Genomic DNA, 57671 nt, shown 5'->3' on the forward strand with positions numbered 1-57671 from the left:
CATGGTGTATCTCCAAGAAACATATATTTTCAGTAGTACTGTGCTGCTCAGGCCAACTGGGCACACCGGAGTATCATAGTCGAAATGTTCGCTTTGGGAGCCCCCCGGCGGTGCTGTTTGCCCTACAGTCGTGTTTTCTTTGTTGCTTTGCGTGGCTGAAAGCCCCGGTTTAAAAGGCTTTCAGCCGAAAGTAAAGACAATAAAAAAAGCTGAAAAACCTTCGTAAATCGTACGGAAAAGCTGAAATTCATCCTTTTTTATCAGCGTTGGGCCGAGTCAAAAGGTTTTTTTTCTCACTTTTTCGCCGGTGCATTGGCCTTGCATTTGGCTATCTGACCCAGCGCCTTTTGTTGCAAATCCGGACTGGCCTTATTGTCCATCAGAGCCTGAATGTCGCTGGCCGGGTACGATTTGATAGCGTCGGCACCACATGCGCAGTGTGACTTGGCTGCCGCAGCGCCGATCTGCGGAGTGGCCGCCTGAGTGCACTGAGCCATGTATTTCTCGCGCTCGCCCTTTGGCCAATCGGCATGGGCAGCCAGCGGCAGCAACAGGACGACGGGTGCGACGATGGCGAATAAACGATTCAGACGCATGCTGGGATGCTCCTTTTGGGTCAATGTCTTGTTATCTGAGGGGTAAAGCGAGGTTCAAGTTCAGCACTCTGGCATAAAAATGCGTGATTTGCCCCAGCAGAAAACCTTGCCACCGCGACGACCGTTCATCTGTGCTAGCATGCCTCGCTCGGGCGTTTGCAAGCTCCGGATGACCTTCAGTCCCGGCAGCGGCAGCGACTCGAATAACCCTGATTTGAATCCCAGTCACTCTGGTTCGGTTTTCCGGTTGGCCGCAAGGCTCCTGCCGCTGTAAGGCAGGCGTTCGTCATTGAATGGCCTGGATCGGATCTTGTACTGGCTCATCCCAACCCACGTGACCTTTGGTAGGGGTCACCACTAGGAGAGGAGGCGCCATGCCAACTATTACTCTTCCCGACGGCAGTCAACGTTCATTCGATCACCCGGTTTCCGTAGCCGAGGTCGCCGCATCCATCGGTGCCGGTCTGGCCAAGGCCACCGTGGCCGGCAAGGTCGATGGCAAGCTGGTCGACGCCAGCGACATCATCGATAGCGACTCCTCGCTGCAAATCATTACGCCAAAGGATGAAGAGGGGCTGGAGATCATTCGCCACTCTTGTGCCCACCTGGTGGGTCATGCGGTCAAGCAGCTGTACCCGACTGCGAAGATGGTCATCGGTCCGGTCATCGACGAAGGCTTCTATTACGACATCGCCTTCGAGCGTCCCTTCACTCCGGACGACCTGGCTGCTATCGAACAGCGTATGCAGCAGCTGATCGAAAAAGATTACGACGTGATCAAAAAAGTCACTCCGCGCGCCGAAGTGATCGAAGTGTTCAAGGCCCGCGGCGAAGACTACAAGCTGCGTCTGGTCGAAGACATGCCGAACGAGCAGGCCATGGGCCTGTACTATCACGAAGAATACGTCGACATGTGCCGCGGTCCGCACGTGCCGAACACGCGCTTCCTGAAATCCTTCAAGCTGACCAAACTGTCCGGCGCCTACTGGCGTGGCGATGCGAAGAACGAGCAATTGCAGCGCGTTTACGGCACCGCATGGGCGGACAAGAAGCAGCTGGCGGCTTACATCCAGCGCATCGAAGAAGCTGAAAAGCGCGATCACCGCAAGATCGGCAAGCGTCTGGGCCTGTTTCACACCCAGGAAGAGTCGCCGGGCATGGTGTTCTGGCACCCGAACGGCTGGACTCTGTACCAGGTGCTCGAGCAGTACATGCGCAAGGTTCAGCGCGACAACGGCTATCTGGAAATTAAAACTCCACAAGTCGTTGACCGCAGCCTGTGGGAGAAATCCGGGCACTGGGCCAACTACGCCGACAACATGTTTACCACTCAGTCGGAAAACCGCGACTACGCCATCAAGCCGATGAACTGCCCGTGCCACGTGCAGGTGTTCAATCAGGGTCTGAAAAGCTACCGCGAACTGCCGATGCGTCTGGCCGAGTTCGGTGCCTGCCACCGTAACGAGCCGTCGGGTGCACTGCACGGCATCATGCGCGTTCGCGCCTTCACTCAGGACGATGCTCACATCTTCTGTACTGAAGAGCAGATGCAGGCCGAATCCGCTGCGTTCATCAAGCTGACCATGGACGTCTATGCCGACTTCGGCTTCAAAGACGTCGAGATGAAGCTGTCCACTCGTCCGGAAAAACGCGTCGGTTCCGACGAGCTGTGGGATCGCGCCGAAGCTGCACTGGCTGCAGCCCTTGATAGCGCTGGCTTGCCATACGATCTGCAGCCGGGCGAGGGTGCGTTCTACGGTCCGAAGATCGAGTTCTCGTTGAAAGATTGCCTCGGCCGCGTCTGGCAATGTGGTACCCTTCAGCTCGATTTTAACCTGCCTGTCCGTCTGGGAGCCGAATACGTCTCCGAAGACAACAGTCGCAAGCACCCGGTTATGTTGCACCGGGCGATCCTGGGCTCCTTCGAACGTTTCGTCGGAATCCTGATCGAGCACTACGAGGGTGCATTCCCCGCGTGGCTGGCTCCGACCCAGGCAGTGATCATGAATATCACTGATAAACAGGCTGATTTTGCCGCTGAGGTTGAAAAAACCCTCAATGAAAGCGGATTTCGTGCCAAGTCTGACTTGAGAAATGAAAAGATCGGCTTTAAAATCCGCGAGCATACTTTGCTCAAGGTTCCCTATCTCTTGGTTATCGGAGATCGGGAAGTCGAGATGCAGACTGTCGCTGTGCGTACTCGTGAAGGTGCTGACCTGGGCTCGATGCCCGTCGCCCAGTTCGCTGAGTTTCTCGCGCAAGCGGTTTCCCGGCGTGGTCGCCCAGATTCGGAGTAATTATTATTAAGCGTGAAATGAGACAAGATAAACGAGCTGCACCGAAAGCCCCGATCAACGAGAATATCTCGGCACGCGAGGTTCGGTTAATTGGAGCTGAAGGTGAACAGCTTGGGATTGTGTCAATTGAAGACGCGCTTCTTAAGGCTGAAGAGGCCAAACTGGATTTGGTGGAAATTTCCGCCGATGCAGTACCCCCTGTTTGCAAACTGATGGACTACGGCAAATCGATCTTCGAGAAGAAGAAGCAGATTGCCGCGGCCAAGAAAAACCAGAAGCAGATTCAGGTTAAAGAAATCAAGTTTCGTCCAGGGACGGAGGAAGGGGATTACCAGGTAAAACTGCGCAACCTGGTACGTTTCCTGAGTGATGGGGACAGGGCCAAGGTATCCTTGCGATTCCGCGGCCGTGAGATGGCCCACCAGGAGCTGGGGATGGAACTCCTCAAGCGAGTTGAAGGTGACTTGCTCGAGTACGGTTCGGTCGAACAGCATCCTAAGATGGAAGGACGCCAGCTGATTATGGTCATCGCCCCGAAAAAGAAGAAGTAATCAATAGGGCACGGCAGGCCTTCTGATTATGTTTATCAACTGAATGCGGAGTATCCGAACATGCCAAAAATGAAAACTAAAAGTGGTGCTGCTAAGCGGTTTTTGAAAACTGCTAACGGTATCAAGCACAAGCACGCTTTCAAGAGCCACATCCTGACTAAAATGTCGACCAAGCGTAAGCGTCAACTGCGCGGTAGCAGCTTGCTGCATCCGTCTGACGTGGCAAAAGTCGAGCGCATGCTGCGCCTTCGTTAATTTTAGTCAAGAATAGAGGAAGTAACTCATGGCTCGTGTAAAGCGTGGCGTCATTGCCCGTAAACGTCACAAAAAAATTCTGAAACTTGCTAAAGGCTACTACGGCGCTCGCTCGCGCGTATTCCGTGTTGCCAAGCAAGCGGTAATCAAGGCAGGCCAATACGCCTACCGTGACCGTCGTCAGAAAAAACGTCAGTTCCGCGCTCTGTGGATCGCTCGTATCAACGCTGGTGCACGTATCAACGGTCTGTCCTACAGCCGTTTCATCGCCGGCCTGAAAAAAGCGTCCATCGAGATCGACCGTAAGGTTCTGGCTGATCTGGCAGTGAACGAAAAAGCGGCGTTTGCTGCGATTGTCGAGAAAGCTAAAGCCACCTTGGCTTAAGTACCCCCGACAGTCACCCGGCCTCACCTCTGTGGGGCCAGGTGTTAAACGTCATAAATAGGGGAAGAGCCTTCAAGCTCTTCCCCTATTTTGTATCTGGAGTCTGTACATGGAAAACCTGGATGCGCTCGTCTCTCAAGCACTAGAGGCTGTGCAAAGCGCTGAAGATATCAATGCCCTGGAGCAAATCCGGGTTCACTACCTTGGCAAAAAGGGCGAATTGACTCAGGTGATGAAGACCCTGGGGAATTTGCCGGCAGAAGAGCGCCCGCAAGTCGGCGCACTGATCAACGTTGCCAAGGAGCGTGTCACAGAGGTTCTCAATGCGCGCAAGGCACTGTTTGAAGAGGCCGACCTGGCCGCCAAACTTTCCGCCGAGTCCATTGACGTGACCCTGCCTGGCCGTGGCCAGACCTCCGGTGGTCTGCATCCGGTTACTCGCACTCTGGAACGTATCGAACAGTTCTTCACCCACATCGGCTACGGCATCGCCGAAGGCCCTGAGGTCGAAGACGATTACCACAACTTTGAAGCGCTCAACATCCCAGGCCATCACCCGGCCCGGTCGATGCATGACACCTTCTATTTCAATGCCAACATGTTGCTGCGCACCCATACCTCTCCGGTACAGGTCCGCACCATGGAATCGAAACAGCCGCCGATCCGCATCGTCTGCCCAGGCCGTGTGTACCGTAGCGACTCCGATATCACTCACTCCCCGATGTTCCACCAGGTCGAAGGCCTGCTGGTCGATCGCGATATCAACTTCGCCGACCTGAAAGGCACCATCGAAGAGTTCCTGCGCGTGTTCTTCGAAAAAGAACTGGCCGTGCGTTTCCGTCCTTCGTACTTCCCGTTCACCGAGCCTTCCGCCGAAGTCGACATGGAATGCGTGATGTGCAGCGGTAAAGGTTGCCGTGTCTGCAAGCAGACTGGCTGGCTGGAAGTCATGGGCTGCGGCATGGTTCACCCGAACGTGCTGCGCATGTCCGGGATCGACCCGGAAGAGTTTTCGGGCTTTGCCTTCGGCATGGGCGTTGAGCGTCTGGCCATGCTGCGTTACGGCGTGAACGACTTGCGTCTGTTCTTCGACAACGACTTGCGGTTCCTCGCGCAATTTCGCTAGTCGTAACGAATTCTTAGGAGAGCAGGATGAAATTCAGTGAACAATGGCTGCGTGGCTGGGTAAGCCCGCAGGTAAGTCGCGACGAGCTGGTTGCCCGTCTGTCGATGGCCGGTCTTGAGGTCGATAGCGTTACGCCGGCCGCCGGCGTATTCAGTGGCGTGATCGTGGGCGAGGTGCTGAGCACTGAGCCGCACCCGGACGCCGACAAGTTGCGCGTTTGCCAGGTCAGCAATGGCTCGGAGACTTTCCAGGTCGTGTGCGGTGCGCCAAACGTGCGCCCGGGCCTGAAGATCCCGTTCGCCATGATCGGTGCCGAACTGCCGGGCGACTTCAAAATCAAGAAAGCCAAGCTGCGTGGTGTTGAATCCAACGGCATGCTGTGCTCCCAGGCTGAGCTGCAAATCGGCGAAGGCAACGATGGCCTGATGGAATTGCCGGCCGATGCGCCGGTCGGTCAGGACATTCGTGAGTACCTGAGCCTTGACGACGCCAGCATCGAGGTTGATCTGACCCCGAACCGCGGTGATTGCCTGTCGCTGGCCGGTCTGGCCCGCGAAGTCGGTGCGCTTTATGCTGCCCAGGTCGTGCGCCCGGCGATTGCCAGCGTTCCGGCCGTGCATGATGAAGTGCGTTCGATTGAAGTACTGGCACCGGCCGCGTGCCCGCGTTACCTGGGGCGCGTGATCCGTCACGTCGACCTGTCCAAGCCTACGCCGCTGTGGATGGTCGAGCGTCTGCGTCGCGCCGATGTGCGCAGCATCGACGCCGCCGTCGACATCACCAACTACGTGATGCTGGAACTGGGTCAACCGCTGCACGCGTTCGATCTCGCCGAAATCAATGGCGGCATCCGCGTACGCATGGCCGAAGAAGGCGAGAAGCTGGTTCTGCTTGATGGTCAGGAAGTCAGCCTGCGTAGCGATACGCTGGTGATTGCAGACCACACCCGTGCCTTGGCTATCGCCGGCGTCATGGGGGGCGAACACAGCGGCGTCAACACCGCGACCACTCGCGATATTTTCCTGGAAAGCGCGTTCTTCGACCAGATTTCCGTCGCTGGCAAGGCTCGTTCCTACGGCCTGCACACCGATGCCTCGCACCGCTACGAGCGTGGCGTGGACTGGAAGCTGGCCCGTGAAGCCATGGAGCGTGCCACTGGCCTGCTGCTGGACATCACCGGGGGCGAAGCTGGTCCGATCATCGAAACCGTCAGCGAGCAGCACCTGCCGTCGATCGCGCCGATCACCCTGCGTGCTCAGCGCATCACCCAGATGCTGGGCATGGAGATGGATTCGGCCGAAGTCGAGCGTCTGCTCAGCGCTTTGGGCCTGACCATTACCGCCGATGGGGCAGGGCAGTGGCGCGTAGAAGTGCCAAGCTTCCGCTTCGATATCAGCCTGGAAGTCGACCTGATCGAAGAGCTGGCCCGTCTGTACGGTTACAACCGTCTGCCGGTTCGCTACCCGCAAGCCCGTCTGGCGCCGCAAGCCAAGGCCGAAGCGCGCAGCGATCTGCCTGAACTGCGTCGTCTGCTGGTGGCTCGTGGTTATCAGGAAGCGATCACTTACAGCTTCATCGATCCGAAACAATTCGAGTTGTTTAATCCGGGTGTCGAGCCGCTGCTGCTGGCCAACCCGATTTCCAACGACATGGCTGCCATGCGTTCGTCCCTGTGGCCTGGTCTGGTCAAGGCGCTTCAGCACAACCTGAACCGTCAGCAGGATCGCGTCCGTCTGTTCGAAAGCGGCCTGCGCTTCGTCGGTCAGCTGGAAGGCTTGAAGCAAGAACCGATGCTGGCGGGTGTGGTGTGCGGTAGCCGTCTGCCGGAAGGCTGGGCGCAAGGTCGCGATGTCGTGGACTTCTTCGACGTCAAAGCCGATGTGGAAGCGGTACTGGGCTTCGCCGGTGCGCTGGATTCATTCACTTTCGTGCCGGGCAAACACCCAGCATTGCACCCGGGTCAAACCGCGCGCATCGAACGTGAAGGCCGTTTGGTAGGTTTCGTTGGCGCGATCCACCCTGAGTTGTCGAAAACCCTCGGTCTCGACCGTCCGGTCTTCGTATTCGAGCTGGTTCTGGCTGAAGTGGCGTTGGGCAAAATGCCTGAATTCCAGGAGTTATCGCGCTTTCCTGAAGTGCGTCGTGACCTTGCACTGCTGGCGGATAAAGACGTTGCGGCCACTGCCGTACTGGACGTAATCCGTGAAAATGCAGGTGAATGGCTGACAGACCTCAGGCTATTTGACGTGTATCAGGGTAAAGGTATTGATCCGCATAGAAAAAGCCTTGCAGTTGGCTTGACCTGGCAGCATCCATCGCGCACTCTTAATGACGATGAGGTGAATACCACGACGCAAAACATCCTCACCTCGCTCGAACAAAGGTTGAACGCCACGTTAAGGAAGTGACGTATGGGGGCTTTGACGAAAGCTGAGATGGCGGAACGTCTGTATGAAGAGCTGGGCCTGAACAAGCGGGAGGCCAAGGAATTGGTCGAACTGTTTTTTGAAGAAATCAGGCACGCTCTTGAAGACAACGAACAAGTCAAATTGTCCGGTTTCGGCAATTTCGACCTTCGGGACAAACGCCAGCGGCCTGGCCGCAATCCGAAAACGGGAGAAGAAATCCCGATCACGGCTCGCCGTGTGGTCACCTTTCGTCCAGGGCAGAAGTTGAAGGCCCGAGTTGAGGCTTATGCTGGAACCAAGTCATAACGACGAACTACCCGTCATCCCGGGCAAACGCTACTTCACCATTGGTGAAGTCAGCGAGCTATGTGCCGTAAAACCGCACGTGCTGCGCTACTGGGAGCAGGAGTTTCCTCAACTCAACCCCGTCAAACGCCGCGGAAACCGCCGGTATTATCAGCGCCAGGACGTGCTGATGATCCGGCAGATCCGCGCGCTTCTTTACGATCAGGGGTTTACCATCGGCGGCGCACGCTTGCGTTTGTCCGGCGATGAAGCCAAAGACGACACCACCCAATACAAACAAATGATCCGCCAGATGATCGCCGAGCTGGAAGATGTTCTGGTGGTGCTCAAGAAATAAATTCCTGCTTTTAAATACTTCCAGTTTTCAAAAGCTTGCGATATATTCTTGAGCGTTCCTCGAGATGAGGAACAGATTCAACGCCTAGTCGGGGCGTAGCGCAGTCCGGTAGCGCACTAGCATGGGGTGCTAGGGGTCGAGTGTTCGAATCACTCCGTCCCGACCATATTTACTGAGTAGAATCAGACACTTAAGCCGATCAAATAGATCGGCTTTTTTGTGCCTGCGCAAAACCGATCGCGTTCTGTAGCCAGGCTGGCGCCTTTTCCCTGATCTTCGACAGTATGGCGTTTGCGCTGTTTCTTCTCGCTGCGATTGATCGTACTGGCGGCGGGGATGTCCGAGCACAGTCCCTTTGCCGCGGCATGGTTGAAAATATCGATCAGAACGTCGCAAAACGAGTGATGCAATCACCGTCGAAGGCGCACCTTCTCCCAGCTGCGATCAACGTAAAACGACCCCGTATCGCCCCGAAGGGAATAAAGCGTTGCTCTGTAGAAGGCTGTCCCGCGTGAAAAGTACATCCCACGCAGTTTTTGGTAAGCCCATTTCCATCCGTGCTTAGGTTCGGTGCTCATACTTTGCCCAGGTCAGTATCATCCATTCCCTGATGGTAGCTCGGGGGGATGGATGTCCAACTATCGATTTCGGGCGTTTCCCCCCACAAAAACGTCGGCTCTTGATGGGCGTTCCTGGACTCTCGTAGAGCAGAACACCGCTGGAACTCAAGTAAATACTATCTTAGAAAAATCCAGAGTAAAATTTTGGAGTCTTTCAAGAAGTATGAAAAAGGAGATGGGGTGCTAGGGGGCGAGTGTTCGAATCACTCCGTCCCAACCATATAATTCAAGGGGTTGCGAGATTTTATCTTGCGACCCTTTTTTATTTTTGGTCGTTTTTACCCCTACAAAACGCCTGGCTCTGGGTGGAATCCTCGCCGTTTCCGTTTGGGCCTGAAGCCCACTTTGGCGTTTTGTCCAAACATCGAAGAGAAATTCTGGGACGTCATTGGGCTGTATCTGGAATGCAAAGGGAGAGGATGTTTTGAATAAAATACAACGCGCCTGTGAGGCACTGGCTTCACCGATCAATAGGGATCTTGTTTCTGAGGTGGCACACTAGAGTTTTGAGGATTTTTCAATGGAAAAGTTAGCTTCTTTTTAGTGTGCAGTTAGGAAGTTGTGTTGTGTGGTAGATGAAGATTAGTTTTATAATTTACACCCCCTTGTTATGCGTTGAACAATATCAATTGTTTTACCCATTATGCATATCTGATATGCGTTGACAGTCCTCGATTTGATATGGAATTTTACGCAGGTGTTACTGGCTTTTTTCTTGGCCCGTAAAGTGGTGCGATACTTCTATTCATACATAAAGGACTGTTTATGAGAGCGGTACATATGTTGGGCGCAGGGCATATGGGGGGGGCCATTCTTTACGGCCTTCGTCAGCAGATGAAGGGTACCGACAGTCTTCGTGTTGTCGAGGTTGATGCCGAGCGTAGCGCCAAATATTCCACTGATGGTTTCCGGGTCAGTACCCGCCTCGAAAGACTTGAGGACGACGACATTGTTGTTCTGGCTGTCCCTCCACAGCAGTTCGAACAGGCATTGGTACAAAACGAGCTGCTCAAACGACATCGCGGCCCGGTCATCTCGGTCATGGCCGGCATCACTTTGCATACGCTGACCCGTGAGTTGGGGCATTGCAACGTCGTGCGTTCGATTCCCAATACACCGTCACAGGTGGGTGAAGGCGTGACACTGTATTACGCCCCGACGCAAGCCCGTCCCGAACTGACAGCTGCTGCACAGCAGGTGTTCGGTGCAATCGGCTTGGTCATTCGTGTTGAGGACGAAGCGCAGATTGATTCAGGCACGGCCCTGGCAGGCGGCGGTCCAGCGCTGGTCGCCTTTTTTGCCGACGCCTTGCAGGAATATGCTCATGAGGAAGGTTTCGATGCCCGTCAGGCTGAACTGATCGCAACTCAGCTACTGCACGGCACTGCCCGGTTGATACGCGAAACGGGCAAGCCCGCTTGGCAAGTCTGCAAGGATGTACAAACCAAAGGCGGTACGACGGAGCGTGCTATCGACACGTTTGTTGATGCGGATATCAAGGGCATCGTCAAAGCGGCGTTACGGGCTGCGGCGCGTCGCTCGGTAGAACTCGGAAAGTAATGAGAAAAGGATCGCTTGATGAGTGCCCAGGTAAATTTGCAATCAGCCTCTCCAAACATCGATTCTCCACCGGCGGAGGACGTCAGTTACTCGCTCTATTTTGGTTTGGGTCAGTGCCTCACACTGGTGGATCACCCTGAAGTGTTCAAAGTCAGCGCGGCCGGCAAAGCATTTGGTTCATTACTGACAAGGCGTTTCGGAAGGCAATACGCCGATGCTCGTTTTCTCGATATAGGAACGGGCAGTGGCGTGCATTCGCTGCTCTTGCGCCGCCTGGGTATGAAGTCAGTCACGGCCACGGACATTTCACCCCAGGCGATTGATGTGGCGAGGATCAATGAGGTTGCCAATCTTGGCACGGGCGATGTCCGATTTATCCACAGTGACCTGTTCGATGGCCTGGATCCCACCAACGACGCCTTTGATGTGATTCTGTTCAACCCTCCTGGCTGGCAAACCCCTTCGGCGGCGTTTCTACAGGCCTTGCAACGTACCGAGTCGGCTCAGGGGCTGTCCATTGAGGCGATGTTTTATGGCGATCGCACGCTCAAACGCTTTTTTGATGAAGTGCCATTATTTCTCAAGCCAGGCGCAAAACTCATTATTGGCCTGAACTCGCTGGTGGGTATTCCTGCCGTGATGCATGCCTTGTGTCAAAAGCACGAGGCCGATTACCACATTGACTGGTGCCTTTTGGAGCGACATGAGTTTCCGCTGATGCTGTACACGCAGCAGTGGCGGCAACTTCAGGGATTGATCCACGAGGAAATCGTCGATTGGACACGCCAGGGCGCCGCGTATTGTCGCTTTAACGAGCAGGGCGACATCATTTGGTCCTATGAAATCCTGGAGCTGACATTCAGCAGAAGGTCAATCGATGGCAACGGGCAATAAACGTTTACCTTTTCTGACCGGGATGCTCGCTGCCGGACTGTCCAACTTGTTTCTGGGACTGTCGTCGCTTTATTGGAGGGTGTTCCATGACATGAATGCTATTGCTCTGGTGGGTTACAGAGTGGTGCTTTCGCTAGCGACCGTCACATTGATCTTGTGGGTGAAGCGAGATCTGCTCGCGCTGTTTCACCGACTGAAGCTGCGTCAAGTAGTGCTTCATGGCTGTGCTGCGGTACTGGTGGCGACCAATTGGGGGGCCTTTATCTGGGCTTCGATTCACGGTCGGGTGCTGGAAAGCGGGCTGGGATACCTGATCGCCCCCTTGGTGAGTATTGCAGTGGGGTTGCTGGTCTATCGGGAACGGCTCAGCCCCTTGAAAGCGGTTGCGTTGGGCATCGTTTGCTTAAGTGTCCTTTTCCTGGTCACAGGCAGCGGCGATCTGGATGCCCGAGTCTATGTCGTCATCGGTGTGACATGGGGGCTGTACACCTGGCTGAAAAAACTCACGTCATTGAGCCCGCTCAACGGGTTGTTTGTGGAGTCCTTGGTGCTTGCCTGCGCGCTGTGCCCGCTGCTGTTTCTGTTCGATGGGTTCATACCCTTGCCCGCCAGCTTCGGCGGGTATGAACAGGCGCTGCTGATTGGCTGCGGGCTGGTGTCGATCATTCCGCTGGCGTTGTTTTCGTTTGCTGCCGGGCGCTTGCCCATTTCGGCCATGGGGCTGTTGCAGTTCATCCTGCCATTGACCCAGTTCATTGTGGCTGTCGAGATCTACGGGCAACCAGCCTCGACTTACACGTTGCTGGCTTTTGCGGCTATTGCGTTCGGCATGATACTGGTCATCTTTGAACCTGTATTGAAAGGCTTCCTTGGATCAAATGGAGTTGAAGAAAGTGGGTCGAAAATATAGCGCTGTCGTCATCGGGCTGGGCATTGTCGGGAGCGCCACGTTGTGGCGCCTGTCGACTCGCCAGTCCAACATTCTGGGTATCGATGCTGGAGCGCCGATCAATCGACTGGGTTCATCCTACGGTGGCTCCCGAATTTTCCGGCAAGCGTATTGGGAGGGCACGCAATACCTTCCTTTGCTTTCCCAAGCCAATGATCTTTGGCACGAACTGGAGGCGTCCAGTGATCGTCCTTTGCTGTGGCGTAGCGGTGGCCTTTTCATCGGGCCGCAGAGTTCAGGCGTGGTACCCAAGAGTGCCGCCACGGCGCGGGCAGGCGGGATTGACCATCAGCAACTGAATGCACAACAGATTACGCAGATGTTTCCGGCCTTTCGGGTGCAGCCAGACATGGAAGGTATTGTCGAGGAAGGCGCTTACACGATTGCAGCCGACGCCAGCAGGCTGCACATGCTCAATCTTGCCGTGCGTAGTGGTGCCCAGATTCGTTTCGGTAGCCATGTTCTTGGAATACATCGCAGCGAAGGCAGGCTTTTGATTCGATTGTCTGATGGCGAAGTCATCGAGACGGAGCGGGTCGTGCTAGCGACCGGCTGCACCTTGACCGATAGTTTGATCCCCGACTTGGCCGGATTGTTGCGCCCTAAAAGCGTCCCGATTTATTGGTTCAGCCCCAGGCCGGGCAGCGCCGACAGCTTCAAGAATTTTCCGGCTTTCCTGTATGAACTCTCCGATGGCCGCTTGCTGTACGGTACCCCGCAGATCACTGAGACCGAACCCGGGATCAAGATAGGTTTTCATAACAGTCAGCAAACGGATCTGGATATGGGGACCCAACTGGAGCCCGTCAGCCGCTCGGCAAGGGAGGAAATCGCCGAGTGTGTGGCAGCGCTTTTTCCATCCCTGGACCCAACGCCCTATGCCGCTAAAAAATGCATCTACACCATGAGCCCGGATGAGTCGTTTATCTTGGGGGAGTCGGCGCTATTGCCGGGTGTGTTCTATGTGTCTGCATGTTCGGGGCACGGTTTCAAATTCGCAACTGGGTTGGGGGAGTGGCTGTCCTGGGCGGTTCTTGGCGAGTCGCTGCAGCACATTGCCCCGGCTTTCTCCAAAGCTCGCTTCGATAAGGCCGGGTGAGCTGTCACTGGTCTGGGTGCGGTCTGTTTTCGCTGTCAGTGATTGATTGGAGCTGACTGGTCAGCACCTGACAGCAATGCCTCAATGAGCTGATGAAATTGTCGACTAGCGGCGAATAGGGGCGATGCTGCGGGCGAACAACACTGACGGTGTACGGAATGGAAAGTGACAGCCCGCGAATTTTCAGCCCAAGTTTGGCGTAGGCCAGTGCTGTGAGTGGATTGATGATTGCGATGCCGACCCCTAGGGCCACCGTCGCGCAGACTGCCGCTGCGCTGTGCGTTTCAACTACCAACTGTCTGTTGATTCCGAGACTGTCGAAAAAACTGTCGATCCTGTTGCGATAGGGATCGTTGGTCGCCAGAGAAATAAAGTGTTCGCCTTCAAAGTCCTCGGGGTACAGGACGGCTTTTTCACACAGTCGGTGGTCGGTGGGCAAGATGCAGACAATGTCCGACGTGAAGATGGTCTCCAGGTCTGTGCCACGGGGGGCAATGGTGTCCTCGATAAGCCCCAGATCAAAGCGCTGTGAAGAAAGCCACTCGTTGAGCAGGGGAGAGTCCTGGGGAGTGATGCTGACTCCCACTCCGGGGTATTGATCGAGGAAATGTTTGCAGACAGTGGGCGCCACGGCCTGGGAGAAAGCAGGCAGGCAAACTATGGTGATTTGCCCGTGCTTGTACTGGCGAATGGCGTCAGCCGCTTTGGCTATCCGCTCAAGGCCAAAATAAGCCCTTTTGACTTCGTCGAAGAGCATCAGCGCTTGTTCGGTCGGGATCAGTTTGGCATTGGCGCGTTTGAACAACGTCAACTGGGTCACTGACTCAAGCCTGCCCAGTTCTCGGCTGATTGTCGGCTGTGAGGTGCGCAGCAGGGCTGCGGCGGCTGTCGCGCTACCTGTCGTCATGACCGCCCAGAATATCTCGATATGCCTGAAGTTCAACGTTGCCATGGCGATCCTTGCCTCAGTAATGGGTGGGTTTAACCATATCAGATATGAATCGATACTGAGTAAATTGATATTTTTAATCTGACTGTACGTTGCAGATAATAGCCAGCAAGCAAGTTCAGTACTTAAGCAAGTGCTCTGGATTATTGGTGGTTATGGATAACACGATGAATTACAGAACGTTTGGCAGGCTTGGCTGGAAAGTCAGTGAGGTGGGTTATGGCATGTGGGGTATTGCCGGCGGCGAAGGAGGCTGGACCGGCTCTGCCGATGAACAAGGCATGCAGGCTCTGCAACTGGCTGTCGATAAAGGCTGCAATTTTTTCGATACCGCATGGATATATGGCCGTGGGCACAGCGAACACATGCTGGGCCGAGTGCTCAAGAGCAATCCCGATAAAAAGATTGTCGTTGCCACAAAGATTCCACCAAAGAACAGGGAGTGGCCTTCCAAACGAGGCGATCGGCTCAATGATGTTTTCCCCTCCGATCATATTCGAGAGTTTGTTGATAAGAGTCTGAACAATCTGGGAATGCACTCTATTGACTTGATGCAGTTTCATGTCTGGGAAGACGACTGGGCACAAGATGAAAGCTGGATGCGGGTGATTGATGACCTGAAGTCTCAGAAGGTTATTCAAGGCATCGGCATCAGTGTTAATCGGTGGGAGCCTGACAATGTCATCAAGACACTGGAGACGGGATTGATTGACAGCGTTCAGGTTATTTACAACATCTTTGACCAGGCCCCCACGGACCACCTTATTCCTGCTTGCAAAAAACACAATGTGGGCGTGATCGCCAGGGTGCCGTTCGACGAGGGGTCCTTGACGGGGGTATTGACGAAAGAAACCGTGTGGCCGGAAGGCGATTGGCGTAACAGTTACTTTGTTCCGGAGAACCTGCACGCCACCGTCGATAGAGTCGAGGTGTTGAAAAAAGACATTCCCGAGGGGGTGTCACTGGCTGAGTGTGCATTGCGCTTCATCCTTTCGAATCCGGACATTCATACGGTTATCCCCGGCATGCGGGCGATAAGGAACCTTTCGCAGAACCTGGCGTGTTCATCGAAAGGTTCCTTGGACGCCGAACTTCTGCAGCGTCTTGCGGATCATCGCTGGGACCGAGCGCCGACAGAGTGGTCGCAATAACATTTCTTACGAAGTGTCTTCTATCTTGATCAAGGGAATGTCATGAAAATTTCAGAGTTGAAGAACCGCAAAGTAGGCGTGTGCTCATCGGGTGGCCTGGTCAGTCTGTTCATTAGCCAGCTACTCGAGAATGAGCAAATTGATTTCGAGCAGTTCATTGTTGATATCGGCCAGCCCAATGAAGAGGCCCATCAATTCTGTACCCGTAATATCGATCTGCTCAATGCCGCCCATGTTGTCGACTTGAAGGAAGATATGGCGACTGAATGCCTGAACGCTGTCAGGGCGCAGGCGCATTACGATGGTGGCTACTGGAACACCACCGGCATTGCCCGTGCCGTCACCGTCAAGGGGCTGGTCGCGGCGCTTGGCGCCAAGGGATGCAACGTCCTGGCCCACGGAGCCGTGCACGGTGGCAACGACGAATTTCGGTTCACCTACTACCTGAATATGTTTGCCCCGCAGATCATGCCCTATTCCCCCTGGCAGGACAGTGCGACGGCTGAACGCTTCAAGACCCGTAGCGATATGGGCCGGGCGGTAATAGACAAGAACGAACAGTTGTTGCGTGACAAGGCTGCCCATTCGATCGATGCCAATCTCGGCGGCGTGTCCCATGAGAGTGTTGAGCTTGAGTCCATTGCCAACTCCCCGGACAGCGTCCAGCCAATCATGGGGGTGCGCCCGGAGCAGGCGCCCGAACAGGTAGAACGTTGCACCATCCGGTTCGAGAAAGGTTACCCGGTGGAAATCAACGGCAAGGTCCTGTCCCATTATGAAGCGGTGGCGATGGCCAACGAAATCGCCGGGCGCAATGGTGTCGTGATCAAGGCAGTGCTCGAGAATCGAATGAATGGCACGAAAGGGCGGGGCACGTATGAGTCACCCGGTCTGGATTTGATCGCCACGGCATTGAAGAGCCTTTATCAGGCGACTGTCGATAAAGACTCCTGGGAAGTCTTGCGTTTCAGTTCGACGTTCATTGCCCGGCAGACGTATGCCGGTCGTTTGTACGATCCGGCCACTCAGGCGGCCTTCAAAGCGGTGAATGAGTTAGTGCAATGGGCCGATGGTTATGTGGACGTGAAGTTATACAAGGGCAGCTATCTGGTTGACCGTGTTTACAACTACAGCCGGAATCGATTCACGGCGCAGCAGTATCGCTTTGCCCATGGCGGGCAACGCTGGATCACCGAAAACATCCTTGAATCTGCCTGATCCGACTGGCGATTCACATGAGCGCAGGGATACCTTTGCTGTGCTCTTTCAGTTACCCGAGCTGAGCGGTCAAGGGAATGACAAACAAGTTAGTGATCTTGTGGGCGCCGCCGCGCTCGCTGTCAACGGCGTTCGTGCGAATGATTGAAGCCAGGGGCGATTTCACGGTACTGCATGAGCCGTTGTGCGATTTGGCTGCCGGTCATGTTTTTACCCATGAAGTACAGGGTGAAACGCACCGGATAGATTCGCCGGACAGGTTGTTCGCGCATGTCAGAACGTTATTGGACAAGGGCAATGTGTTCATTAAAGACACCTGCGAATTTTCTTATGCAGGGTTTATCGATGAAGGTGCTTATCCGGACGACGCGCACCATGTGTTCATGATCAGAAACCCCGAGCAAGTCATCAACTCGCACTATGCAATGAACCCGCAGTTGACCTCACAACAAGTCGGCTACCAGCACCTTGATGCGTTGTACTGCGCCGCCAGAGCGAGAGGCGTACATGATCCGGTCATTGTCGATGCCAACCAGTTGGTGCTGGCTCCGCAAAACGTTATCGCGGACTTTTGCCGCAAAGTAGGCATTGAACAAAAACCCGAATCCTTGCAGTGGGAACCCGGTCATCGCCGAGTGTGGGAGCGCACTCGGCACTGGCATGAAGATGCGGCCCAGAGCACCTCCATAAGACCGGTCAGCAAGCACTATGCGGTACGTGTCGATAACGACCCGCGCTTGAAGTCCTTCTATGACGACAACCTGGTTGTCTACAAGAAGTTCCTGTCTTACCTGTGATGTTCAAACTGAGTCGAGACGCTGTTTCGTTTTGAGTGAGGCGCTGTATGTCGAAAAATCTTGGCTGGCACGCTGGAGCGATCCTGCCGCACATGCGTTCGCGGCAATTACGTCAGCAGCCTTGTGCCTTGTGGTTCACGGGCCTCAGTGGGGCCGGCAAGAGCACAGTGGCGAGGCTGGTGGAGGCGAAGTTGTTCGAGTTGGGGTACGTCACGGTGGTGCTCGATGGCGACAACATTCGCCATGGCTTGTGCCGTGACCTGGGGTTCAGCGCCGATGACCGTATTGAAAATATCCGGCGCGTGGGGGAAGTCACCAAGCTGTTTCTGGACAGTGGAATCATTGTCCTCGCGGCGCTGATATCTCCCTTCGAACAGGACCGCAGTACGGTTCGGACGTTGCTGGGAGCGGACTTCATCGAAGTCTTCGTCGACACCCCGTTGGCAGTGTGTGAACGGCGTGATCCCAAAGGGCTGTATAGCAAGGCCAGGAAGGGTGAAATCACGAATTTCACCGGCATAGACTCGCCATACGAACGCCCCGTGGCCCCCGATATCCTGATCGGAGGGACACCGCAGAGCCCTGAGAGCAGTGCCGACAGCGTTATTGCTTATTTGCGCGAGAGCGGCAGGTTGAATTGATTTGTCGACGCGTCGCCGTACGACTGACATTAAAAAACATGCAATGACTATTTTACTGCCGGGTTTTTCAGAGAGGTTCGAATGGACGGTTTCAGTTACAAACAAGGTGTTCTGCATGCCGAAGGGGTGAACCTGGACAGCCTGGCTGAAAAGTTGGGCACACCCTTGTTTGTTTATTCATTGAGTACCTTGGCGTCGCACTTGCAAAACATGCGCGATGCTTTTTTACTGATTGACCCGCTGATTTGTTTCTCAGTCAAAAGCTGCAGCAATTTGAACATCCTGAAGTTTCTGGTGGAGCACGGCGCAGGTCTGGACGTCGTCAGTGGTGGCGAAATCTATCGAGCCCTGCTGGCCGGTGCTCGCCCCGAAACCATTGTATTTGCCGGGGTGGGCAAGTCTGCGGAGGAAATCAAATATGCACTGGAGGCAGGCGTCTATCAGTTCAATGTTGAGTCTGAGGGGGAACTGGCAAGGATTGATGCTATTGCGGGTCAGTGCGGCTGCAGGGCCAGGGTTTCTATTCGGATCAATCCCGACGTTGCTGACCGTGATACCCCGCAAAAAACATCTACGGGAGGACGTCAGACCAAATTCGGCATTCCGGTGACGCGTTCGGCGCGGCTTTACGCAGAGGGTTTGTACGGCAACGTCGACGTTTTCGGAATCCATGCGCACATTGGCTCGCCTATCCATGACAGCGCTTCCTATCTGGCTTGCATAGACGTCATCGAGACGCTGTTGGATGAGGTGGAACAGGCGGGCGGCACCGTCGATACGATCAATATCGGTGGTGGTTTTCCAGCCATATACGAAGCCTCTCATTCCAATAGCATTTCGTTGCAGGAAATGGGCAGCGTCATTTCTCACCGGCTTAAGAGACTCAAGGCGCGCGGCCTGCGGTTCGTGATTGAACCCGGTCGCTCTATCAGCGCCAATGCCGGCGTGTTGTTGACCGGCGTCGAATACATCAAGGATGGCTGGGACCGTCAGATCGTCATTGTCGATGCCGGCATGAACATCTTGCTCAGACCCACGCTTTACGGTGCCCACCATGCCATGTGGCCGATCCGATATGGCGATTTCAACGGGCACTGGACGCACGCGACCAATCCTTCGCAACCCCGGCCAGAAGGGGCATTGTCGCCGGTGGATGTGGTTGGGCCGATTTGTGAAACAGGGGATTTTCTCGCGTTGTCGCGTCCGCTGCCGACGCTTTCGGAACATGACACCCTGGCCGTTTTTTCGGCGGGTGCCTACGCGATGAGCATGGCCAGCCAGTACAACTCGAAAGTTCGTCCGGCTGAAGTGGTGGTCATGGGCGAGCATTATCAAGTCGTGCGCCAGAGAGAGCGCTACGAGGATCTCGTTGCCAGGGAATTGGACGACATTGAAACAGTCAAGTCTGATGCTAAAAGTTTGAAGCTGGTTAAGTAATCCTCTGTTGTTTGATTAAGGCGGCTGGAAGTGACTGTGGACAATGAAGCGTTTTGGCTTGTTTTTTTATTTTCGGCACTCTTGTTGAATATTTCTCCAGGGCCCGACCTGCTTTACATCTTGTCGAGGACGATATCCTCAGGAAAAAAAGTCGGTATCGCCTCGGCGCTGGGGGTCTGTAGCGGTGCCTTTGTCCATGTGGTTCTGGCGGCCTGCGGTGTCAGCGCTCTAATTGCCGCTTCGGAAAATGCCTTCGATGCACTCAAGTATGCCGGTGCAGCTTATTTGCTCTACTTGGGCGTGAAAAGTGTCATGGCCTCCACGGGGTCCGTTCATGATCAGGGCAACGCGCAGGCCAAGCAATACGGTGTATGGCAAGCCTACAAGCAGGGCATTCTTATCGACGTGTTTAACCCGAAAGTCGCTTTGTTCTTTCTGGCGTTCCTGCCTCAGTTCGTTCAGCCGTCCATGGGGGCTCCCGCGCTACAGATCTTTTTATTAGGCAGCCTGGTAATCCTGGTTGCCATCGTCGTTGAAGTTTCGTTCGTCCTGGTGGCAGCCAAAGCCACAGAAAGGCTTCGCACCCACCCCAATGCAGGACAGTGGCTGGATCGAGTCATGGGCGCAGTTTTGATTGGACTGAGCATACGTTTGGCCACCACCGTCAGCTTGTGATCCGTGTATCAGCAAGCCTGGGATAGTTTGCAAATAAAGGGATTTATTTATGTCTGGCGCTCCCCTGAGTACTGCCTTTGGTTTTGATGTCGAGTTGTCTTGCGACGTCCTGGAAATGGTTTTGCAGAGTCACTCGACAACGCCGGATCACATTGCCGTTGTGAGCGGCACCGAGCGTGTCAGCTACCGTCACCTGATGCTTATGGCCAGCCATAACGCAGCGTCTCTGGAGGAGGCTGGATTGCAGGCGGGGGAGTGCCTGTTGTGCGGAGTCGATGCAGGTGTCGAGTTATCGGTGGTCTGGTTAAGCGCGATGATGGTCGGTGCCGTGCTCATACCGATCGACTTGTCCTGGCCAGCCAATCGCATGGCCGCCGTATTGGCCAGTACCCGTGCCCGGTTTGTTTATGTGCCCAGAGGTGAAGCGCCCAGACCCGAGCTTTGCGGCCTCACTTGTCTGGAGGTCAGCACTGACTGTGACGATGCGACACTGCCACCACGGACATCGCGCAGCAGTGCCAACACAAACCTCTATGGTTTCTTTACATCAGGCACGACCGGGACGCCCAAATGTGCCTTGAATCATCACGCCGGGGTGGCCAATCGATTCCGCTACATGAGTCGCTACTTTGGCGATGGGCATGTGGTTTACCAAAATAGTGCGCCGCTGTTCGATTCCTCGATCTGGCAACTGCTATGGCCTCTGACCAGTGGCGGCACAACGATTATTCCGTACCGGCGTGAGCTGTGGGATCTGGACTGCGTTGTCGAGCATATTCGTCGTCACCAGGTCACGATGACGGATTTTGTACCATCGCTTTTCAAGGTTCTTGTGCGGGCGTTGGAGCAAGGGGCAATCTGCCCATCTCACTTGCAGAGCCTGCAGTATGTGCTGATCGGCGGTGAGGCCATTGACCCGGTTTCCGTCCATTCCTTTCGCCGGATCCTGCCCGGTGTGCACATCATCAACACCTATGGGCATACGGAAGCCTCTATCGGCATGGTGTTTCACCAGGTGCGTGACACTGATGCCGGAGCTATTCCCCTTGGACGCCCAATCGACAATACCTACGTCCGAATCGTCGGGCCGCAACTGGAGGTGCTGCCAGACGGCATCGTCGGTGAGGTGGTGGTGGGGGGAATCTGTGTGGGCAACGGTTATCTTAACGAGCCCGAGCTGACGGAAAAATCCTTTGTGCCAAACCTGTTTCCCGATGTGCCGGGGGCCTTCGTTTATCGAACAGGCGACCGGGCGCGGGTGCGTGAAGACGGGTTGCTGGAGTTTCATGGACGCCACGATCATCAAGTGAAAGTGCGGGGTGTCAGAATCGAACTCGATGAGGTGAACGCGCGTTTTCGCGAAGCTTTTGTCCAAGTGCGCGATGCCGCGGCAGTCGTCGTCAACGCTGCACAGGGCGACGCCACGCTGGCATTGGCCTACACCGCAGAGCGTGCGATCGATGTCTGTGAACTGCGAAAAGAACTCGGTCGGCTTATGCCCCTGACGCACATCCCACAATACTTTCTGCACCTGCAAACGTTGCCGGTCAGTCCGAATGGCAAACTGGATTACACCGCCATTGCAGCCGCATTCATCGGGAGCTGGCAGTTTTTCCAGCCGCCCACCCCGGCCGTCTCGACGCAGGATCAGTTGCTTGAGTGCTTTCGTCAGGTGCTGTTGAGCGATTGTTTTTGTCAGGACTCGAATTTTTTTGAGTGGGGCGGGGATTCATTGGCTGCTGTTTCACTCAAGGTTTTGATAGGCGCGCGCTTCAACCGGACTTTGGCTTTACAGACCCTCTACCGCCACCCGACACCGCTGAGCCTTGGCGCGGCATTGTTCGATGGCAACGCCGGCACCAAAGCCATTGAAATGGCGCCTTTGTACAGCCACACCTTGCGACCTTGGGGACAGTCGCAGAGGCGCATCCAGGAAATTCTGCTCACTGGAGCGACCGGTTTTGTCGGTATCCATATTCTGGAGCGTTTGCTGACCTCTACCGCGTTGAGGGTGACGGTACTTTTGCGCGGTGACACCCTTGAGTCAGCCCAGGCGCGGTTGATGTCCATCTACGCCAATGCCTTCACCGGAAGAGTATTGGATACCACCAGACTCAAGGCTGTCCTCGGGGATCTGAGGTCACCCTGCATTGGCCTCGATCCGCAAGAGTGGATACAACTGACCGAGAGCGTGGACGAGGTCATCCATAGCGCCGCTGAAGTGAATTTCTTGTCCGAGCCTTCCCATCTGTATGCCGCTAACGTGCAGGGGACTGCCGAGTTGATCCGGTTTTGCAACGAGTCGACCTTCAAGCGCCTGCACCATGTTTCCTCGTTGGCGGCCAGATGCTCGCTCGATGGTCAGGTCGGGGTGACGGGAGCCGAGCTGGATGAGCATGCCCGGTCGAACGGCATCAATGGCTACGGCTATACGAAATACCTGGCGGACCGATTGATTCTGGACGCCCAGGCGCAAGGGATGCGAGCGAAGATCTATCGGATCGATGATGTCTTGCCGTCGGTGAGCATGGGCTACAGCCATAAAAAATCCCTGGTGCACCTGTTGCTGAAATTATGCCTACGACTCGGGCAGGTGCCCGCGGGTTACGGGTACATTGGTTTACTGCCGGCAGACCGTTTGGCCAACTGGATTTGTCATTTTGTCGCGGCGCCCGAAGCCTTCGATTTGCTGGCACAACAAGTGGATGTCACGGCCATTGAGTTTGTAACGTTCGAGGCGTTGGTGGCCCATTGTGCCAATCGCTTAGGCATGTCGGTCAGCGTCGTCGATCACCGTGACTTTGTCGCGCAGATATCGGAGCGTGCGGACTGCGAATCGATGCTGATTGCTGGCATCCTGGCGGCCGACACTTCGAAGAGAGTCTTGTTTACTGACCCTTCGGATGTGAACTTGCGTAAATCGAGCCGTCAGCGACTGGGTCTGACCCAGTATCAGGAACTGATGGTCACGCTTTCGGAATTTGAGCCGTTTGTGGAACGGTTGGCGGGTGAGTTGGTTTAGTTTTTTAAACGGCTAATGATATGAAACTGTTCAGGCCCGGCAGATCTTCAACCGATACTGCGAACTGAATCCACAGATTCCGGAAGGCTTGGGCCAATCGACCTGTTTAATCAACTCGTTGAAGCATCACCGGCCCACAAAACCACCGGCTCTGGGTGGAATCCTCACGGCTTTCCGCGTGGGCGGACGCAGGCTTTGGCGCTCACGCTTGCAATATTGACCAGAATGATTCCGGCAATGATAAGGGTGATGTAAAACTGGGAATCTGTTGATATCCGAAGGCCGCAATCACAGTGATGAGTGTTAACCAAGGCCGGACCACGTAGAGATATTTAATGACATGGGCAGGTCATTCTGAGCCAGCCCCAGAAAGACTATTTCGAGCCCATACCCACCCACCGAAATAAGCACTGGAAACCAGCGTGCAAAACCTTGGCTTTCCTTTAGGGCGATAGTCGCCTGGTTAATACGCACCTCTCGTGCCAGAGCTGCTACATACCTCAACCCAATCGACGGATGCACCAGTTAGCAAGTAGATGCTGTGGCGGAGATTAGGCGAGCAACGCTTCCAGGTTTTTTCATCGCATACGTTATGCCTGTGAGATAAGTCCTTCTCAATGTGTATTGCTTGGACGATGCAGTAACCGCGATTTCTCACTGAGCGGAAAAGGTTATCTCCTCTAGCGGACTTCTTGAATTTCGCTTGTAGCCTGCTGAGGCACATCACTAGCCCCTTATAGTGGTCAAGGTTTTTGTTTAGTTTTTTGGCAATTGCATCATTACTTACTATCCGTTCTCTGCTGCTTATTAACAAGTCGAGTACTGCGTACTCCATCTTGGTTAGATTAATAGTTGTTTCATTGTTAATAAGTAATCGCAGAGGCTCGACTAGCACCCATGCATTTGAGCTTTGTACGCGTATTGCGTTGAACTGCTCTTTTCAATGGGGGCGTGCGCATCGAAAGCGGAGAGTCGTCTGGAGGGGGGTGTATCGATATTCATCTAAGTGAGGCTGTTTCTTTGTTTGTATTGCTCTTCCGCTAGCTGGCTCGAAATGGAGAAATTCCGAGGTCAGCGGAGATGGCGCAGTGCAATGCAGAGTATATTTCGGTAAAAACCGGCTAATTTCGGTGATGATACGTTTCAGCAGTCATAAAATCTTTAAGGAGACGCTGAACAATTAACCCGTTCGCGCCGTCCCTCCATTTTCAAACCGTTTTTTCAACCCATCGGCCTTATTCTTCGTTTCTGGGGCCGATATCTGCCCTCATTTTGCTGATTTGCGGGCCAGTCTCGCCTTTCAGACGGATTTATCCCGCCGCCCGTTGCAAATACCGCTTGGCCAGCATCAGATTGGCCAACCCAAACAGACTGAACAACTGCGCCGTATTCTTTTCCAGTCCACGGTAGCGAACCTTTCGGTAATTGAAACGCACCTTGATCACCTGGAACGGGTGCTCGACCTTGGCACGCAGTTGCGCCTTGGCGTATTCGATCTTGCGCTTGACCCGGAACAGCAAGCTGCCTTTGCCGTGGTGCTGGTAACTGCTTGGCCGTGCTGCAATCGACCAAATAACGTCCCGTTCAGCATGCTCCGGTCGCTTGGCCGCACCGGTGTATCCAGCATCACCCGAAACATAGGTTTCGGCACCGTGCAGCAACTGGTCGACCTGGGTGATATCCGCCACGTTGGCGGCCGTCCCGACCAAGCTGTGTACCAGCCCCGACGTGGCATCGACACCAATGTGGGCCTTCATCCCGAAGTGCCACTGATTGCCTTTTTTAGCCTGATGCATCTCAGGGTCGCGCTTGCCTTCTCGGTTCTTGACCGAGGGCGGCGCGGCGATCAGGGTGGCATCGACAAGGGTGCCTTCCTTGAGCAGCAAACCCTGGCTGGCCAGATGCTGGTTAATCGTTTCAAACAGCACCCGCGTCAGATGATGGTTTTCCAGCAAGCGGCGAAATCGCAGCAAGGTGGTGGCATCCGGTGCCGACTCACGGCCCAAGTCGATGCCGATAAAACCACGAATGGCCTGGCTGTCGTAGACGGCATCTTCGGTACCTTCATCGGAGAAACCGAAACACTGCTGCACGACATACATGCGCAGCATGCGCGACAACCCAATTGCAGGGCGCCCGCGCTTGCCTGTGGTGTCGCCATAGAACGGAACCACTTGCGCCTCCAGTTGTGCCCAGGGCACCAGCTGTTCAAGGTCAGCTAAGAAGCGATCGCGACGAGTCTGCTTTTTCTTGCCGGCGTATTCGAATTCGGAGAAGGTCTTCTGCACGTGCGTAACAAGGCTCACGGAGAGGGGGCTGGTGGGGGGCTCAGTGTGCCAAGGGTGAGGACGGTTGGCTATTTTTGCAGCGTCTCCCTAAAAATGATCGAACGTACGTTCGTTTTGATAAGGGGATTGAAGCAGTTTTTGCTAAGTGTGGGACTCGGATGGAATCAAAACGACTAGATCCGTCGCCTACGTCGACACCCGCCTGCGAAAGCAGAGTTGTAACCTGGCCGCGATGATGGGTCTGATGGTTAAAAAAATGCATGACCAGGCTGTAAAAATCCTTATCGGACACTACACCCTTCATGTTTACCTAATTGAAGGGGCCATCTAAATCGGACTCCGTAATGGATTGAGCCCATTTTATGATTATTCGGTCGAGCCATTCTCGATACGCTGAGAGCTCTCGAATCAGAGCACAACAATTGATCGAGGCGATTCGGATCAGAAAGCTGCCTCATCGGCTCCAGTGCCAAGTGGTTCGTTGGATGCTTGGAGAATCGCTTCAGCCAGATCACATTGCCCCCACCCGTCGGCTCGCTGACGTTAACCAAGCAGACTCGTCAGCTCCGCAAGCGCCAGGCTAAGGAAAAACCCCGCAAAAACAGCCGCTTCCAGATGGATGGCTGGTTGTGTAACTTGTTGATACAAATATGAATCTGTATCATTTAGTTTCACGTCAAGGGTGCGAGGGAGTGCATTGCCCACATAAAAATAAGGTCAAGGTAATGCTCAAAATGCTACTCGTGTATGGTCATCTGATTGCCACCTGTATTGCTCTGGGGAGGGTGTTACAGGCGGATCAAAAGCTATGGAGCTGGCGCAAGGATGTGTTGAGTGAGATACAGCGTGAGTATCTCGACGAGACCCAAAAAATCGTCACGCTCGCGCTATTGGCTCTTTGGGGAAGTGGCTTGCTGCTGGTGCTACAGGGTTACCTCTATGAGGGGAGCGCGTATCTGCTCAATCAAAAGCTCTGGGCCAAGGTGAGTGTTGTCGCGCTGCTTAGCCTCAATGGTGTTTTGTTGCATCGGATCGGTTTCCCGCTGCTGCAGAAGGCCCCCTTTGTCTTGTTACGCAACTCCGGCCGCACTTGCCTGGCTCTCTTGGGCGCTCTCTCTATGAGCAGCTGGCTATTTGCTGCTTTCCTGGGGGTAGCTCGAGCGTGGAATCACGTACTTCCTTACTTGCATGTGATGGGGGCTTTTGCTCTGTTCTCGTTGGTTGCCTGTGTAGTGGCGCTGATAGTCGCCAGTGCAGCGGGCGTCAGGGGAGATGAGTTGTCACGTACTGGCAGCAAGTGAAGCTTGGTTGTGCCGGCCGCCGCTAAGGCGGCACGGTGGATCAAGAGGTTGAATACTCGATATACAGTCTTTCGAGCGCCTCTTGAACCATCGCGTCCGAGAGCCTGACTGACACCTCCAAATTCGACGTTTTTTTAGCCCCAACCAGAGTGTCAAACAGCTCTTGCTGTTTTGGTCACAAATCAATTTGCAGGTAGTTGGCACCTTCTTGCTTGACCTGGTCCCAGGAAAGGCCCACCAGCCTTGGCTCCAGCGATCTGATCTCAAACCTTTTAGCGTGGCCCGGTGGGTGTCGAATCCGCTGCTAACTCATGCTCTCAAGCAATCCAACTGGTTCGACAGACCTTGCGACCCATTGATATTCAGGCCAGTCGTTTGGGTCATCGACAACCCTGTATTGGCTATGGCGAACAAAAAAGATACTCGACTGATCCGTGGTGCAATTGACAACGGCCTGGCGGCGAGCAGATCGACGGACTAGTATCCGATGCCTGCTACTTCGGCGTCGATGATCGCCACGCAAAAAAGGTCTTGCGTAATTCCCCTCGCCCGTGCTGTGACCTAAAGGATATCCGCACCCCAACAGGGCAGCACCAGGTTGTCAGCCGGCGCAATATTAGGTCGCTCACAATGGAGGCTCTACAGTAAACTGTAGAAAAATGAATGCGAAGTACCTTTGATGGATGTTGATTTGCCGAATCTAGAACCAGGTGAAGTAAGCAGGAAAACACCATCAGTTAGGAGGAAGGGGGGGAGGGATCCTGGGCTTTTTTGGTCTTTGCGTATTGGCTTTTTCTGCGATGAATGTCGCTACCACCTGCGAAAGCGATCCGGCGTTCCAAGCATAGGAAAATCTCATGGCTGCCCAACCCAAGAAACCACTGACTCAGCACATGGCCGCTGAAGCTATCTCTTAGTTGTTATCTGTAGAAAAAGTCGCTATTGCTGTGCGATGCTTACTCAACTTGTAACTGGATGCACCATGACCTACCAAGGAAATTTTTTTTTACGATTTTCACTTGCGATTTTGACGGTTGGATTTATTGCACACATCGCCGGAATGCTATTCATTATTGATGGCAGTCGCCACACGACGATTTCCAATGCCACGTTGTTCATACCTGCATTGATTCTCTGTATTTTTGACAAGCCATTACGCGAAAGCCTAATCAGCAAAAAATACCTGCTCACGGGTCTTATGTTGATCTTTACAATTGCGGTAGCTTTGACTAACAGTGGGTCGGAAAATTCGGTGTTTGTACAGTTTAAAATAGCCTTATATGTAATTTTATACTTGGCTACCATTAATCTGTTGGTCAGGGAAGGTAGATTGGAGGTATGTCTTAATATTCTTTTTGTGACGGCGGGAATAACGGCTATAGCAAGCATTGTCGTGCAATCGATAATGCAAGATAAGAGTATTTTTGTGAGTGAAAACCGCCTGTACAGCTTAGGTTACGGAAAGTACGCCAATTTTCAGAACCCTATTATTGCAGCACTGTACTACGGCTTTTTTGGAGTCTACGGTTTTTCGCAGTTACTCACTAAACGATACTCTCAAAACACAATCCTGCTGTTCAGCGCTTGCGTATTGGGTTTGTCCTTGTTCGTCTACTGCACTTTCGCTCGTGGGGTCTGGCTGGGGTATGGTCTCGCGATTTGCACCACGGCTATTCTCCATCATAATGAACGGTCGAAAAAATGGCTCCTTGCGGCAGCAGCATTAATAGTGGTCATATCGATTTCGCTGTTGCCAATATTGATTAATCAGTATTCACGGGGGCTAAGTCTCAGAGACCTCATCTGGGAAGGCTGGCTTGAGCGTATTGAGAAGTTTTGGTTAACCGGTGCCGGTGCGGCTCGCAGATTTGAAATATGCCTCTCTGGCGACCAGTGCTACTCTCAAGCTCACAATCTGTTTTTACAGTTTTTTTATGAGTTTGGGATCGTTGGGCTTGTGTTAATGCTATCCATGCTCGTCGTTGTATTTCGTCAATCTATGAATCAACGTGCCTGGATGATGCCATTGGGTTCAATAGGTTTACCTTTGCTTATATTTGGTATTGTGACCGCCCTATTCGATTATCATACCGTCCTGAGCAGGCCTGGCGTCTACTGGATGATCTTCTGGCTACCCATAGGGATTGTTCTTTCTACTCAGTTGATAATGGATTCTCAAGATAAAAAGGATATCGCATGACCGCTAGCATTCTTAGCGCGGCCAAGCGCTATTGGCATGTCGAAATCATTGGCAGCCTGGATAAGCCTTTCAGTTGGAGGCGGGTTTTTCAAAAGTGTCGTCGGAGCAATAGATATCGTTATATCTTCTGGTTTCGCCTTGCCTATGTTTTACATGCGCAAGGCAATAAATTCTGGAAGCGTCGAGGCAAACTTCTTAATGAAAAAATAAGTCGTGAATTTAATGTGGAGATCATGTTGGGCGCCACCATTGGTGAGGGTTTGTGGATTGCCCATCCTACCGGGATCGTGATTACATCACATGCAGAGATTGGCAAGAACTTTAAAATATGGCAGAACTGCACTATCGGCATCAAAGGGCAGAGCGATGATATAAAGCTGGTCATAGGTGATGGGGTTCGAGTTCACGCGCACTCCTGCATTATTTCGGACAACTTGGCGCTGGGGGATAATGTTGTTGTCGGTGCGGGTAGCTTTATAAATAAAAGCGTGCCTGCGGGTCACGTTGTGTTTAACTCGCGCGATGTAAAAGTTCAGGCGTACGACGTAAAATCAATGGGCCGCCTTCAACAATAAGTAATGGTTTTTTCCTTTGGTGTTCACCCTCGAGGCGTTCTTTGAACGAGAGGGACTATCACGGCGGCGCTTGTTCGCATCTGTGGAGCTCCATTCAGAGATGATGGGAGCTTAGTCGCTCTCAATACGCGAACAATGTGCCGCCGCTAAGGCGGCACAGGTGGATCAAGAGGTTGAATACTCGATATACAGTCTTTCGAGCGCCTCTTGGTACTTATCTCCCTTTAACGTTTTTTTCAGCACTGCCAGTGCCTCAAGCGCTGAAGCAGCAGCCAGCGCCTCGTTTTCTCCCCGGTAGGCGGCGCGCAGTCTTGCTGCTGCAATTATCGATTCTTCAGTCGTTGGCATGTTATTGCCCTCGAAGGATTGAACCTCACTGATAGTCGCAACCCTCAACGATTTCAAGTCCAGGGTGAGAGCTCCACCGAAAGGCCTTGGCCTGTTCATGAGGGCGACCTCGATCAGCTTTGCACCGCACCCACCCCATCCATTGCCACCGATTTAATCCGCACGCTCCTATACAACACACTGGACACCATGAATCCAACAATGGCCAACAGGCTCATCAAGCTGAAGACATAGTTGTAGCCTTGCTGACCCGGGAAATGGTCGAGGATTGCGCCGTAGATGACGTAAGCGAACATGCCCGGTGCGTAGCCGATCAGGCAGCCGATACCGAAGGCTGAACCGGTGATGTGCGAAGGGATGCCGACTTCACCCATGGGCGCCCAGAACACGCCGCGCATGGAAAACACAATCAGCGCGAAGGACAGCGTGGCGGCCATGCCCGCATAGATGAAACTCGGGCTTTTCGGGATCAGCAGGATGACGCCCATCAGCGGCAGCAAGGCCAGGAATGCCCATTTCAGATAGCGGCTGGTGCTCTTGAATTGCTTGTCGGCAATGAAGCCGCCGGCGGGGCCACCGAGGATTTTGAGGAAGTACTGATTGATGATGCCGTAGGCGCCCACCAGTGCCACGGGCAGCCCGTACATTTCCTTGAGGTAGGGAATGAAATAGGTCAGGCCGCAGTAGACGATGTAGACCATGAACACGTTGAGGCTGACCAGCCAGATACCCGGCACCTTGATGGCTTCGAACAGATTCGCCAAACCGTTCTTCGGCTTGGCAATCGACTGTGCGCTGCCGCCCTTGAGCAGGAACCAGGTCAGGGTTCCGGCCAGAATGTCGATGACCGAGTAGAAGAGGATGGCCGATTTCAGACCGGTTTCACCGGAGCCCATGGCGACGAAAACGCCCAGTGCAGAAAAGGCGACCAGGGTATCAATGACGCCACGCCCACCTTCCAACAGTCCAAACAACCGACCCTGTTCCTGATCGTCACCCAGGTTGCGGATGGCTTTGAGCAGCGAGGGCCAGAAGAAGCAATCGGCGCAGACGGCCAGCAGGCTGAACACGATCAGCAGATTGCTGAACGGCGGAAAGGTCGCCAGATACAACCCCAGGCTACCGGTACCGATCAGGCCGATGGGGATCAGTTTGCGGGTGTCGTAGCGGTCGGCGAGCATGCCGCCGACGACAAACAGTGCGGTGGCGATGATGGCGTTGGCGCTCAGCAGCAGGCCGATTTCAGTGTGGCTCAAACCCATGAATTCTTGCATGGGGATATAGAAGGCGTCCTTGAGGTTCGCCAGCTTGTAGATGGTGCCACCACCGAGGATGAGAATCAGGAATCTGAGCCATTTGGCCTTGTCACGAGTTGTCATTATTGTTCTCCAGGCGTAATCAGGTAGTAACGTCAGGTTCAGGGATGAACGCGGTTGGCCAGAGTCAACTCGGCCAGGGTTCGGAGCTCGGCCAGCAGGCTTCGTACATAGGCGACCTGGTTGTTCGCCCAACGGTGTTCGTCGGCGAGCATTCGTTCGAGCGAGTAGCCGTCCGGGAGTGGCGTGTCACTCATTTCCCGGTACGCAATGAATGGATCGGCAGCCTCAAAGGTCTGGCGGAATGCCGGGGCGACGTAGTGGTTTTCCTGCTCAAGAATGAACGCGATCACTTGCGGGGTTGAGTCGCCGAGCATCAACAGTTCGAACAGCATGCGGGCGCTCGGCAGGTCGTCATCGTCGCTGCCCTGCAGCACGCCGTAATGGCCGAAGCCGTTTTGCTCGGGGACGATGCGCACACCCTTGAGGTGGGTCTGGCGTATGTGCGGCGCCAGAGTGCGCAGCGCCGGCAGGGGCTGTTCGCAGGCGTTGATCATGTTGCCGAAGTCGAACAAGGCATGCAGCCGTGGGTGGTTTAGCCGGCTCAGCAGTTGCGCGATCTCGGCGCTCTTGAGTTCCTCATGCTGCTCGAAGTCAAAGAACAGGTCGTGCTCATCTGCCTGCTGCGCGAGGTAATGCAGGTCTGACTCGATCACGTCCATGACCCGGGACAGCGTCCCCTCGTAACGTGAGTAAACGCGGATGTTGCGAACCCCAAGCGCCTTGGCGATGGCGATCACCTGATCGACATCTTTTTTCAGCGTGCTGCTGATTTCCAGGTGCACATCCAGCCCGAGCGCATTGGCCTTGTCGGCAAACGCTTGCAACTGTGTGGGCGACATTTGGCTCAGGCTGTTTTCTTCGCCATCGAGCAAGTGCAGGCTCAGACCCTGCAACTCGTGGCGATAGGCGAAGTCCAGCAGATCAGCAGGCGTGACACGGCCATGGGTGAGGTTGGTCAGCAAGGGGTACGCATGAGCAAACAAGCGCATCTGCCCAAGGCGGTCGAGCAGTTGGCCGGCCAGTGCTTCAGTCAGTAGGGGAGGTGTTTCGGCCTCGGCAGCCTTGTGGCTGAGCAAGGCATTGAATCGCTCTTGGATCTTATTGTTCATTCGAGTCGTTCCTGGTCAGACGCCGGGTCTACCGGCGCAGCCTTTATCGCGCCAGTCAGGAACTCTCGATAGATCCATTATCAGTTAAATCATAAGACCACTTGCCTTGCTTCAAGTGGCCTGCAGGTACCCCATTTTGCTCAAGGCCCGGGCCAGTGCTTCGACGCGCTCTTGCGCCTGGCCCTCAGGCGTACCGGCGAAACCGATGAGCAGCGCAGGTGGCAGGACATGCTCGAGGCAGTAGTCGCTCAGGGCATAGGTGTGGATGTTGTGTCGGGCCAGTTCCCTGGCGATGACGTCGTCATCAAGCGTGGGTGGCAGCCAGGCGATCAAGTGCATGCCGGCTTCTACTGGAGTGATATTGAAGAAGTCGCCCAGCTGTTGCTGAAGTTGCTCGAGCAGTGCTTGCTGGCGAGCCTGGTACAGCGCACGCATGCGGCGAATATGGCCGAGGAAGTGGCCTTCGCGCATGAAGTCCGCCGTCGTCGCCTGGAGCAGCGTGGGCGGGCTGCGATCCATCACCGCGCGCAGGGTACAGAAGGGTTCGATCAGGGCTTGAGGCAGTATCACGTAACCCAGTCTTAGCGAGGGGAAGAGCACTTTGCTGAAGGTGCCGACGTAGATCACTCGCGCCATCCGGTCCATGGCGTAGAGCGCGGGGAGGAGGCGGCCGCTGTAGCGAAATTCACTGTCGCAATCGTCCTCGATGATCCAGCTTTGATACTGCGCGGCCCAGTCGATGAGTGCCTGGCGCCGCGCATAACTCATGATCACGCCCAAGGGATGCTGGCGAGAAGGCGTGGTAAACACCAGGCGGGCGTCAGGGCACTCGGCCAGGCCTTGCTGAATATCAATCCCCTGTTCATCGATCCGCAACGGGACCACTTGAGCCCCCTGGGCCTGCAACGCAATGCGCGCCGCGATGTGTCCCGGGTCTTCCATCCACACGCTGTCCTGCGGATTGAGCAACAGCATGCCTAACAGGTTGAAGGCTTGCTGGGCCCCTGAAACGATCACCACCTGCTCGGCACTGCAATCGATGCCACGGGCATCAAAGACGTACTCGGCAATCGCTGCGCGCAAGGCCTGTAACCCTTGCAGTTCGCCATAGCCAAGCATCGCCTTGGTCGGCTTGAGCAGGTGGCGGTTCATCAAGCGCCGCCACACAGCGAGGGGGAACGCGTCGTAGGTGCTGTGGCTGGGCAGGAATGAGGTGGGGGTCGCGGGGTCCCAATCGGTATAGGAAACCCCGCGAAAGTGACTGCTGCGCAACGACAGCATGGACTGGCTCAGGTCGGACAGGCGCGGTGGCTGGCGCTGCTCTTCGTCGGCAATCCCTCGACTCTCCCACTCATTGCCGACATAGGTGCCCGCCCCAGTGCGCGAGGCCAAAAAGCCTTCGGCAATCAGCTGATCGAATGCATTGAGAATGGTGATCCGCGACAGCGCCAGTTCTTTGCTCAGGGTCCGCGTCGACGGCAGGCGCACGCCCCCTTGCATTTTTCCACTGAGAATCTGTTTGCGAATCTGCAAATAGAGTTGGCGGTACAGGGGGATGGCGCTGGCACGGTCCAGCTCAATAGCCGACAGCAGCAAACCTGCAGGGGATTTCATCACATGCTCATCTGGAGGGGAGGTGGTTTGACCTGGAACACCATCATACCGAGGGTATCGAGAGGCACGGGATAAGTCATCCATCGCAGGCGTTGGTGCAACGCGCCCTGTCATGAAATGAAAAGCCATTGTCGCCTGATGAGAAGCGACTCACCAGACGGCGTCCTACAGTCCAATCAGCGCAATTCGACGCAGCACGCCCAACTTGAGACTGGAGAATAAGAAAAAATGGCCAAAGCCGTACGCTTCTACGAAACCGGTGGTCCCGAAGTCCTTCGTTATGAAGAGGTCGAAGTCGGCGATCCCGGTCCAGGCCAGGTTCGTCTTCGTCATGTGGCGGTGGGTCTGAACTATGCCGACACCTACTTTCGCAACGGCACTTACCCGATCCCGATGCCCAACGGCATGGGGGTTGAAGCGTCCGGTGTGGTCCAGGCCATTGGTGCAGGGGTGACCAACGTACAAGTCGGTGATCGCGTCACCTACACCGGTTTTCTCAATACATTGGGCGCCTACAGCACCGAACGTCTGATCCCGGCCGCGCCGCTGATCAAATTGCCGGAAACCATCAGTTTCGAGACCGCCGCGGCCATGACCATGCGCGGCTTGACGTCCTCGTACCTGATGCGACGCATTTACGACTTCAAGCCCGGCGACAGCATTCTGCTGCACGCCGCTGCCGGTGGTGTGGGCCTGATCGTTTCACAGTGGGCCAAGCTGCTCGGTCTGAACGTCATTGGCACTGTGTCCACCGAGGCAAAGGGTGAAATTGCCCGGGCCCATGGCTGTGAGCATGTCATCAACTACAGCCATGAAGACGTCGCCCAGCGCGTTCGTGAGCTGACGGATGGAGTGGGGGTCAACGTGGTGTTCGACAGTGTCGGCAAGAACACCTTCATGGGCTCGCTGGACTCGCTCAAGCGTCGCGGTTTGATGGTGTGCGTCGGCACGGCATCCGGCCCGATCCCGGCTTTCGATCCGGTACTGCTGGCGATGAAAGGCTCGCTGTTCCTGACCCGTCCGGCCCTGGCCGATTACATCGCCGACCCGGCGGAAAAAGCCGCGTTGGCGGGCGAATTGTTCGATCATGTCGGCAGCGGCCGGATCAAGATCGAGATCAACCAGCACTATGCTTTGCAGGATGCCGTGCAGGCCCATCGCGACCTGGAATCACGCAAAACCACGGGCTCATCGATTTTCGTCATTTAAGGGAGTTGTCTGCCATGAAAGTCGAACAATTGACCTGCAACATTGGCGCGGAACTGGTGGGCGTCAACCTCGCCGATGCGGTCCATGACGACGGTCTTTTTGCCGAGATTCGTGCTCAGCTGCTCAAGCATCGGGTGGTGTTCCTGCGTGATCAGGACATCACACGCGACGAGCATGTGGCATTCGCCCGGCGCTTTGGCGAACTGGAGGATCATCCGGTGGCCGGCAGTGATCCGGATCATCCCGGGCTGGTGCGCATCTACAAGAATCCGGACCAGCCGATGGACCGCTACGAAAACGCCTGGCACACCGACGCGACCTGGCGCGAGGCGCCGCCGATGGGCTGCGTGCTGCGTTGCGTAGAGTGCCCTCCGGTGGGCGGCGACACCATGTGGGCCAACATGGTCGAGGCCTATGCGCGCTTGCCCGAAGACGTGAAGGTGAAGATCGCCGACCTGCGCGCGCGCCATAGCATCGAGGCGAGTTTCGGTGCCGCCATGCCGATCGAAAAGCGTCTGGCGCTCAAGGCGATGTATCCGGATGCCGAGCACCCGGTGGTGCGCACCCACCCGGAAACCGGGGAAAAGGTGCTGTTCGTCAACGCCTTCACGACGCACGTGAGCAACTACCACACCCCCGAGCGGGTGCGCTTCGGCCAGGACGCCAACCCGGGCGCAGGTGAGCTGCTGCGTTACCTGATCAGCCAAGCCTACATCCCCGAGTATCAGGTGCGCTGGCGCTGGAAACCCAACAGCATCGCCATCTGGGACAACCGCAGCACCCAGCACTACGCCGTCATGGATTACCCGCCGTGCCATCGCAAGATGGAACGCGCCGGCATCATCGGCGACAAGACTTACTGATCGACCGCCACTGCATTCGCACTCGTAAACACGCCTGCCCGGCACGATCCCGGGTGGGCGGAACAATCATAAGAATAGGAGTAACTCATGCAATTCTTCGACGATTCCCTGCACCCGGAAAACATGGAAAAGGTGGTGATCACCGTGGCCCCGTATGGCCCCGAGTGGATGCCGGAAGACTTTCCCGAAGACATCCCGCTGACCATGGACGAGCAGGTGCAGAAGGCGGTTGAGTGTTATGAGGCGGGTGCAACGGTATTGCACCTGCACGTGCGTGAATTGGACGGCAAGGGTTCCAAGCGTCTGTCCAAGTTCAACGAGTTGATCGCCGGTGTGCGTGAAGCCGTACCGGACATGATCATTCAGGTCGGTGGCTCGATTTCCTTTGCCCCCGAAAGCGATGGCGAAGCCGCCAAATGGCTATCTGACGATACCCGGCACATGTTGGCCGAGCTGACGCCAAAACCGGATCAGGTCACGGTGGCCATCAACACCACCCAGATGAACATCATGGAGCTGCTGTACCCGGAATACCTGGAAGGCACGTCCCTGGCCAATCCTGCCTATCAGGCAGCGTACAGCGAAATGACCGTACCGGCCGGCCCGGCCTGGGTCGGCGAACACCTCAAGCGTCTGATGGACAACGGCATCCAGCCGCATTTCCAGCTGACCGGCATGCATGCCATGGAAACCCTCGAGCGTCTGGTGCGCAGGGGCGTCTACAAGGGCCCGTTGAACCTGACCTGGATCGGTATCGGCGGCGGTTTCGATGGCCCCAATCCGTTCAACTTCTTCAACTTCATCCACCGCGCGCCAGACGGTTGCACCCTGACCTCCGAGTCGCTGCTCAAAAACGTCATGCCGTTCAACACCATGTCGATGGCCATGGGTATGCACCCGCGTGTGGGCAATGAAGACACTATTATTGATCACAAGGGCGATCGTTTCGGCTCGGTTGCGCAGATCAAGCAAACCGTACGCATCGCCCATGAACTGGGTCGCGAAATCGCCACGGGTAAAGAAGCCCGTGAGATCTACCGCATCGGTGTGCAGTACCAAAGCATCGAAGAAACCCTGTTGGCCAATGGCATGGCCCCCAACCGCAAGGCCGGGCAGAAAGGTGTGCCGCAACGCGGCTGATCGGCAGACGCAGCGGGGGGCAATGGCCTCCCGCTCGCTGCACTGCAACACGCTTGATAACAACAATAAAACGAAGCTTTGAGGAGGCTGCATGGCCTTTCACCCAATCGCCGCAGACGATGATGACTGCAGTGGCGTCGGCGTTGCGCGCAAGTACGCCTGGATCGTCTTTGCACTGACATTCGGTTTGTTGATTTCCGATTACATGTCGCGTCAGGTGCTGAACGCGGTGTTCCCGATGCTCAAGGGCGAATGGGCCCTGAGCGACGGCCAGCTCGGCCTGCTCAGTGGCATTGTCGCGCTGATGGTGGGGCTGCTGACCATTCCCCTGTCATTGCTGGCGGATCGCTTCGGCCGGGTCAAGAGCCTGGCGCTGATGGCTTTGCTGTGGAGCCTGGCGACGCTGGGCTGCGCATTGGCGCAGGACTATCAGCAGATGTTCATTGCACGGTTCATGGTCGGCGTCGGCGAAGCGGCGTACGGCAGCGTCGGCATCGCCGTGGTGATCTCGGTGTTTCCCAAACACATGCGTGCAACCCTGGCCAGTGCGTTCATGGCGGGTGGCATGTTCGGTTCGGTGCTAGGGATGGCGCTGGGCGGTGCAATCGCCGCCAAGCTTGGCTGGCGCTGGTCGTTTGCCGGAATGGCGCTGTTCGGTCTGCTGCTGGCAGTGCTTTATCCGATCATCGTCAAGGAAGCACGCATTGCGCCGCAACGTGCCGCTCAGGCGGCGAACAAGACGGCTGCCGCGGTCAAGCGTCCATTGCGTACCCTGTTTTCCAGCCGCTCGGTGATCGCGGCCTACATCGGCAGTGGCTTGCAACTGTTCGTCGGCGGCACCGTCATTGTGTGGATGCCCAGTTACCTCAATCGTTATTACCACATGGCCACCGACAAGGCGGGCGGCCTCGCGGCGATCATCGTGCTGTGCAGCGGTGCGGGGATGATCCTGTGCGGCATGCTCAGTGATCGTCTGTGCCGCCATTCGCCGGAGCGCAAAGTGGCGTTGGCCATTGCTTATTGCCTGGGCAGTTGCCTGCTGCTGTCGGCGGCGTTCGCTCTGCCGACGGGGCCTGGGCAATTGGTGCTGATCTGCCTGGGCATGTTGATTGCCGCCGGCACGACCGGCCCTTGCGGAGCCATGGTTGCCAACCTGACCCATTACTCGGTGCATGGCACGGCCTTCGCCACGCTGACCTTGGCCAACAATATGCTGGGGCTGGCGCCTGGGCCGTTCATCACCGGCAGGGTGTCTGACCTTATCGGCTTGCAGGCTGCTTTTCAGTTGGTGCCTCTGGTCAGCATCGCGGCTGCGGCCGTGTTCTTTTATGCCAAGTGTCATTACCACAAGGACATTGCCCGGCTTAAGGGCGAGCAAGTCCTCGATTCGATTGGCAAAGCGGCGTTAGAGGTGAAGTTGTGAGTGGTCGTTTACGTATTGATGTGTTTTTCGATTTCATCTGCCCGTGGTGCCTGATTGGCAAGCGTCAACTGGAGCGCGCGCAAGACCTGCTACGCGTGCAGCAACCCGGCGTGGAAATCACCACGGTGTGGCACGGGGTGCAATTGCTGCCGCAGCTGCCGGCACAGGGTGAACCCTTCGCCGATTTTTACCTCAAGCGTCTGGGCAGTCCTGAAGCGGTAGCGATGCGCCAGGCCCAGGTGCAGCAGGCGGCGATGGCGGTGGGCGTGCCCATCGATCTGAGCCGAATTCCCAACATGCCCAATACCGCCGATGCCCATCGCTTGCTGGAGCGGGCGAGGGCGCTGGGCAATAGCGCCCAATGCGATGTTTTGCTGGAGCGTTTGTTCGCGGCTTACTTCCAGTTTGGCGAAAATCTTGGCTGCCCGGACACCTTGCTGGTCATCGCCCGCTCGTGTGGCTTCAACGCTGCGGCGATGGCCTCCTTCCTGCAAGGTGACGGCGATCCTTACGTCGGCAACGAGGCGGGAGCGGCCAGCGGCGTGCCCAGTTTTCAATTCGACCGTCGCCTGACATTGGTGGGCGCACAGCCCGCCGAAGCGTTGCTTGATGCCATGTGCGAAGCCTTGGTTGAAAGTGCTCGCAAGCGGCAACCGGCATGAGTCTTCGTATTCCCGTGCCTGCCGGAAAACTCCCGCAGGCGGGTGGTCGTGCGCTGTTCGAATTCGATGGCAAAAGCCTGGCGTTATTCAACGTCGAAGGTGATCTGTTCGCCATTGACGACAGTTGCCCGCATCAGGGCGCCTCGCTGTGTGGCGGGCGTCTTGAGGGGCGGGTGATTCAGTGCTGCGCCCATGGCCTGCGCTTTGATCTGCGCAGCGGGTACTTGCTCAATTCAACCCAGCTCAAAGTCGCCAACTACCCGGTCGAGATCATCGACGGCCAGGTATTCATCGTCATCGTTCCCGAGGAGTCCGTGCCATGAGCACTATCGCTCTCACCCGTATCCACAGCCGAACGCGCGAATTGGCGCCAGGTTTTGTCGTCAGTCTGATCGTGGCGGCGGCCGCGTCCTTTTTGTCCGAGCATTACGGCGCGCCGGTGATGCTGTTCGCCTTGTTGCTGGGCATGGCGCTGAACTTCCTGGCCGGTGATGGCGCCTGCAAGGCTGGCATCGAATTCACGGCACGTACGGTGTTGCGCATTGGCGTGGCGTTGTTGGGCATGCGCATCACGCTCGAACAGATTGCCGCGCTGGGCTGGAAGCCTGTGGCGCTGGTGGTGGTTGTGGTGGTGGTGACGATCGGCGTCTCGGTGATCGCGGCGAAGGCGCTAGGGTTCCAGCGTTTGTTCGGCATGCTCACCGGTGGGGCCACTGCGATTTGTGGTGCGTCGGCGGCGTTGGCGCTGGCGGCGGCATTGCCGAACCATCCGCAGAAAGAACGCGCAACGTTATTCACGGTGATCGGGGTGTCGGCGCTGTCGACCCTGGCGATGATCGTGTACCCGATGATTGCCAACTGGCTGTCGTTGTCGCCGCAAGTGGCGGGCGTGTTTTTGGGGGCGACCATTCACGATGTCGCCCAGGTGGTCGGTGCCGGCTACAGCATGTCGACCGAGACCGGCGATACGGCCACGGTGATCAAGCTGATGCGGGTTGCCATGTTGCTGCCGGTGATCGTCTGCGCCGCCATGATTACCCGCATGCAAGGCGCCGACCCGGCCGGCAAACGGCCGCCGCTGCTGCCATGGTTCGCCGTCGGGTTTCTGATTCTGGCCTGTATCAATAGCACCGGCTGGATAGCCCCGGTGGTGCAGGGATCGGTCAATGACCTGTCGCGCTGGTGCCTGGTGGTTTCCATCAGCGCCCTGGGCATGAAAACCCAGCTCAAGGAGCTGGCGGCGGTGGGCATCAAGCCGATCCTGCTGATGGTGGGGGAGACGGTGTTCCTTGTCGTGCTGGTGCTGCTGTTGCTGCGCTGGGGAATGTAGGCACACAAAACAGTGGAGAACTCCTCGGCCGGTGTTTCATAAATACCGGTTCTTTTGCGGCGACTGTGCCAGCAGTCGCCGTTTTTTTTTGCCTGTTTTGCGTCCGTTTTCAGGGTTCGCTGGAGCCGGGCAGGGTGCTCAGGTCCGACGGTGCTTTGACGGGGTGCTTTTGCGCGCTGCGCCATGCGGCGGGCGGCATGCCGAACTGGGTGATGAACCAGCGTGTGAAGGAGCTCGCCATCGAATAGCCGAGCATGTCGGCGATTCGGCCCAACGAATAATTCGGGTTTTCCAGGTAGCGCAACACCAGATCGCGGCGCACGTCGTTGATCAGGTCGTTGAAGGCGCAGCCGTCGTCTTTCAGGCGACGTTGCAGGGTGCGTACGTTCATGCCCTGGGTCTGGGCGATCTGCTCGATGGTGGCGCGTCCCATCGGCAGCAGCAGGTAGATGGCTTTGCGCACCTCGAACAACATCGAAGGACCTTCGTGGCTGAGCAGCGAGTCGAGGTAGCTCTGGGCGTAGCGTGCCATGGCCGGGTCGGCATTGGGGTTGGTCACGTCGAGGCTGGCGTCGGAGCAGACGATGCCGTTGAACTCGCTGCCGAACTCCAGCTTGCAACCGAACAGGCGCCGATGCAGTTGCAGGTTGTCGGGAGGCTGGTGCGTGAAGTTGACGCTGTAAGGATGCCAGTGGGTGCCGAGGAGGGCGGCGCACAGGCGGAACATCACGCCGATGGCCAGTTCGGTGGCTTGCCGGCTGGGCATCGGCGATTCAGTGACCACCTCTTCGCGAATGATCACCATCTTGCCGGCCTCTTCAATGAAGATGGCCAATGAATCGTTCATCAGATGACGGTAATGCACCACGACCTGCAAGGCATCTCGCAGCGTTCGCTGGTGGCTGAGCAGCAGGCTGACCACACCGAAGTCCGAAAGCTGACGCGACTCGGCCATGCTCAGGCCGAAGCTCTGGCAGCCACTGGCGGCGGCCGAATCTTCCAGCAGGCGTACGGCGGCATCAATGGGGATGCGGTGTTCGGGCGCTTGCAACAGCGCTTTGCTCAGGCCGACGCCGGCCAGCACATCACGTGGGTTGAACCCCAGGTATTGGGTGACCTCCAGGTAGTTGGTCAAGACAGCGGCGCGAACAAGCTTGGGCATGCGAAGGTCTTTCCTGGGCCAGTTGCGATTCGGATGAGCGTGGCGACTATATCCAGCACATCAGCAATTGAACAGTTGTGACGTTGTCGAGGGCGCTCGCCCGATTCTGTCCAGAAGCTCTTGCGTTGTTGTCGAGCAATCGACGCTCACCCATTGATTACAGTGACCCGCAGAGAAGCTGCGGGGTTTTTCGACCAATGGTCGGGGCACACCAGCATCTGCAAATCTGTCATGAAAAGAAAAGTGCCTGACGTCCAATGAAAAGCGCCTCGGGTGGGCGCTCTTTAATGTCAGTCCTACAAAAAGCCCCTGGCGATAGAGCCAGTCGAGTCATCGAGAAAGCGAAGGTGTTGAAAGTGGACAAACTGCAAACTGCCGCAACCGTTCTGATCGTACCGGGTCTGCGCGAGCACGTTGCCGAGCATTGGCAAACGTTGCTTGAGGCAAGGCTCTGCAAAGTGCGCAGTGTGCCGCCGCTGGAAACCGACAAGCTCGATTGCGCCAAGCGGGTCGAAGCGATTCAGCGCGAGCTGGAGCAGATCGACGGGCCGGTGATTCTGGTTGCTCACAGCGCCGGTGTGCTGATGGTCGCGCACTGGGCTGCGCAGCTCAGTCGGCCGATCAAGGGCGCATTGCTGGCCACGCCTCCGGATCTCGATGCTCATTGGCCACAAGGCTACCCGTCCGCTGAAACCCTGCGTACCCAGGGTTGGAATCCTCTACCAAAAGGGCCACTGCCGTTCCGCAGTCTGGTGGCCGTCAGTACCAACGACCACCTCGCCAGCCTGGATGCCGCCACTCGCCTGGCAGAAGGCTGGGGCAGTGAACTGCTCAACCTGGGCGAGGTGGGTCATCTCAATCCGGCAGCAGGGTTTGGCCACTGGCCGCAAGCCGAAGCACTCATCCTGGAGCTGGATCGCTAGTTCAGGCGCCGGTTGGTTCCAGCCATCCGGTATTTGCCCTCACTCCTGAAAAACGCAAACCCCTGAAACAAGGGTTGCGCGAGGGCGGCTGCGCTTAAAACAAATACAAAAAGGCGGAGAGACAACGCAATGCACAACAATAAGAGTCACGGGTTCGCACCCTCGCGTTACACCTTGTTGGCCTCGGCCATTCTGGCCGCCGCCGTGCCGGTCGCGCAGGCGGTCGAACTCGACACAGGTAACCCGGACTGGACCGTGCGTGTTGATAACACCGTGAAGTACAACTACGGCGTACGCACCGAAAGCGCCGACAAGCGCATGTTGGCGACACCGAACAACAACGATGGCGACTACAACTTCCGCAAGGCCGGGACCAACATCACCAACCGTGTTGACCTGTTGACCGAAATGGATGTGGTCTACCAGAACCACATGGGCTTTCGCGTCAGCGCCGCCAGTTGGTACGACAAGGCCTACGAGAACACCGGTTCCAATTCCAACCCGTTCGTCAACGGCAATGACGCACGGTCGGGTCTGGTCGCCAACGATCCGCGCCTGGCCGGGGTCACCGGCGACAATGTCGGCAATGGCAGCCCGCACCTGAGCAACTACGCCCAGCGTTACTACACCGGTCCATCCGGCGAAATCCTCGATGCCTTCGTGTTCTACAGCACCGAAGTGGGCGAGGAGTCGCTGTTGAGCGTCAAGGCCGGTCAGCACAACGTGTTCTGGGGCGAGACCATTCTCAACCCGGTGCACTCGAACAGTTACGGCCAATCGGGCCTGGACCTGGCCAAACTGGCTGCCTCGCCCGGTACCGAAGCCAAGGAACTGTTCGTTCCGCGTAACCAGTTGTCGATGTCGTTCACCGTCAATCCCGAGTTGACCGTGGGCGCTCAGTATTTCCTCGATTGGGATGCTGCGCGCCTGCCTGAAGCCGGTACTTACTATGGTGGTTCCGATCTGGTCGGCTTCGGTGCGCAGTCGTTCCTGTTGGGCAACACCAATGGCGTGGTGCCGGGCAGTCCGCTGGGTTGTGGTCTGGCGCCCTGCAACGGGCTGACCAATGTGCGTCGCGGTCACGACCTGACGCCGGACAAGCGCGGAGACTGGGGCGTGATGGCCAAGTGGTCGCCGGCCTGGCTGGATGGCACCCTCGGTGTTTATTACCGCGAAACCTCGGAAATCCTGCCGCAAGCCTGGCTGGATGCCAGAGGCCTGAGTTCGGCCAACCCCAACGGCACCCGTCCGGCAGGGCAAGTGCCTGCGGTGATCAACACGCTCAACTCGCTGAGCACCGCCACCTATCAAATGGCCTATGCCGACAACATCAAGATCGTTGGCCTGAGCCTGTCCAAGGATGTGGGCGGTATCAGTGTGGGGGCGGACCTGAACATTCGTCACAACATGCCGTTGGCCAGTATTCCGGCGGTTGTCAGCACTAACAGCCCACTCGGTCTGGGCGCGGGTCTTGGCCTGTTGCCGGCGCGTACGGCTGCCACCGGTGTGGTTTATGACACCCCGCAGAAGGGCGACAGCATGGCCGCCACCGGTGACACCTTGCACTGGACGCTCAACGGCCTGATGACCTTCCCGAAAACCCCGGTGTTCGATTCGGCCAGCCTGCTCGCCGAGTTGTACTACAGCAACTTGCTCAAGCTCGATAGCAAGAACGAAGCGCTCTACAAAGGCAAGGACACCTATCGCGGCATCGACCAGCCGACCCGGGACAACTGGGGCATCGCGGTCAACTTCACACCGACCTGGTATCAGGTGTTTCCCGGTGTCGACCTCAACGCACCGATGTCCATCAACGTCGGTCTCGACGGCGTGTCACCGGTGTCCGGTGGCGGTGCCAAAGACACCGGCAACTATGCCGTGGGCGTGGGTGCTGTTGTGTACAACAAATACTTCATCGACCTGAAGTACGTGGACTCCTTCGGCAAGACCGACAAGTGCGACGCCAGCGGTCTGAGCACCGGCGCGGCCAATGCCGGCAGCGGCGACGGCTCCACCCCCAATGCCTTTAGCGGCAATGAAAACTACGCGTGTTACGGCGGCGGCTACTCGGCCTTCTCCGGTGGTGGTGCCACGACTGAGGACCGTGGCGCCGTTTACCTGACGATGAAAACCACTTTTTGATGCACCACTGATTTGCTCAATGCAAGCAGGAGAATAACAAGATGAAATTCGCAAAAACCGTGTTGGCCGCTTCGCTGGCCATGGTCCTTGCCGCCCAGGCACAGGCCGCTGTTTCCACTCAGGACGCTGCCAGGTTGGGCAGCAGCCTGACCCTGGTCGGGGCCGAAAAGGCCGGGAACGCTGATGGCTCCATTCCCGCCTATGACGGTGGCTTGACCACGCCGCCGGCCAGTTTCAAATCCGGTGACAGCATGCGTCCGGATCCCTTCGTCAACGAAAAACCGTTGCTGGTAATCGACGGCAAGAACGTCGATCAGTACAAGGGCTTGCTCAGTGCAACCACGGTGGAATTGGCCAAGCGTTTCCCAAGCTTCCACGTCAATGTCTACCCGACCCACCGCACCGTTTCGCTGCCAAAAGCCATCCTCGATAACGGCGTGAAGAATGCCAGCGGCGCCAAGTCCCTCGAAGGCGGTCTGGCCATCGATAACGTGCTGCCGGGCGTGCCGTTCCCGATTCCGCAGTCGGGCAACGAGGCGATGTGGAACTTCCTGTTGCGTTATCAGGGGGTCAACATCAACTCCAAGTACGACTCCTGGAACGTCGACTCCGCTGGCGTGCCGAGCCTGGCGACCACCGGACTGGCGTTCATTTCCTATCCGATCTACGAAAACCTCGCGCAGCCGATCAGCAGCGCCGACGTGTACTACCAGATGAAGCTGTCTTACACCGGCCCTGCGCGCCGGGCCGGTGAAGCGGTGATGCTCAAGGACGCCGCCAACCCGCTGCAGCAACCGCGCCGCGCCTGGCAATACTTGCCGGGCCAGCGTCGGGTCAAGCTGGCACCGAACCTGGCTTACGATACGCCTAACCCTGGCACCGCCGGTGCCGGCACCTACGACGATGTTTTCGTGTTCAACGGTGCACTGGACCGCTACGACTGGAAGCTGGTGGGCAAGCAGGAAATGATCGTGCCCTACAACACCTACAAGCTGACCTATGCCCAAGACCCCAAATCGCTGACCACCGCCAATCACCTGGCACCGGATTACGTGCGCTGGGAAAAACACCGGGTCTGGGTGGTGGAGGGCAACCTCAAGTCTGGCGCCCGGCACATCTACCAGAAGCGTCGCTTCTACCTCGATGAAGACAGCTGGACCGCTCTGGCCTCTGACCAATATGACGCCCGTGGTCAGCTGTACCGTGGCTCCTTCGCGTTCCTCAGCCAGAGTTACGACAAGCAGATCCCGGACTCCACGCCTTTCATGATCTATGACCTGGTGGGTGGCTCCTACAACATCAACGGTGTGGTCGGCCCTTACGGCGGCATCAAGTACATCGATCCGCTTTCCAAGGCGCAGTGGTCGCCTGAGTCCCTGGCCGGTAACGGGATTCGCTAAGCAAACCGTGACAAAGCGTCCGTGCAGTCCACTGCCTGCCAGGCAGGGGACCGCACGACGGTCGGTGCATGCCGATCGTTTCGGGCGCCAGGTTGGAACGTCAGGCACACGGACGTGTGTCCCGACGCGGTTTTCCGAAGAGGACGCGGTATGTGTTCGTACAAAAATTATCTGCAGTTGGCGCTCGGCGCCTTGCTTGCAACGTTGCAGGGTCTGAGCCAGGCGTCCGCTTATGTCGACGTGCTGGATCTGCCGGCCAGGGTCAGCGCCTTGGCCGTCAACAGCCCGCTATCGGGTATGACCCGCGCCGGCGAGCGTCTGGTTGCCGTCGGGCAGCGTGGCCACATTCTGTCTTCCGATGATGCCGGTAAACACTGGCATCAGGCAGCGGTGCCGGTCAGTGCCGACCTCAATGCCGTGAGTTTTCCTTCCGCCACCCAAGGCTGGGCGGTGGGCGGTGACGGCGTGGTGTTGCACAGCAACGACGCCGGTGCGACCTGGCGCAAGCAACTGGACGGCCGCGAGATCGGGGCCTTGCTGGTCAAGCATTACGGCGCGTTGGCCAGTGCAGAACCGGGCAACGAACAATGGCCACTGCTGGTCGCCGAAGGTGAGCGCCTGATGGCGCAGGGCGCCGACAAACCGTTGCTCGATGTCTGGTTCGCCAACGAGCGCCTCGGTTATGTGGTCGGGGTGTTCAACCTGATCCTGCGCACCGAAGACGGCGGCCAGAGCTGGACACCGTTCCAGGACCGCACCGACAACCCGCAGGGCTTTCACCTCAACGCCATCGCCTCCACTGGCGATGCGCTGTACATCGCTGGAGAGCAGGGGCTGCTGCTCAAGTGGGATGACACCCAACAGCGCTTCGCCGCCGTGCAGACACCCTATCAAGGCAGTTTTTTCGGTGTACTCGGCAAGCCCGGGGAAGCGCTCGTCTATGGCTTGCGCGGCAATGTGCTGCGCAGCACCGATGGCGGTCTCAGCTGGACCCCGCTGGACACTGGCCTGCGCGTCAGCATCACCGCTGGCCTGGTCGATGGCCGTGGCAACTACCGCTTGTTCACCCAGGGCGGGCAGATGCTGGTCAGCCAGGGCACAGGCGCGCAATTGCATCTGGTTCAGCAACAGGCACCGACACCGGTGACCGGCGCCACTCAGTCCGCCGACGGTGCGCTGGTGGTGGTTGGCAGCCGTGGTGCACGGACGCTGTCCGTTGATAAGCCCTCGAACCCTTAGAGCGAGAACCCAGACATGGGCAATATCAAACAAGAAACCATGCCGGTGATCCGCGATCTGCGGGATTTCGACCGCCATTCCGGCAACCTGCTGGAGCGGTTGGTGTTCAACTACCGTCCGTTGTTCATGCTGCTGATGGGGCTGGCCACCGTGGTGTTGGGCTACATGGCAGCAACGCGCCTGGAGCTTCGCCCCAGCTTCGAAAAGATGATTCCGCAGAGTCAGCCGTACATCCAGAATTTCCTGGAGAACCGCCAGTCGCTGCGCGGTCTGGGCAACTCGGTACGGGTGGTGGTGGAGAACACCCAGGGCGATATTTTCGACCCCGCTTATCTTGACGTGCTCAAACAGGTCAATGATCAGTTGTTCGTCACCGAAGGCGTCGACCGTGCCTGGATGAAGTCGTTGTGGAGCCCGGCGGTGCGCTGGACCGAAGTCACCGAGCAAGGTTTCCAGGGTGGCCCGGTGATGCCCGATACTTACCGGGGCAAACCGGAAGAAATAGAACAGCTGCGCCAGAACATTTCCCGCGCCGGTATCGTCGGCAGTCTGGTGGCCAGCGACTACAAATCGAGCATGCTCATTGTTCCGCTGCTGGACAAAGCCACGGCCAGCGGCCAGCGCATCGATTACCACGCCTTTTCGCAGATGCTTGAAGAGCAGTTACGCGACAAGATCGAGTTCGCCGGTGACAGCGCTGCGCGCAAGGCCGGGGAGGAGGGCAAGGGGCAATACAAGGTTCGGGTGATCGGTTTCGCCAAACTGATGGGCGACCTGATCGATGGCCTGATCCAGGTGATGATGTTCTTCGGCCTGGCCGTCGTCACGTCGCTGATCATTATTTACGCCTACACCCGATGCGTGCGTAGCACCTTGCTGGTGGTCGGCTGCTCGCTGATCGCGGTGGTCTGGCAACTGGGCATCGTCGCCTGGCTGGGCTATGCAATCGATCCGTACTCAGTGCTGGTGCCGTTCCTGATCTTCGCCATTGGTGTGTCTCATGCGGCGCAGAAGATGAACGGGATCATGCAAGACATCGCCCGTGGCACCCACAGACTCATCGCCGCGCGCTACACCTTCCGCCGTCTGTTCATTGCCGGCGTCACCGCGCTGCTGGCCGATGCTGTCGGGTTCGCGGTGTTGATGCTGATCGATATTCCGGTGATCCGCGATCTGGCGATCACCGCCAGCATCGGTGTGGCGGTGCTGATTTTCACCTCGCTGTTGCTGATGCCGGTGGCGCTGTCTTATGTCGGCGTCGGCACCAGGGCGGCCGAGCGTGCGCTGAAAATCGACACCCGTGCAGACGGGCACAAAGGCTTCGGCAAACTGTGGGACTTGCTCGATCGTTTCACCACGCGCAAGTGGGCCACGGGGGCGGTATTGGTCGCGGTACTGATGGGCGTCGGCGGCTTCATGGTCAGCTTGCAGTTGAAGATCGGCGACCTGGAAAGTGGCGCACCGGAGTTGCGTGCCGACTCTCGCTATAACCGTGACAACGCCTACATCACCAGCCACTACGCGCTGTCCAGCGACCTGTTCGCGGTGATGATCAAGACCGCGCCGGAAGGCTGCTTGAACTACAAGACGCTGGTCCTCGCCGACCGTCTGGCCTGGGAGCTGCAGCAGTCTTCTGGCGTACAGGCCACGGCGTCGTTGGTCAACGCGGTGCGGCAAATCACCGCCGGTACTTATGAAGGCAACCCCAAGCTCAACAGCATCCAGCGCAATCAGGACGTGCTGAACTACGCCGCGCAGCAAGCCTCGGTCAACTCCCCGGAGTTGTTCAACACCGACTGTTCGCTGATGCCGGTGATCACCTTCCTCAAGGACCACAAGGCCGAGACCCTGGATGCCGTGGTGGGCATTGCCGAAAAGTTCGCCCGGGAAAATAACAGCGCAGATCGCCAGTTCCTGCTGGCGGCCGGGTCGGCCGGGATTGAAGCGGCGACCAACATTGTGGTGCGCGAGGCCAATCGCACTATGCTGCTTTACGTCTATGCGGCGGTGACGCTGTTCTGCCTGATCACCTTCCGCAGCTGGCGCGCGACCCTGGTCGCCCTGTTGCCACTGGTCCTGACCTCGATCCTTTGCGAGGCGTTGATGGTGGCCATGGGCATTGGCGTGAAAGTCGCGACCCTGCCGGTGATCGCATTGGGCGTGGGCATCGGCGTGGACTACGCGTTGTACCTGCTCAGCGTGCAGTTGCATTACCAGCGCCAGGGCCTGCCGCTGAGTCAGGCTTACCGCAATGCCGTGTCGTTTACCGGTCGGGTGGTGGGCCTGGTGGGCATCACTCTGGCGGCGGGCGTTGTGTGCTGGGTCTGGTCGCCGATCAAGTTCCAGGCCGACATGGGCATCCTGCTGACCTTCATGTTCCTGTGGAACATGCTCGGCGCGCTGATCCTGATTCCAGCCCTGTCGTACTTCCTGCTGCGTCACCCCGTTCCGCAAGCCCAAGTGGCGCAAGCCACTGAAACCGACACCTCTCAACGCCAGGGTATGCCCCATGCCCTGACCACTTCCGAGTAAGCCAACCATGTCTGATTACAAAGCTCCTTTGCGCGATATGCGCTTCGTACTCAACGAAGTCTTCCAGGTGTCCCGGCTATGGGCCCAATTGCCAGGCCTGGCCGAGGTGATCGATGAAGAAACGGCCGCCGCGATCCTTGAAGAGGCCGGCAAAATCAGTGGAGAAGTTATCGCACCGCTGAACCGCAGCAGCGACGAGCAGGGCTGCACCTGGAGCAACGGCGCGGTCCAGGCGCCGGACGGTTTTGTCGCGGCCTACCAGGCATTCGCCGACGGCGGTTGGGTGGGGGTTGGTGGCGATCCGCAGTTCGGTGGCATGGGCATGCCCAAGGCGATTTCGGCTCAGGTCGAGGAGATGGTCAACTCGGCGAGTCTGTCGTTCGGCCTGTACCCGATGCTGACCGCCGGTGCGTGCCTGTCGATCAATGCCCACGCCAGTCAGGAACTCAAGGAACGCTATCTGCCGAACATGTACGCAGGCACCTGGACCGGTTCAATGTGCCTGACCGAGGCGCATGCCGGCACGGACCTTGGCCTGATTCGCACTCGCGCCGAACCTCAGGCCGACGGCAGTTTCAAGATCAGCGGCAGCAAGATTTTCATCACCGGCGGCGAGCACGACCTGACCGAAAACATCATTCATTTGGTGCTCGCCCGGTTGCCGGATGCACCGGCCGGTCCAAAGGGGATTTCGCTGTTTCTGGTGCCCAAGGTGCTGGTCAATGACGATGGCTCGCTGGGTGAGCGCAACTCGCTGTCCTGCGGTTCCATCGAACACAAGATGGGCATCAAGGCCTCCGCCACCTGTGTGATGAACTTTGACGAGGCGACCGGCTGGATCGTCGATGCGCCGAACAAAGGCCTGGCGGCCATGTTCACCATGATGAACTACGAACGTTTGGGCGTGGGTATCCAGGGGCTGGCGTTGGGTGAGCGTTCGTACCAGAACGCCGTCGAATACGCCCGTGACCGCCTGCAAAGCCGTTCGCCGACAGGCGCGCAGAACAAGGACAAAGCTGCCGATCCGATCATCGTGCACCCGGATGTACGACGCATGCTGTTGACCATGAAAGCCTTGAACGAAGGCGGGCGCGCGTTCTCCAGCTACGTGGCCCTGCAACTGGACACCGCCAAGTACAGCGATGACGCGGCAACCCGCACCCGCGCCCAGGAGCTGGTATCGCTGCTGACCCCGGTGGCCAAGGCGTTCCTCACCGACATGGGCCTGGAAACCACCGTGCATGGCCAGCAGATCTTCGGCGGCCATGGCTACATTCGCGAATGGGGCCAGGAGCAATTGGTTCGCGATGTGCGCATCACCCAGATCTACGAAGGCACCAACGGCATTCAGTCACTGGATTTGGCCGGGCGCAAAATCGTTGGCAGCGGCGGGGCGCTGTACCGGCTATTCGCTTCGGAAATCCGCAACTTTACCGCCAAAGCCTGCGCTGACCTCGGTGAGTTCACCAAACCGTTGAACGCCGCCGTCGACACCCTCGACGAACTGACCGCATGGCTGTTGGACCGAGCCCAGGGCAACCCGAATGAAATCGGCGCGGCGTCGGTCGAGTACCTGCACGTGTTCGGCTACACCGCGTACGCCTACATGTGGACGCGAATGGCCAAGGCTGCCATGAGCACGCATTCCAAAGACGATTTCTACGCCAGCAAACTGGCCACCGCGCGCTTCTACTTCGCCCGTCTGCTGCCACGCATCCACTCGTTGAGCGCGTCGGCCAAGGCTGGCAGCGAATGCCTCTATCAATTGGATGCAGAGCAGTTCTGAGCCCACGTAAAAAGGACCGGGAACCCCAACCATGATGGCGACAAAAATAATTCCGCCCGCCGATGGCGCCTATGCCTATCCCTTGCTGATCAAGCAATTGTTGCTGTCCGGCGTGCGCTACGAACCGGGGCGGGAAATCGTCTACGCCGACAAACTGCGCTACAGCTACCAGACCCTCAACCAGCGGATCCGCAGGCTGGCCAATGCCTTGACCGCTGCCGGCGTCAAGGCCGGTGATACCGTGGCCTTGCTCGACTGGGACAGCCATCGCTACCTGGAATGCTTTTTTGCCGTACCGATGATCGGTGCGGTACTGCATACCGTGAACATTCGTCTTTCGCCGGATCAGGTGCTCTTCACCATGAACCATGCAGAGGACGACCTGGTGCTGGTGCATGATGATTTCCTGCCGCTGGTTGAACAGATTCAGGGGCGGCTTGAAACCGTCAAAGGCTACCTGCAGCTCACGGACGATACGGCAAACGATACGTCGCTACCGGTGCTGGGGGAATATGAGAACCTGTTGGCCGGAGCCGCAGACCAGTACGACTTTCCCGATTTCGATGAAAACTCGGTGGCGACCCTTTTCTACACCACCGGCACCACGGGCGACCCTAAAGGCGTGTATTTCACCCACCGCCAATTGGTCCTGCACACCTTGAATGCCGTGGGCACGTTGGGCGTCTATCAAGGCCTGCCGTTGCTGCGTTCCGATGATGTGTACATGCCCATCACCCCGATGTTTCACGTGCATGCCTGGGGTGTGCCTTATGTCGCCACCCTGATGGGGCTCAAGCAGGTGTACCCCGGCCGCTACGAACCCAACAGCCTGGTCAGGTTGTATTGTGAGGAGAAGGTCACTTTTTCCCATTGCGTGCCGACCATTCTGCAAATGATCCTGAGCTGTGAGGAAGCAGCACAGACCCGTTTCGATGGCTGGAAAATGCTTCTGGGTGGCAGCGCACTGACGCTGGGAATTGCCAGCGAAGCGAGTGCCAAAGGTATTCAGGTGCACAGCGGTTACGGCATGTCGGAAACCTGCCCATTGTTGTGCCTGACCTACCTGCGTGATAAAGACCTCGAGCTGCCCATGCAAGCCCAACTGGCCACCCGCATCAAGACGGGTACGCCGGTGCCGATGGTCGATCTGAAAATCATCGATGTCAGTGGCAATGACGTTGCCCACGATGGCGAGTCTCTGGGCGAGATCGTGGTGCGCGCACCCTGGCTGACCCAAGGTTATTTGAAGGAGCCCGAAAAGGGCGCCGAGCTATGGCACAACGGCTGGATGCACACCGGCGATCTGGCCTCCATCGACGCCTTGGGTGGGGTGGAAATCAAGGACCGCATCAAGGATGTCATCAAGACGGGCGGGGAGTGGATCAGCTCCCTGGAACTGGAAAGCCTGATCAGCGAACACGCGGCGGTGAAGTCGGTCGCGGTCGTGGGCATTGCCGATGAACAATGGGGCGAACGGCCGATGGCGCTGGTGGTGTGCGAGCCTGGGCAGTATCTCGACCGCAAGATCCTCGAGGCGCACCTGCAAGGGTTTGTCGAGCGTGGGCGCATCAACAAATGGGCGATTCCCAAGCAGTTCAAGTTCGTCGCCGAGATTCCTAAAACCAGTGTCGGGAAGATTGATAAGAAGCTGATCCGGCAAAGCGAATTGGGGTGAAAGACGCGGCACCCCTGTGCCAATTTCGTCATCCCTCGCGCCCAATCCCATCAAGCCACATCTCTGCGGATAGACCACCCTGACCGGTCTGTCCAAGGAGATGAGCATGATCCGACTGACCCTGATCGAAGCCCGCGAGTTGGCCGAATCGATCCTGTTGCACAACGGTTTTAATCTGGCCCACGCGCAAGCGGTGGCGGCGACGGTGATCGCCGGCGAGCGCGATGGCTGTGCCTCCCATGGTTTGTACCGGATTCTGGGCTGCGTGAATTCCCTGCGGGCCGGCAAGGTGTCGGCCGATGCCGAGCCGCAGGTGATCGACCAGGCACCGTCGATCGTGCGGGTGGCTGCCGGGGGTGGTTTTTCGCAGTTGGCGTTTCAGGCCGGGCTTGGGTTGCTGGCGGAGAAAACCCGGGCCAACGGGATTGCGGTGTTGGCGATCAATCGCTGTGTGCATTTCTCGGCGCTGTGGGTGGAGATCGAGCAGTTGACCGCTGCCGGGTTGGTGGCGCTGGCGTGTAATCCGAGCCATGCCTGGGTGGCGCCGGCGGGGGGACGTGTGCCGGTGTTTGGCACCAATCCCATTGCCTTTGGCTGGCCGCGGGCTGGGCAGGATCCGTTTGTGTTCGACTTCGCCACCAGTGCGATTGCCCGTGGTGATATCGAGTTGCATCGGCGTGCCGGCAAGGCAATTCCCGAGGGTTGGGGCGTGGACGCTGAGGGCCGGCCGAGCACCGATGCCAATGTGGTGCTCGACAGCGGCGCGATGCTGACGTTCGGTGGGCACAAAGGCTCGGCGCTGGCGGCCATGGTGGAGTTGATCGCCGGGCCTTTGATCGGTGATCTGACCAGTGCCGAATCGCTGGCCTATGACGCGGGCAGCAAGTCATCGCCCTACCATGGCGAGTTGATCATCGCGCTGGACCCACGACGTTTTCTGGGGGCGGCCACCGAGGAACATTTGGCCCGGGCCGAAGTGTTGTTTCAGGGCATTGAAGGGCAGGGCGCGCGCTTGCCGTCGCAACGGCGTTATGCGGCGCGGGCGCGCAGTGTGGTGGAGGGAATACAGATTTCCGAGGCGCTGTACAACGACCTGAACGCACTGCTGGCTTGAATGCGATGAAAATCCTGTGGGAGCGAGGCTTGAATACGATGAAAATCCTGTGGGAGCGTGGCTTGCCCGCGAAGAATGCGCCGCGGTTTTTCAGGTATTACGCGTCATCGTTCTTTGCGGGCAAGCCACGCTCCCACATGAGGTCGTGTTGTTAAACCGGCTCTCGGTGGCTGGTACCGTCCACCAGTCGCGCAATACCCAACGGGTTGGCGTTTTTCAGGGCGTCGGGCAGCAAGGCGTCCGGGCAGTTCTGGTAGCACACCGGGCGCAGGAAGCGCTCGATGGCCAGGCTGCCGACCGAAGTGCCACGGGCATCGGAGGTCGCCGGATAAGGCCCGCCATGCACCATGGCATCGCAGACTTCGACGCCGGTGGGGTAGCCATTAAACAGCACCCGGCCGACCTTTTGCTCCAGCAGTACCAGCAGATCGGCGTGTTCCTTCAGGTCCTGTGCTTCGCCAATCAACGTGGCGGTGAGTTGACCGTGCAAACTGTTCAGCGCTTGTCGCAACTCGGCCTTGTCGGCCACTTCGACGACGAGGGTGGTCGGGCCGAACACTTCTTCCTGCAACAGCGGATCACCCTTGAACAGCAGACTGACGTCGGCCTTGAACAGTTGCGGCCGCGCTTGATTGCCGTGCTGATTCTGGCCCGCCAGGCGGGTTATACCCGCATGGTCGAGCAAGGCCTGCACGCCTTTTTCGTAGCTGCCGAGGGTGCCGGCGTTGAGCATGGTTTGCGCCGGTTGTTCGGCCATCAAGGCACTGAGCCGTGCGATGAAAGCGCTGAAGTGGGGGGAGCGCATACCGATCACCAACCCCGGATTGGTACAGAACTGACCGCACCCCTGGACCACCGACGCCACCAGTTCACCGGCGATTTTCTCGCCACGCGCGAGCAGGGCTTCCGGCAATACCAGCACCGGGTTGATGCTGCTCATTTCGGCGAACACCGGGATCGGTTGTGGCCGTGCGGCGGCCATGTCACAGAGGGCGCGACCGCCTTTCAGCGAGCCGGTGAAACCGACGGCCCGGATCGCCGGATGCTTGATCAGCGCTTCACCGACGCCTGCACCGTAGATCATGTTGAACACACCTGTGGGCATGTCGGTTTGCTCGGCGGCGCGGATGATTGCATCGGCCACGTGTTCGGCGGTTGCCATGTGTCCACTGTGGGCCTTGAACACCACCGGGCAACCGGCGGCCAGGGCGGCAGCGGTGTCACCGCCGGCAGTGGAAAAGGCCAGCGGGAAATTACTGGCGCCGAACACGGCCACCGGGCCGACGCCGATCCGGTATTGGCGCAGGTCGACCCGTGGCAGTGGCAGACGTTCGGGCAAGGCGCGGTCGATGCGCGCACCATAGAAATCGCCCCGGCGCAGAACCTGAGCGAACAGGCGCATTTGGTTGCTGGTACGACTGCGTTCGCCTTGAATGCGCCCGGTCGGCAGCGCGGTTTCGCGGGTGACCAGAGCGACGAATTCATCATCCAGTGCATCCAGTTGCGTGGCGATCGCCTCAAGAAATTCTGCACGGCGAGTTGCCGGTAGATTGCGGAAGGCCGGGTAAGCGGCAGCAGCGGCCTGGGCGGCGGCGTCCACTTCTTCCACGGTGGCTTGCATGAAAGAGAAGGGCAGCACTTCGCCGGTGCTGGCGTCGTGGCTGTGCAGAGTGATACTGCCGGCGGCGCTGCGGACGCCGCCGAGATAGTTGTGGCCGATGATCTGGGACATGAAAAAATTCCTGTCGGGGAAGGTGAGGCAGGACCGTTGCAAGGTGCTGAGTCGTGTGCTGTTTTGTGGCGAGCGAGCTTGCTCGCGTTGGGCTGCGTAGCGGCCCCAAAATAGCGGCAACAATTGCCTATTTTGCGAGTGCTGCGCACTCGAGCGGGAGCAAGCTCCCTCGCCACAGGGAAGGGTGTAACAGGTACAAGGCTCAAGCCAGCGAATCGCCCCCCGGCGTGTGGTGGCCGGCGCGGCGGATTCGGCATCCACCCAAGTGCAGTGATTTCCTGTAGGGGCGCAAAAACAGGCAGCCGGGCCGGGTCCGCAAAGACCCGCCCGGCAATCACTCAGAGACCGACGTCTGGCAACTCCGGACGGTTAGCCAGGGCCTTGGCCATGATCTGCTCGACGAATACCCGATCGGCTTCCGGCAGTGCCAGGCGTGGCGGACGGGTCAGCGCACTGCCGCGACCGGCGATGGCTTCACAGAGCTTGATGCACTGCACCAGGTCGGCACGGGCATCGAGGTGCAGGATCGGCATCAGCCATTCGTAGATCGGCATGGCTTCGGCAAAGCGACCGGCCTTGGCCAGACGGAAGATGGTTTCGCCTTCTTTCGGGAACACGTTGGACATGCCCGAGACCCAGCCCTCGGCCCCCACTGCAATGCTTTCCAGCACCACATCGTCGAGGCCGGCGAACAACACGAAACGGTCGCCGACTTCATTACGCACGTCGATGAAACGACGGGTATCGCCGGATGAATCCTTGAAGCACACCACGTTGTCACAGTCAGCCAGGGAAATCAGGATGTCCGGGGTGACGTCGTTTTTGTAGATCGGCGGGTTGTTGTAGACCATCAGCGGTACGTCGGCATTCTTGGCCACGTAGCGGTAGTGCTCGGCGGTCTCGAACGGCTTGGAACCGTAGACCAGCGCCGGCATCAGCATCACACCGTCGACGCCGACCCGGCGCACGGCATTGGCGACCTTGGCCGCTTGCACGCTGGTGAACTCGGCCACACCGCAGATCACTGGCACACGACCCCGGGAAGCGTCGACCGCGACTTCGGTCACGGCGATTTTTTCTTCGGCGGTCAATGAGGTGTTTTCCCCCACCGAACCGCACACCACCAAGCCTGAGACGCCGTCGCGGATCACGTTGGAAATCACCTGATGGGTTTTTTCCAGGTTGATGGAGAAGTCATCGTTGAATTGAGTGGTCACCGCGGGGAATACGCCACTCCAGTTAATACGTTTGC

General features: G+C 57.2%; 50 protein-coding genes, 1 tRNA gene and 2 pseudogenes (2 of these 53 cut by a window edge). 38 read left to right on the forward strand and 15 right to left on the reverse strand.

From position 1 onward, the window contains the following. A protein-coding gene (locus tag AB7M26_RS15085; protein ID WP_003179963.1) for a cold-shock protein crosses the window boundary here: on the reverse strand, positions 1–3 show its beginning. Its footprint begins 210 nt before the window's first position; 3 of the gene's 213 nt are visible here — the first part of the coding sequence; it begins with the start codon at positions 1–3; the stop codon falls past the left edge of the window. A gap of 290 nt (positions 4–293) precedes the next feature. Further along, on the reverse strand, positions 294–596 hold the full coding sequence (locus AB7M26_RS15090) for a hypothetical protein (protein WP_123498778.1): 303 nt from the start codon (positions 594–596) through the stop codon (positions 294–296). A 374-nt stretch (positions 597–970) separates the two neighbouring features. Between AB7M26_RS15090 and thrS the strand changes: the two genes are divergently transcribed. From thrS to AB7M26_RS15135, 9 genes are all read left to right on the forward strand, one after another. Then, positions 971–2893, forward strand: a complete 1923-nt coding sequence (thrS, locus tag AB7M26_RS15095) for a threonine--tRNA ligase (protein WP_123498780.1) — start codon at positions 971–973, stop codon at positions 2891–2893. Further along, entirely contained in the window at positions 2893–3444 is a 552-nt protein-coding gene (gene infC, locus AB7M26_RS15100; protein ID WP_172435341.1) for a translation initiation factor IF-3, read from the forward strand. Before thrS ends, infC begins: the two co-directional genes overlap by 1 nt. A gap of 60 nt (positions 3445–3504) precedes the next feature. Then, positions 3505–3699: a 50S ribosomal protein L35 gene (rpmI, locus tag AB7M26_RS15105; protein ID WP_002553160.1), complete on the forward strand. Its 195-nt coding sequence runs from the start codon at positions 3505–3507 to the stop codon at positions 3697–3699. Between the two features lie 28 nt (positions 3700–3727). Then, positions 3728–4084, forward strand: a complete 357-nt coding sequence (rplT, locus tag AB7M26_RS15110; protein ID WP_007905879.1) for a 50S ribosomal protein L20 — start codon at positions 3728–3730, stop codon at positions 4082–4084. A 109-nt stretch (positions 4085–4193) separates the two neighbouring features. After that, on the forward strand, positions 4194–5210 hold the full coding sequence (gene pheS, locus AB7M26_RS15115) for a phenylalanine--tRNA ligase subunit alpha (protein WP_007905876.1): 1017 nt from the start codon (positions 4194–4196) through the stop codon (positions 5208–5210). Positions 5211–5236: 26 nt separating this feature from the next. Continuing rightward, the gene (pheT, locus tag AB7M26_RS15120; protein ID WP_429384993.1) at positions 5237–7618 is read left to right on the forward strand and encodes a phenylalanine--tRNA ligase subunit beta; all 2382 of its coding nucleotides are present in this window, start codon (positions 5237–5239) and stop codon (positions 7616–7618) included. Positions 7619–7621: 3 nt separating this feature from the next. Continuing rightward, a complete protein-coding gene (ihfA, locus tag AB7M26_RS15125; protein ID WP_002553164.1) occupies positions 7622–7924 on the forward strand; it encodes an integration host factor subunit alpha in 303 nt (100 codons plus the stop codon). Continuing rightward, on the forward strand, positions 7905–8261 hold the full coding sequence (locus AB7M26_RS15130) for a MerR family transcriptional regulator (protein WP_003179985.1): 357 nt from the start codon (positions 7905–7907) through the stop codon (positions 8259–8261). The genes ihfA and AB7M26_RS15130 overlap by 20 nt, the downstream gene beginning before the upstream one ends. 89 nt (positions 8262–8350) lie before the next feature. After that, positions 8351–8427 (forward strand) — tRNA-Pro (locus tag AB7M26_RS15135). Between the two features lie 60 nt (positions 8428–8487). Here AB7M26_RS15135 and AB7M26_RS15140 read toward each other — a convergent pair. Then, positions 8488–8650, reverse strand: a pseudogene (locus tag AB7M26_RS15140) (integrase); the annotation flags it as partial. A 1011-nt stretch (positions 8651–9661) separates the two neighbouring features. Between AB7M26_RS15140 and proC the strand changes: the two are divergent. From proC to solA, 4 genes are read left to right on the forward strand one after another with little or no spacing between them, the layout of a single operon-like run. After that, complete coding sequence (gene proC, locus AB7M26_RS15145) at positions 9662–10441, forward strand: pyrroline-5-carboxylate reductase (RefSeq protein ID WP_339433813.1); 780 nt, start codon at positions 9662–9664, stop codon at positions 10439–10441. 18 nt (positions 10442–10459) lie between these two features. Then, positions 10460–11335 (forward strand): methyltransferase, encoded by an 876-nt coding sequence (locus tag AB7M26_RS15150; protein WP_123498788.1) that lies wholly within the window; start codon positions 10460–10462, stop codon positions 11333–11335. Next, positions 11319–12245, forward strand: coding sequence for an EamA family transporter (locus AB7M26_RS15155; protein WP_148050152.1), 927 nt, complete (start codon positions 11319–11321; stop codon positions 12243–12245). Before AB7M26_RS15150 ends, AB7M26_RS15155 begins: the two co-directional genes overlap by 17 nt. Beyond that, on the forward strand, positions 12214–13383 hold the full coding sequence (gene solA, locus AB7M26_RS15160) for an N-methyl-L-tryptophan oxidase (protein ID WP_429384999.1): 1170 nt from the start codon (positions 12214–12216) through the stop codon (positions 13381–13383). Before AB7M26_RS15155 ends, solA begins: the two co-directional genes overlap by 32 nt. A 4-nt stretch (positions 13384–13387) precedes the next feature. Here solA and AB7M26_RS15165 read toward each other — a convergent pair whose 3' ends face one another. After that, positions 13388–14335 (reverse strand): LysR family transcriptional regulator, encoded by a 948-nt coding sequence (locus tag AB7M26_RS15165; protein ID WP_123498794.1) that lies wholly within the window; start codon positions 14333–14335, stop codon positions 13388–13390. Positions 14336–14499: 164 nt separating this feature from the next. Here AB7M26_RS15165 and AB7M26_RS15170 point away from each other — a divergent pair, with 164 nt between their 5' ends. The 7 genes from AB7M26_RS15170 (at position 14500) to AB7M26_RS15200 (ending at position 23273) form a co-directional block, all read left to right on the forward strand. Then, positions 14500–15483, forward strand: coding sequence for an aldo/keto reductase (locus AB7M26_RS15170; RefSeq protein ID WP_429385002.1), 984 nt, complete (start codon positions 14500–14502; stop codon positions 15481–15483). A gap of 42 nt (positions 15484–15525) precedes the next feature. Continuing rightward, positions 15526–16701: an argininosuccinate synthase domain-containing protein gene (locus AB7M26_RS15175; RefSeq protein ID WP_218399191.1), complete on the forward strand. Its 1176-nt coding sequence runs from the start codon at positions 15526–15528 to the stop codon at positions 16699–16701. A gap of 77 nt (positions 16702–16778) precedes the next feature. After that, positions 16779–17498: a sulfotransferase-like domain-containing protein gene (locus AB7M26_RS15180; RefSeq protein WP_007992552.1), complete on the forward strand. Its 720-nt coding sequence runs from the start codon at positions 16779–16781 to the stop codon at positions 17496–17498. Between the two features lie 47 nt (positions 17499–17545). Next, positions 17546–18139 (forward strand): adenylyl-sulfate kinase, encoded by a 594-nt coding sequence (gene cysC, locus AB7M26_RS15185; RefSeq protein WP_429379362.1) that lies wholly within the window; start codon positions 17546–17548, stop codon positions 18137–18139. An 81-nt stretch (positions 18140–18220) separates the two neighbouring features. After that, positions 18221–19576: a diaminopimelate decarboxylase gene (gene lysA, locus AB7M26_RS15190; RefSeq protein WP_123497807.1), complete on the forward strand. Its 1356-nt coding sequence runs from the start codon at positions 18221–18223 to the stop codon at positions 19574–19576. 30 nt (positions 19577–19606) lie between these two features. Then, the gene (locus tag AB7M26_RS15195) at positions 19607–20251 is read left to right on the forward strand and encodes a LysE family translocator (protein WP_429385010.1); all 645 of its coding nucleotides are present in this window, start codon (positions 19607–19609) and stop codon (positions 20249–20251) included. 115 nt (positions 20252–20366) lie between these two features. Further along, positions 20367–23273: a non-ribosomal peptide synthetase gene (locus tag AB7M26_RS15200; RefSeq protein WP_429388846.1), complete on the forward strand. Its 2907-nt coding sequence runs from the start codon at positions 20367–20369 to the stop codon at positions 23271–23273. Between the two features lie 164 nt (positions 23274–23437). On the opposite strand, the pseudogene AB7M26_RS15205 reads toward AB7M26_RS15200, so the two are convergent. The 4 genes and pseudogenes from AB7M26_RS15205 to AB7M26_RS15220 all read right to left on the reverse strand — a co-directional run bounded on the left by AB7M26_RS15205 (position 23438) and on the right by AB7M26_RS15220 (position 25865). After that, a pseudogene (locus AB7M26_RS15205) lies at positions 23438–23783 on the reverse strand (DMT family transporter). Continuing rightward, complete coding sequence (locus AB7M26_RS15210; RefSeq protein ID WP_429385013.1) at positions 23737–24168, reverse strand: winged helix-turn-helix domain-containing protein; 432 nt, start codon at positions 24166–24168, stop codon at positions 23737–23739. Before AB7M26_RS15210 ends, AB7M26_RS15205 begins: the two are co-directional and overlap by 47 nt. A 415-nt stretch (positions 24169–24583) precedes the next feature. Continuing rightward, positions 24584–25561 carry an IS5 family transposase gene (locus AB7M26_RS15215; protein WP_123501377.1) on the reverse strand — a complete coding sequence of 326 codons (978 nt, stop codon included), beginning with the start codon at positions 25559–25561 and terminating at the stop codon, positions 24584–24586. A 40-nt stretch (positions 25562–25601) separates the two neighbouring features. Then, positions 25602–25865 carry a DinB family protein gene (locus tag AB7M26_RS15220; protein WP_429385016.1) on the reverse strand — a complete coding sequence of 88 codons (264 nt, stop codon included), beginning with the start codon at positions 25863–25865 and terminating at the stop codon, positions 25602–25604. A gap of 421 nt (positions 25866–26286) precedes the next feature. Here AB7M26_RS15220 and AB7M26_RS15225 point away from each other — a divergent pair, with 421 nt between their 5' ends. The 3 genes from AB7M26_RS15225 (at position 26287) to AB7M26_RS15235 (ending at position 29637) form a co-directional block, all read left to right on the forward strand. Continuing rightward, on the forward strand, positions 26287–26862 hold the full coding sequence (locus tag AB7M26_RS15225) for a hypothetical protein (protein ID WP_429379367.1): 576 nt from the start codon (positions 26287–26289) through the stop codon (positions 26860–26862). A gap of 982 nt (positions 26863–27844) precedes the next feature. After that, a complete protein-coding gene (locus tag AB7M26_RS15230; RefSeq protein WP_429379369.1) occupies positions 27845–29062 on the forward strand; it encodes an O-antigen ligase family protein in 1218 nt (405 codons plus the stop codon). Beyond that, positions 29059–29637 (forward strand): serine O-acetyltransferase, encoded by a 579-nt coding sequence (locus AB7M26_RS15235; protein WP_123497795.1) that lies wholly within the window; start codon positions 29059–29061, stop codon positions 29635–29637. Before AB7M26_RS15230 ends, AB7M26_RS15235 begins: the two co-directional genes overlap by 4 nt. Before the next feature lie 165 nt (positions 29638–29802). Here the strand turns inward: AB7M26_RS15235 and AB7M26_RS15240 are convergent, their stop codons facing one another. The 4 genes from AB7M26_RS15240 to pdxR all read right to left on the reverse strand — a co-directional run bounded on the left by AB7M26_RS15240 (position 29803) and on the right by pdxR (position 34087). Further along, positions 29803–29985, reverse strand: coding sequence for a hypothetical protein (locus tag AB7M26_RS15240; protein ID WP_007897082.1), 183 nt, complete (start codon positions 29983–29985; stop codon positions 29803–29805). A gap of 113 nt (positions 29986–30098) precedes the next feature. After that, on the reverse strand, positions 30099–31364 hold the full coding sequence (locus AB7M26_RS15245; RefSeq protein ID WP_429379373.1) for an MFS transporter: 1266 nt from the start codon (positions 31362–31364) through the stop codon (positions 30099–30101). A gap of 38 nt (positions 31365–31402) precedes the next feature. Continuing rightward, positions 31403–32473, reverse strand: coding sequence for a sugar phosphate isomerase/epimerase family protein (locus tag AB7M26_RS15250; protein WP_429379375.1), 1071 nt, complete (start codon positions 32471–32473; stop codon positions 31403–31405). 111 nt (positions 32474–32584) lie between these two features. Continuing rightward, positions 32585–34087, reverse strand: coding sequence for a MocR-like pyridoxine biosynthesis transcription factor PdxR (gene pdxR / locus AB7M26_RS15255; RefSeq protein ID WP_429385023.1), 1503 nt, complete (start codon positions 34085–34087; stop codon positions 32585–32587). A 228-nt stretch (positions 34088–34315) separates the two neighbouring features. On the opposite strand from pdxR, the gene AB7M26_RS15260 reads away from it, so the two are divergent. From AB7M26_RS15260 to AB7M26_RS15290, 7 genes are all read left to right on the forward strand, one after another. Continuing rightward, entirely contained in the window at positions 34316–35296 is a 981-nt protein-coding gene (locus AB7M26_RS15260; protein ID WP_008072383.1) for a quinone oxidoreductase family protein, read from the forward strand. A 14-nt stretch (positions 35297–35310) separates the two neighbouring features. Continuing rightward, positions 35311–36159 carry a TauD/TfdA dioxygenase family protein gene (locus AB7M26_RS15265; RefSeq protein ID WP_123497785.1) on the forward strand — a complete coding sequence of 283 codons (849 nt, stop codon included), beginning with the start codon at positions 35311–35313 and terminating at the stop codon, positions 36157–36159. An 87-nt stretch (positions 36160–36246) separates the two neighbouring features. After that, positions 36247–37299, forward strand: a complete 1053-nt coding sequence (locus AB7M26_RS15270) for a BKACE family enzyme (RefSeq protein ID WP_429385027.1) — start codon at positions 36247–36249, stop codon at positions 37297–37299. Between the two features lie 91 nt (positions 37300–37390). Next, positions 37391–38722: an MFS transporter gene (locus tag AB7M26_RS15275; protein WP_429379379.1), complete on the forward strand. Its 1332-nt coding sequence runs from the start codon at positions 37391–37393 to the stop codon at positions 38720–38722. Beyond that, the gene (locus AB7M26_RS15280) at positions 38719–39384 is read left to right on the forward strand and encodes a DsbA family oxidoreductase (protein ID WP_429385030.1); all 666 of its coding nucleotides are present in this window, start codon (positions 38719–38721) and stop codon (positions 39382–39384) included. The genes AB7M26_RS15275 and AB7M26_RS15280 overlap by 4 nt, the downstream gene beginning before the upstream one ends. Beyond that, on the forward strand, positions 39381–39707 hold the full coding sequence (locus AB7M26_RS15285) for a Rieske (2Fe-2S) protein (RefSeq protein ID WP_008072378.1): 327 nt from the start codon (positions 39381–39383) through the stop codon (positions 39705–39707). The genes AB7M26_RS15280 and AB7M26_RS15285 overlap by 4 nt, the downstream gene beginning before the upstream one ends. Continuing rightward, on the forward strand, positions 39704–40714 hold the full coding sequence (locus AB7M26_RS15290) for a YeiH family protein (protein ID WP_429379383.1): 1011 nt from the start codon (positions 39704–39706) through the stop codon (positions 40712–40714). The genes AB7M26_RS15285 and AB7M26_RS15290 overlap by 4 nt, the downstream gene beginning before the upstream one ends. 109 nt (positions 40715–40823) lie before the next feature. Here the strand turns inward: AB7M26_RS15290 and AB7M26_RS15295 are convergent, their stop codons facing one another. Continuing rightward, positions 40824–41876: an AraC family transcriptional regulator gene (locus AB7M26_RS15295; RefSeq protein ID WP_123497773.1), complete on the reverse strand. Its 1053-nt coding sequence runs from the start codon at positions 41874–41876 to the stop codon at positions 40824–40826. Positions 41877–42232: 356 nt separating this feature from the next. On the opposite strand from AB7M26_RS15295, the gene AB7M26_RS15300 reads away from it, so the two are divergent. The 8 genes from AB7M26_RS15300 (at position 42233) to AB7M26_RS15335 (ending at position 54687) form a co-directional block, all read left to right on the forward strand. After that, entirely contained in the window at positions 42233–42799 is a 567-nt protein-coding gene (locus AB7M26_RS15300) for an RBBP9/YdeN family alpha/beta hydrolase (RefSeq protein ID WP_429379385.1), read from the forward strand. A 129-nt stretch (positions 42800–42928) separates the two neighbouring features. Beyond that, positions 42929–44941 (forward strand): DUF1302 domain-containing protein, encoded by a 2013-nt coding sequence (locus AB7M26_RS15305; protein ID WP_123497771.1) that lies wholly within the window; start codon positions 42929–42931, stop codon positions 44939–44941. Between the two features lie 41 nt (positions 44942–44982). Further along, entirely contained in the window at positions 44983–46341 is a 1359-nt protein-coding gene (locus AB7M26_RS15310) for a DUF1329 domain-containing protein (protein WP_123497769.1), read from the forward strand. Between the two features lie 150 nt (positions 46342–46491). Further along, positions 46492–47580, forward strand: coding sequence for a WD40/YVTN/BNR-like repeat-containing protein (locus tag AB7M26_RS15315; RefSeq protein ID WP_429379388.1), 1089 nt, complete (start codon positions 46492–46494; stop codon positions 47578–47580). A gap of 15 nt (positions 47581–47595) precedes the next feature. Next, positions 47596–50112: an efflux RND transporter permease subunit gene (locus AB7M26_RS15320; RefSeq protein ID WP_429385037.1), complete on the forward strand. Its 2517-nt coding sequence runs from the start codon at positions 47596–47598 to the stop codon at positions 50110–50112. A 7-nt stretch (positions 50113–50119) separates the two neighbouring features. Then, positions 50120–51898, forward strand: a complete 1779-nt coding sequence (locus AB7M26_RS15325) for an acyl-CoA dehydrogenase C-terminal domain-containing protein (protein ID WP_123497763.1) — start codon at positions 50120–50122, stop codon at positions 51896–51898. Positions 51899–51929: 31 nt separating this feature from the next. Beyond that, a complete protein-coding gene (locus AB7M26_RS15330; protein ID WP_429379392.1) occupies positions 51930–53573 on the forward strand; it encodes a fatty acid--CoA ligase in 1644 nt (547 codons plus the stop codon). Between the two features lie 106 nt (positions 53574–53679). Beyond that, positions 53680–54687, forward strand: a complete 1008-nt coding sequence (locus tag AB7M26_RS15335; protein WP_123497759.1) for an Ldh family oxidoreductase — start codon at positions 53680–53682, stop codon at positions 54685–54687. Positions 54688–54838: 151 nt separating this feature from the next. Here the strand turns inward: AB7M26_RS15335 and AB7M26_RS15340 are convergent, their stop codons facing one another. After that, on the reverse strand, positions 54839–56419 hold the full coding sequence (locus AB7M26_RS15340; RefSeq protein WP_123497757.1) for an aldehyde dehydrogenase (NADP(+)): 1581 nt from the start codon (positions 56417–56419) through the stop codon (positions 54839–54841). A 338-nt stretch (positions 56420–56757) separates the two neighbouring features. Next, positions 56758–57671 carry the 3' portion of a dihydrodipicolinate synthase family protein gene (locus tag AB7M26_RS15345; protein WP_007903713.1) on the reverse strand. It continues 4 nt past the right edge of the window, so only the last 914 of its 918 coding nucleotides appear in the window; its start codon lies beyond the right edge, outside the window — the gene reads right to left on this strand; the stop codon is at positions 56758–56760.

This window comes from Pseudomonas sp. F-14 TE3482, assembly GCF_053629455.1.

Bases quoted from the DNA above. Each gene is read 5' to 3' on its own strand.
- AB7M26_RS15245 (WP_429379373.1), bottom strand. From the start codon at position 31,364: ATGACAACTCGTGACAAGGCCAAATGGCTCAGATTCCTGATTCTCATC.
- AB7M26_RS15155 (WP_148050152.1), top strand. From the start codon at position 11,319: ATGGCAACGGGCAATAAACGTTTACCTTTTCTGACCGGGATGCTCGCT.
- proC (WP_339433813.1), top strand. From the start codon at position 9,662: ATGTTGGGCGCAGGGCATATGGGGGGGGCCATTCTTTACGGCCTTCGT.
- AB7M26_RS15310 (WP_123497769.1), top strand. From the start codon at position 44,983: ATGAAATTCGCAAAAACCGTGTTGGCCGCTTCGCTGGCCATGGTCCTT.
- AB7M26_RS15275 (WP_429379379.1), top strand. From the start codon at position 37,391: ATGGCCTTTCACCCAATCGCCGCAGACGATGATGACTGCAGTGGCGTC.
- AB7M26_RS15340 (WP_123497757.1), bottom strand. From the start codon at position 56,419: ATGTCCCAGATCATCGGCCACAACTATCTCGGCGGCGTCCGCAGCGCC.
- AB7M26_RS15285 (WP_008072378.1), top strand. From the start codon at position 39,381: ATGAGTCTTCGTATTCCCGTGCCTGCCGGAAAACTCCCGCAGGCGGGT.
- AB7M26_RS15200 (WP_429388846.1), top strand. From the start codon at position 20,367: ATGGTTTTGCAGAGTCACTCGACAACGCCGGATCACATTGCCGTTGTG.
- AB7M26_RS15260 (WP_008072383.1), top strand. From the start codon at position 34,316: ATGGCCAAAGCCGTACGCTTCTACGAAACCGGTGGTCCCGAAGTCCTT.
- ihfA (WP_002553164.1), top strand. From the start codon at position 7,622: ATGGGGGCTTTGACGAAAGCTGAGATGGCGGAACGTCTGTATGAAGAG.
- AB7M26_RS15090 (WP_123498778.1), bottom strand. From the start codon at position 596: ATGCGTCTGAATCGTTTATTCGCCATCGTCGCACCCGTCGTCCTGTTG.
- AB7M26_RS15330 (WP_429379392.1), top strand. From the start codon at position 51,930: ATGATGGCGACAAAAATAATTCCGCCCGCCGATGGCGCCTATGCCTAT.
- pheT (WP_429384993.1), top strand. From the start codon at position 5,237: ATGAAATTCAGTGAACAATGGCTGCGTGGCTGGGTAAGCCCGCAGGTA.
- solA (WP_429384999.1), top strand. From the start codon at position 12,214: ATGGAGTTGAAGAAAGTGGGTCGAAAATATAGCGCTGTCGTCATCGGG.
- AB7M26_RS15170 (WP_429385002.1), top strand. From the start codon at position 14,500: ATGAATTACAGAACGTTTGGCAGGCTTGGCTGGAAAGTCAGTGAGGTG.
- AB7M26_RS15235 (WP_123497795.1), top strand. From the start codon at position 29,059: ATGACCGCTAGCATTCTTAGCGCGGCCAAGCGCTATTGGCATGTCGAA.
- cysC (WP_429379362.1), top strand. From the start codon at position 17,546: ATGTCGAAAAATCTTGGCTGGCACGCTGGAGCGATCCTGCCGCACATG.
- AB7M26_RS15225 (WP_429379367.1), top strand. From the start codon at position 26,287: ATGCTCAAAATGCTACTCGTGTATGGTCATCTGATTGCCACCTGTATT.
- AB7M26_RS15305 (WP_123497771.1), top strand. From the start codon at position 42,929: ATGCACAACAATAAGAGTCACGGGTTCGCACCCTCGCGTTACACCTTG.
- AB7M26_RS15325 (WP_123497763.1), top strand. From the start codon at position 50,120: ATGTCTGATTACAAAGCTCCTTTGCGCGATATGCGCTTCGTACTCAAC.
- AB7M26_RS15150 (WP_123498788.1), top strand. From the start codon at position 10,460: ATGAGTGCCCAGGTAAATTTGCAATCAGCCTCTCCAAACATCGATTCT.
- AB7M26_RS15315 (WP_429379388.1), top strand. From the start codon at position 46,492: ATGTGTTCGTACAAAAATTATCTGCAGTTGGCGCTCGGCGCCTTGCTT.
- AB7M26_RS15240 (WP_007897082.1), bottom strand. From the start codon at position 29,985: ATGCCAACGACTGAAGAATCGATAATTGCAGCAGCAAGACTGCGCGCC.
- thrS (WP_123498780.1), top strand. From the start codon at position 971: ATGCCAACTATTACTCTTCCCGACGGCAGTCAACGTTCATTCGATCAC.
- pdxR (WP_429385023.1), bottom strand. From the start codon at position 34,087: ATGAAATCCCCTGCAGGTTTGCTGCTGTCGGCTATTGAGCTGGACCGT.
- AB7M26_RS15175 (WP_218399191.1), top strand. From the start codon at position 15,526: ATGAAAATTTCAGAGTTGAAGAACCGCAAAGTAGGCGTGTGCTCATCG.
- AB7M26_RS15270 (WP_429385027.1), top strand. From the start codon at position 36,247: ATGCAATTCTTCGACGATTCCCTGCACCCGGAAAACATGGAAAAGGTG.
- AB7M26_RS15220 (WP_429385016.1), bottom strand. From the start codon at position 25,865: ATGAAGGGTGTAGTGTCCGATAAGGATTTTTACAGCCTGGTCATGCAT.
- AB7M26_RS15165 (WP_123498794.1), bottom strand. From the start codon at position 14,335: ATGGCAACGTTGAACTTCAGGCATATCGAGATATTCTGGGCGGTCATG.
- AB7M26_RS15265 (WP_123497785.1), top strand. From the start codon at position 35,311: ATGAAAGTCGAACAATTGACCTGCAACATTGGCGCGGAACTGGTGGGC.
- AB7M26_RS15320 (WP_429385037.1), top strand. From the start codon at position 47,596: ATGGGCAATATCAAACAAGAAACCATGCCGGTGATCCGCGATCTGCGG.
- rpmI (WP_002553160.1), top strand. From the start codon at position 3,505: ATGCCAAAAATGAAAACTAAAAGTGGTGCTGCTAAGCGGTTTTTGAAA.
- AB7M26_RS15295 (WP_123497773.1), bottom strand. From the start codon at position 41,876: ATGCCCAAGCTTGTTCGCGCCGCTGTCTTGACCAACTACCTGGAGGTC.
- rplT (WP_007905879.1), top strand. From the start codon at position 3,728: ATGGCTCGTGTAAAGCGTGGCGTCATTGCCCGTAAACGTCACAAAAAA.
- AB7M26_RS15230 (WP_429379369.1), top strand. From the start codon at position 27,845: ATGACCTACCAAGGAAATTTTTTTTTACGATTTTCACTTGCGATTTTG.
- AB7M26_RS15250 (WP_429379375.1), bottom strand. From the start codon at position 32,473: ATGAACAATAAGATCCAAGAGCGATTCAATGCCTTGCTCAGCCACAAG.
- AB7M26_RS15130 (WP_003179985.1), top strand. From the start codon at position 7,905: ATGCTGGAACCAAGTCATAACGACGAACTACCCGTCATCCCGGGCAAA.
- AB7M26_RS15290 (WP_429379383.1), top strand. From the start codon at position 39,704: ATGAGCACTATCGCTCTCACCCGTATCCACAGCCGAACGCGCGAATTG.
- AB7M26_RS15335 (WP_123497759.1), top strand. From the start codon at position 53,680: ATGATCCGACTGACCCTGATCGAAGCCCGCGAGTTGGCCGAATCGATC.
- lysA (WP_123497807.1), top strand. From the start codon at position 18,221: ATGGACGGTTTCAGTTACAAACAAGGTGTTCTGCATGCCGAAGGGGTG.
- AB7M26_RS15180 (WP_007992552.1), top strand. From the start codon at position 16,779: ATGACAAACAAGTTAGTGATCTTGTGGGCGCCGCCGCGCTCGCTGTCA.
- pheS (WP_007905876.1), top strand. From the start codon at position 4,194: ATGGAAAACCTGGATGCGCTCGTCTCTCAAGCACTAGAGGCTGTGCAA.